This is a genomic window from Pseudobutyrivibrio sp. JW11, assembly GCF_900115355.1.
Taxonomy (GTDB): domain Bacteria; phylum Bacillota; class Clostridia; order Lachnospirales; family Lachnospiraceae; genus Pseudobutyrivibrio; species Pseudobutyrivibrio ruminis.
Window position 1 is genome coordinate 1 of the sequence record NZ_FOWB01000003.1, and the last position, 57,671, is coordinate 57,671.

The window sequence follows — 57,671 nt, forward strand, 5'->3', positions numbered from 1 at the left end:
GAAGGATTTGAGGATAGTATAACAATCATGGCATTGCCTTCAAAATATCGTATCTCTTTAAGAACAAGTAACATCATCGAACGAGAAAACAGAGAAATAAGACGACGTGAAAAAGTAATACAAATCTTTCCTAACAGCGAATCAATCATTCGACTTATTGGAGCAATCCTCTACGATGATCACAATGACTGGAGCGTAGCTCAGAGGCTTTTTGACATGCAGGAGTACTACGATAACCTCAATAAAATACAAAAGGAGCTCATAAAAATGAGAGTGGCCTGAGGAATACTATTTTAACTGAAAGATGAATTTACACACAAATATGGACTTGACTGTATCATCATAAGAAACTCCAGAGATGTAAGTATTAAACAAGAGAAAAAGAAGAATATAATACTTAGGACCGGCATCATCATACAAAAAACAGAGCTGTAAGTATTAAATGAAGTATTAAAATAGAAAAAAGGATTTGCTCAATACTTTCCAGCGTATTCTCAACTGAAATACAGATTCAGATTGCCCCTCTCATCTTGACAGAATAGGGAAATTTTTCTATTATTAGATAAGTTTAAATGCGTTGATGGAGAGGAGTACACAGACCTCGTCCTGTAGAGAGGGCCGCTCACCGGCTGAAAGGTGGCCTAGGATAGAATTGTGGAAGGTAGCTTCGGAGCAGGTGGTGAACAAAGCGCGGCCGGAAAAGTCGTGGATAAGCCAACCCGAGTCGTTCCCGTAAGGAATAAGATGAGTTATAAATGCAGGTGGTAACGCGAATTTTCGCCCTGTGTACGTAGTAATACGTGCATAGGGCTTTTTTAATGCCTAGAAAGGAAAAGAAAATGAAAGAATTAGCAAAAACTTATGATCCTAAGGGTCTGGAAGACAGACTCTATAAGAAGTGGGAGGAGAACGGCTATTTCCATGCTGAGGTTGATCGCAGCAAGAAGCCATTCACTATTGTGATGCCACCACCAAATATTACAGGACAGCTTCACATGGGACATGCATTAGATAACACAATGCAGGATATTCTTATCAGATACAAGAGAATGCAGGGATACTCAGCTCTTTGGCAGCCAGGTACTGACCATGCAGCTATCGCTACAGAGGTAAAGGTTATCGAGCACCTTAAGAAGCAGGGAATCGAAAAGGATGACCTTGGTCGTGAGGGATTCCTTGAAAAGTGCTGGGATTGGAAAGATGAGTATGGAACACGTATCATCAACCAGCTTAAGAAGATGGGTTCATCTGCTGATTGGGAGCGTGAGAGATTCACAATGGATGAAGGCTGCTCAAAGGCTGTAGAAGAAGTTTTTGTTAAGCTTTACAACGAAGGCTACATCTACAAGGGCAACCGTATTATTAACTGGTGTCCAGTTTGCCAGACTTCTATTTCAGATGCAGAAGTAGAGCATGAGGAGCAGGCAGGACATTTCTGGCACATGAAGTACGAAATCGTAGGAGAGCCAGGTCGCTACGTAACATTCGCTACAACACGTCCAGAGACAATGCTTGGTGATACAGCTGTAGCTGTTAACCCTAAGGATGAAAGATATCAGGATATCATTGGCAAGACAGTAATGCTTCCATTTGTAAATCGTGAGATTCCTGTTGTTGCAGATGAATATGTAGATATGGAATTTGGTACAGGTGTTGTTAAGATTACTCCAGCACATGACCCTAACGATTTTGAGGTAGGAAAGAGACATAACCTTCCTGTTATCAATGTTCTCAATGATGATGCTACTATCAATTCAAACGGTGGCGAGTTTGAGGGAATGGATAGATACGAAGCTCGTGAAATCATCGTTAAGAAGATGGACGAGATGGGTCTCCTTGTAAAAATCGAAGACCATACACACAATGTTGGTACACATGATAGATGTAACACAACAGTAGAACCAATGGTTAAGCCACAGTGGTTCGTTGCAATGGAAGAGCTTGCAAAGCCAGCTATCGAGGCTATCAAGACTGGCGAGCTTCAGTTCGTTCCAAAGAATTATGACAAGACATATTTACACTGGCTTGAGAATATTCGTGATTGGTGTATTTCACGTCAGTTATGGTGGGGCCACAGAATCCCTGCTTACTACTGCGAGAAGTGTGGTGAGACAGTTGTTGCTAAAGCTTCAGAGGCTCCAACAGTTTGCCCTAAGTGCGGACACACTCATATGAAGCAGGATGAGGATACACTTGATACATGGTTCTCATCAGCTCTTTGGCCATTCTCAACACTTGGTTGGCCAAACAACACAGAAGAGCTTGATTACTTCTATCCAACAGACGTACTTGTTACTGGATACGATATCATCTTCTTCTGGGTAATCAGAATGGTATTCTCAGGATACGCTCACACAGGTAAGAGCCCATTCCACACAGTACTTATCCACGGCCTTGTTAGAGATTCACAGGGACGTAAGATGTCTAAGTCACTTGGAAATGGTATTGATCCACTTGAGATTATTGATAAGTATGGCGCTGATGCACTTCGTCTTACTCTTATCACAGGTAATGCACCTGGAAATGATATGAGATTCTACAACGAGCGTGTTGAAAACAGCCGTAACTTCGCAAACAAGGTATGGAATGCTTCACGTTTCATCATGATGAATCTTGCTGACAATCAGGTTACTGAGCCAGCAACAGCAGACCTTGCAACAGAAGATAAGTGGATTATCTCTAAGGTAAACACACTTGCAAAAGATGTTACAGAAAACATGGATAAGTATGAGCTTGGTATTGCAGTTCAGAAAGTTTATGACTTCATTTGGGATGAGTTCTGCGATTGGTATATCGAAATTGTAAAGCCACGTATGTACTCAGAGGAATATACAGCAAGCAAGAATGCAGCACTTTGGACAGCTAAGTTTGCACTTACAAATGCACTTAAGCTTCTTCATCCATTCATGCCATTCATCACAGAAGAAATCTTCTGCACTCTTCAGAGCGAGGAAGAAACAATCATGCTTTCAGCTTGGCCTGAGTATGATGAGACAAAGAACTTCCCAGTTGATGAGGCAAAGGTTGAGCGTGCAAAGGATGTTGTTCGTGGCATGAGACAGCTTCGTACAGATATGGATGTTCCACCTTCAAAGAAGGCAGCTATCCACATCGTTTCAGATAATGCTGAAGTACGTGCTACATTTGATGAGATTACACCAATCTTCAAGACACTTGCAGGTGCAACAGAAGTATATGTTCAGGCAGATAAGCTTGGCATTGGCGATGATGCTGTTTCAGCAGTTATTCCTGATGCAACACTCTTTGTTCCACTTGAGGATCTTGTAGATTTTGAAAAGGAAAAAGAGCGTCTTACAAAGGAAAAAGAGAAGCTTGAGAAAGAGCTTGCTCGTTCACGCGGAATGCTTTCAAATGAAAAGTTTATGAGCAAGGCTCCAGAGGCAAAGGTTGCCGAAGAGCGTGAAAAGCTCGCAAAATATGAGGCGATGATGGCACAGGTTGAGGCCCGCCTCGCATCTATGAAATAGGAGGAAATTATGGATATTAAGAACATTTTAAGCAAATGCGATCACACACTTCTTGGTGTGGATGCAACATGGAACGACATTAAGGGGATTGTTGATGATGGAATGAAGTATGAGACTGCTTCAGTATGCATCCCAGCTAGCTTTGTAAAGCAGGCTGCTGATTATGTAAAGGAGCAGGGTGGACATCTTCCAATCTGTACAGTAATTGGCTTCCCTAATGGTTATGCAACAACAGCTTCTAAGTGCTTCATGGCTACAGATGCTGTAAATAATGGTGCAGAAGAAGTAGATATGGTTATCAACGTAGGCTGGGTAAAGGAAGGCCGTTATGATGACGTTCTTGCTGAGATTAACGCAATCAAGGCTGCTTGCAATGGAAAGCTTTTAAAGGTAATCATTGAGTGCTGCCTTCTTACAGACGAAGAGAAGATTAAGATGTGCGAAGTTGTTTCTAAGTCAGATGCAGATTACATCAAGACATCAACAGGCTTCTCTACAGGCGGAGCTACATTTGATGATATCAAGCTTATGGCAGATCACATGACAAACGGCAAGCTTATCAAGGCCGCAGGCGGAATTGCATCGCTTGAGGATGCTCAGAAGTTTATCGACCTTGGAGCATCTAGACTTGGTACAAGTAGAGTTGTAAAAGCTGTAAAAGGACTTCCAAACGACGGTAAATACTAATCAGCTGTGAAATTTTCATGAAAATTCTAGTAAAATTAGAATATTTCATGACAAAATTAGAAATAATAACTATAATTATCTTAATATAGTACTGTACGTGTACTATGGATATTATGTACTTAAAATACTACTAGCATAATGTTTTGGGGGACTTATGGCTCAGCCGGTTAGCGCGTTTGCACCAAAAGTACAAGTATCATCAGACGGTTTGGAAGCTACTATGACTTTCAAGATTCCTGATGGAAAAAATGAAGTACCTAAGTTTACTGCAGCACAGTTACTTGGGTTCTTGAGTAATGCCAATGTTTCCTTTGGTATCGACCAAGAGATGTTGGCAAGGCTTGCCGATAGTCCTATTTACGGAAGGCCTATCAAGGTTGCAACGGGCACACCACAGCAGCAAGGTACCCCGGGATATTATGAGTATCTTTTTGATACAAACTTCAATAGAAAACCAACAATTCGTCCAGATGGCACTGCCGACTATATGAGTATTAAAACAATAGAGACAGTGCAGAAGGGCGATGTTATTGCTACATATCACCCAGCAGTTCAAGGCAGTAGAGGTATGTCTGTTCGTGGACAGATTCTCGAGCCTAAGCCTGTGAGAGATTTGCCACCATTGATTGGTAGAGGCTTTGACAGATCGAGTGACAATCTTACATACACAGCAAAGATTGATGGAAAAATAGAGGTAAATCAGGGAAAGATTCTGGTTTCTCCTGTTCATGAAGTGCAAGGTGATGTTGGCATAGAAACAGGTAACATCAAGTTTAACGGTGATGTTATTGTGCATGGCGGCGTACATGATGGTGCCGTTATTGATGCAGCAGGAAATGTCATAATACATGGGCTTATAGAGGATTGTGACATTCGCGCAGGCAAGGATTTATTCTTGCTTTCAGGCGTAAAGGGAAATGAAAAAACAATTATTGATTGCAAGGGCTCAATCACAGCTCAGTTCGTAGAGTATGCAATCATCACATGTTCGGGCAATATTACAGCAGATTATTTCTTTAAGAGTAAAATCTCCTGTGATGGCCACATAGAATTAAATGGAAACAATGCTTCTATTATAGGAGGATATGTTTCTGCAGTTCAGGGTGTAGAGGTCAATGATATTGGCAACTCATTTGGAACTATTACAAATGTATCAGTAGGCGTAGATGTTGAGCGTGCTGCTGAATACGAGATGTTAGCGAAGAAAATAATGGCTCTTAATGCCAATGTTCAGAAGATAAAAAAAGGTATCGAGGACTTCGACAAGCTAGGCGAAGAACGAGGTATCAATGTTAAAGAAGATCCAAGACGTATGCAGCTTCTGCGTGTACGTATTCGTGATGAGGCAATCGTTTTGGAAGAAACCAAAAAGCTTAATTACATGAAAGAAGTTATTATGTCTGGCAAGGACGCTACTATCAAGGTGTATAGACGTCTATATGCAGGAAGCAATCTTTCTGTAGATGATCATCATGCAAGTATCAACGAAACTCATGAAGCAATCGAGATAGAAAAAAGCGAAGAAGGCATAAGACTGGTTAAAATAAGAGGCTAGACAGAGGTAAATCATGATAGATTTCGAAGAAGAATTAAAAAAATATGAACCTGCCATAGAAGTAGAGCAGGCCGAGGCAGATATTAAGGCCAGAGACTTAACAGATTTAACAGATTTGTTGATGAACTTATCTACTCAGCAGAATAACGGGAAATAATTGAAGCTTATATTTTACGGAGAATAATAAATGCAATGTTTTATGTGTGGTACCGAAGTTGGTAACGACAAAGTTTGTTACAACTGCGGTGCCGATATTTTGTTATACAAACAAATCATATACACATCCTATGTGTTCTATAATCAGGGCTTGGAAAAGGCCAAAGTCAAGGACTTATCTGGTGCAATTGATTCACTGAAATCATCACTTCAATACTACAAGTATAATACTAGAGCACGTAACCTTCTTGGACTCTGCTATTATCAGACAGGAGAGATGGTTAGAGCTCTAAACGAATGGGTCCTTTCAAAAAATCTGCAGGAAGAGGATAATCCTGATGCGGACAGATATCTTGCAGAAATCGAGAGTGATCCAGGATTATTAACAAAAACTAATTCCACAATCAAAAAATACAATCAGGCTATCGAATATTGCAAGGCTGGTAGTAGAGATTTGGCTATGATTCAGCTGAAAAAGGTTGTAAGCCAGAATCCAAATTTTGTAAAGGCTTTGCAGTTGCTTTCTCTTCTTTATATCCAGGAAAAGAAGTATGCTGACGCAAGGAAATTCCTGAGTCAGGCAGCTAAAATCGATAGCAATAATACTACGACAATACGATATATCCACGAGGTGAAGGAACGTCTCAAGGAGCAGAATACCGGCAGAAGAAGAAAGAAAAACGATGTAGTTACTTTCGCAGATGGTAACGACACAGTTATCATGTCTGAGAATTCATTTAGAAGCATGTTGGACAACTCACGAGCAAGCTTCATGAATATTTTGCTTGGATTGGTTATCGGTTTATTGATTTGTTTCTTCCTTGTTGTGCCAACTGTTAGAGACAATATGACAGATGATAATACTGACACTGTCCTTGCTTTAAATGAAGAATTATCAGATGCAAAAACAGAGAATGAATCTCTTCAATCAGAAATCGAAAGCTTACAGTCAAGCTTAAGCGCTTATGACGACAAGCAGGATATTGCTACATCATACGATAATCTATTCGCAGCTCAGAATTATTACAACGAGGGTGATAGTGTTACTGCAGCTGATTACATTCAGCTTGTTACAAGGGATGTGCTTGGAGAACAGGGACAGACTGCATATGACAACCTATATGCTAGCTTGTCACCTACAATTATCCAGGGGTATTACGATGATGGCAATAACTTCTACACAGAAGAAAATTACGAAAGCGCAATAACAAATTTCAAGACAGTTGTTGAAATAGACGAGACATACAATAGCGGAGCAGCTCTATTTTTACTTGGAGATTGCTACAGACTTACAGGAGAAACTGAACTAGCACTTGAATGCTTTAATCGTGTTGTTGAGCTCTACCCAAGTAATAAATGGGGCAAGCAGGCAAAGGTTTACATTGCTGCTGATGACACAGAATTAAGTGCTACAGAAGTAGGTGAATAATATGACAGATTTTGAATTAGTAAAGTTAGCTCTAGAAGCTAGAGAAATGGCGTACACACCATATTCTCATCATAAAGTTGGCGCTGCTCTTTTATGCAAAGATGGCACAGTTTTCAAGGGATGCAATGTAGAAAACGCAGGATACACTCCTACAAATTGTGCTGAGAGAACTGCAGTGTTCAAAGCAGTAAGCGAGGGCTACAAAGAATACGAAGCCATTGCAGTAGTTGGTGGAATGGATAATCTAAAGGATCTTCCTCTTTGTGCACCATGCGGTGTATGCCGTCAGGTTCTTAATGAATTTGGTGATCCTGATACCTTTAGAATTATTCTTGCAGAAGTTAAAAATGTAGATGATTTGTCTAACATTACAGAGGATGATGTTAAAATGACAAACAAAACCTTAAAAGAGATACTTCCACTGGGGTTTGGACCTAAAAACTTGTATATAGAATAGTCACAAAAAGTCCTATATTTGTTGCAAAAATAGCAAAATAAATTATAATTTAACTATGTGTTTCTTTATCAGAAGAAACAAAGCAAATAGGAGGAATAGAAGAATGAAAAAGAAGTTATTAAGTGTACTTCTCGTAGCTGCTATGGCTGTATCAACATTTGTTGCATGTGGATCATCTGCATCATCTGACAGCACATCGGCTACAACAACTGAGGGGGCTGCAGATACTGAGGCAGCAAGCGATTTCAGAATCGCAATGATTACTGACTCTGGTGATATCACAGATCAGTCATTCAACCAGACAACATACGAGGCTATTCAGGCATTTTCTGCTGAGACAGGTGCTGATTTCCAGTACTACAAGCCAGCAGACAACACAGACGATGACCGTGTTGCTGCATTTGAGAACGCAGTAGCTGATGGTTACAACGTAGTAGTTTGTCCAGGTTATCTTTTCGCTGCTATGATCGCAGAAGTTGCTGACACTTATCCAGATGTTACAATCATCGCACTTGACTGTGGTGAGGGCGACTTCGCTGATGCAGGCATGACAGAAATCCCTTCAAACGTATGTGCATTCACATACCAGGAAGAGCTTGCTGGTTACATGGCAGGTTATGCAGTAGTTAAAGAAGGCTATACAAAGCTTGGTTTCCTTGGTGGTATCGCTGTTCCAGCTGTTATCCGTTATGGATACGGTTTCGTAGCAGGTGCTGATAAGGCTGCTGAGGAGCTTGGAAATTCTTCTGAGGTTGAAGTTAATTATGTATATGGTGGTCAGTTCCAGGGTGATGAGGCTATCACAGCTACTATGGATTCTTGGTACTCAAACGGTACTGAAATCGTATTCGCTTGTGGTGGTGGTATCTACACATCAGCTTGCGAAGCTGCTGTAAAGGCTGACGGACACGTTGTTGGTGTCGACGTTGATCAGTCAGGCGTAATTCACGATCAGTATGATGTTGAGGGTCTTTGCGTAACATCTGCTATGAAGGGTCTTGCTGCAACAGTAGAGGCTACACTTACAGATGTTGTCGATGGAAATTGGGATGCTCATGCAGGAAAGATCGAGAACCTTGGTCTTGTATCAGGTACAGATCCTTCTTTAAACTATGTTCAGCTTCCAACAGACACATGGACAATGCAAAACTTCACAGTTGATGATTACAACACACTTGTTTCTCAGATGTATGATGGAACAATCACAGTTGACGTAAGCATCGATGCTATGCCAACAACAACAATCAAGGTTACAGAGTTTGATAATATTCACTAAGGCGTAACTAGATTACAAAGGGAAGGCTTAGTCCTTCCCTTTTTTTGGAATTATAGCAAGGCTTTAAAAATCCTTATATGAGGTGTAATGATTTTTATGGTTTTGCTAGCTGAGTCAGGCTAGGCGTAAATCAAAAATTTTATTGTAGAAAGGTATTGCGATGGAAGATTATGTAATTGAGATGCTGCATATTACAAAAGAATTTCCAGGCATAATTGCAAATGACGACATCACTTTGCAACTTAAGCGCGGAGAAATTCATGCACTTCTCGGTGAAAATGGAGCTGGAAAGTCCACGCTTATGAGCGTTCTTTTTGGACTGTACACTCCAGAAAAGGGAGTAATTAAAAAAGACGGTAAAGAGGTTAAAATTAGTAATCCAAATGATGCTACTGACCTAGGTATCGGAATGGTTCATCAGCATTTCATGTTGGTAGATATCTTTTCGGTACTTGATAACATCATTCTTGGATCAGAGCCAAGCAAGTTTGGTTTCCTCACAAAGGAAGAAGCCAGAGCAAAGGTTATTAGATTGTCTGAAAAGTACAATCTTAAGGTTGATCCTGATGCTATGGTAGAGGATATCACTGTTGGTATGCAGCAGCGTGTAGAAATCCTTAAGATGCTTTACAGAGATAACGAAGTTCTTATCTTTGATGAGCCTACAGCTGTTCTTACACCTCAGGAAATAGATGAGCTTATGAAAATCATGAAGGAGCTTGCAGCAGAAGGTAAGTCAATTCTCTTCATCACTCACAAGCTCAACGAAATCATGGAAGTTGCTGACAGATGTTCAATCCTTAGAAAGGGTAAATACATCGGTACAGTTGATGTTGCAAACACTACCAAGGAAGAGCTTTCTTCTATGATGGTTGGACGTAATGTAAAGTTTGCAGTAGACAAGGCACCAGCAAATCCTGGCAAAGAAGTATTGAAGGTAGAGAATGTTTGTGTAAAGAGTAAGATTCATTCAAATGATTCTGTACACAACGTTTCATTCAATGTTCGCGCCGGTGAAATCGTATGTATCGCTGGTATCGACGGAAATGGTCAGACAGAGTTCGTTGGAGCTCTTACAGGTCTCGATGATATTTCAAGTGGTAAAATCACTCTTTGTGGTGAGGATATCACAAAGAAATCTATCAGATATAAGAACACACATGGTATGAGTCATGTCCCAGAAGACAGACATAAGCATGGTCTTGTTCTTGACTATACTCTCGAGGAAAACATGATTCTTCAGAGATATTTCCAGCCAGCTTTCCAGAAGTGTGGACTTATCAAAAAGAAAGAGATGAGACAGTACTCTGACAGACTTGCAAGTGCATTTGATGTTCGTTCTGGCCAGGGCGCTCGCACAATTGTCCGTTCTATGTCTGGTGGTAACCAGCAGAAGGCTATCGTTGCTCGTGAGATGGATAGAGACCATGAGCTTCTTGTTGCAGTTCAGCCTACAAGAGGTCTTGATGTTGGTGCTATCGAATATATCCACGAGGAAATCGTTAAAGAGAGAGACAACGGTAAGGCAATCTTACTTGTTTCTTTAGAGTTGGATGAGGTTATGAACCTATCTGATAGAATTCTTGTCATGTATGAAGGTGAAATCGTTGGAGAGGTAGATCCAAAGCAGACTACACTTCAGGAACTCGGCCTTTATATGTCAGGCGCAAAGCGAGACAACGGAAAGGAGGCTAACTAATGGGAGAGAAGATTAGCTTTTTTAGACGCCCTGCCGTTCAGACGATTATTGCGTCAATTCTATGTGCAGTTTTAGGTATATTCATCGGATATATCATTCTACTTACAATGAATGCTGAGCATGCGACTGAAGGTATGCAGGCAATCATTACAAACTTTTTCAAGTTTAGCGGGAACTCAACAGTTCTTATGAAATACATGGGATCATTCCTTGTAAAATCAATGCCACTTATTCTTTGTGCTGAAGCAATTCTTTTTGCTTACAAAGCCGGATTGTTCAATATCGGAGCTGCCGGTCAGTACACAGTAGGTATTATCGCCAGCCTTTATTGCTCATTGGCACTTGGTTGGAACTGGTTCTTATGTGTTGTTGCAGCAATTGCTGCAGGTGCTCTTTGGGGATTTATGGCAGGACTCCTTAAGGCATACTTCAACGTAAACGAAGTTATCGCAGGTATCATGCTCAACTGGATTGGCTTATATCTTTGCAACATTATCATTGGTGGCGAAAAATGTATGAATCAGACAAAGTCTGAGACATTTGATATTGTATCAGTTAATCCTTCAGCAATATTACCTGGATTCATACAGGATTTCTTCGGTGGCAATAAATACACAACAATCGCAATACCAGCAACAATTATTATTGCTATCGCAATCCTTGTAGTTCTTAACAAGACAACATTTGGTTATGAATTAAAGGCAACAGGTCACAACAAAGAGGCTGCTAAATATGCAGGTATGAATGCAAAGCGCAATATCATCCTTACACTTGTTATTTCAGGTGCCATTTCAGGATTTGCAGCTTCTCAGTTCTATCTTACAGGAATGGAGCACTACACAATTTCTGCTTCAGTTCCAGGCATGGGATTCTCAGGAATCGCCGTTGCGTTCCTTGGTGGTTTACATCCAATCGGAACAATTTTCGCTGGCTTATTTGTAGAGTACATCACTCTTGGTGGTCAGTACCTCAACACAAACTATTACAACCCACAGGTTGCTGATTTAGTTATCGCTATTATCATTTACCTTTGCGGTTTCGTATTGTTCTTTAAGACATTAGTTAATAGACCAGCTAAGGTAAAGGTTAACGCCAATGCCGAGCCAGCAACAAAGTCAGCTAAGGCTGAAGAAAAGGAGGTGTAGTATGGCTTTACTTATTCAATACACCCTCATCTCATCAGCAGTACTGATTCTTGTAGCTTTGGGTGGTATGTTCTCAGAGCGAAGCGGTATCATCAATCTTGGTCTTGAAGGAATCATGGTATTCGGAGCTATGGCAGGTGCTATGGTAATGGTTCTTGTTCCTGAAAATTGGCCAAAGGCAGCAATCATCGTTTGCACACTTTGTGCAGCAGCAATCGCAGGTATGCTTTCATCACTGTTAATCGCAGTTGCCTGCATCAACTTCAAGGCAGATCAGACCCTTGTAGGTACAGCTGTAAACATGCTTGCAACAGCAGCAGCGACTGTTATTATCAAGGCTTTCAACACAACACGTTCTCACGGTTCAGATTTCTCTGCAAAGCTTGATTACAACAGAGGTTACAAAGCATTTATTATTCACACTAGCAAAATCGACTTCAACTGGTTTGAGGTTGTTGGTTTAGTTCTTCTTGTAGCAGCGATTGTCGTATTCTACAAGACAAAGTTTGCTCTTAGACTTAGAGCATGTGGTGAGCATCCACAGGCAGCAGATTCAGTAGGTATCAATGTATACGCTATGAGATATGCAGGTGTTCTTATTTCAGGATTCCTTGCAGGTATCGGTGGTATTATCTACATCGCAGCTGCAAACTCAACATGGCATTTTGATTACGGTGTTGCCGGAGCAGGTTTCCTTGCTCTTGCAGTTATGATTTTTGGTCAGTGGAAGCCAGAGCGTATTGCGTGGTCAGCAATCCTCTTCGCTGTATTTAGATCACTTTCAAACGTATATACAGCAATCGGATTCTTACATGCATTACCTATTTCAGGAACTGTTTACAACATGTTCCCTTACATTGTTTCACTTATCGTTCTTGCATTTACATCACAGAATTCACGTGCACCAAAGGCAGAAGGAATTCCATACGATAAAGGTGCTAGATAAATTGTCATATGAAAATAATTAACGTAGACGAAATGAAGCCGGGAATGATTCTGGCGGAAAAGATAATAAGTCCTAAGGGACAGGTTCTTGCCGATGAAGGTACAGCCATAACAGCTCAGCAGCTTTTGCACATGAGCTATTATGGCATCAAGGAACTAAAGATTCAGGACGAGGAAGATGCGATTGAAAAATATCAATTCGATGCGCCTGATGAGTTCATCGGTGAGACCCAGTCTTGGCGAATTCTCAATAGTGAGGAGTTCAAAGAGTTCAAGCGAGCATATGAAAAATGCTCCGATAGGCTTGAAGGGATTATCAGTGATTTTGCTGAGAAACAAGGGGCATTGGATGATACCGAATTAATCCAGGAGATTCATTCGGTGTTTGAAAAGCATTCTACAGGTCTTGGCATTATGGCTATGATGCTAAACATTCAGGAGATTGACCGTAGCACATTCAGGCATTCTGTGAATGTGGCAATCATTTCCAGAGTGTGTGGAGGATGGCTTGGTATTACAGATGAGAAAGAGCTTGATGTTCTTACTATGTGTGGTCTTTATCACGATATAGGAAAATCTCTTGTGCCTCACAGTATTTTGACAAAGCCAGGTCCACTTAATGCAGAAGAGTATGGTCGAATGGCCGAGCATCCACTTCTCGGATATAATCTGCTTAGTGATTTGCCAATAGATAGACGCATAAAGCTTGCTGCTCTTCAGCACCATGAGCGTAATGATGGCAGTGGTTATCCTTATGGTCTTACAAAGGACTTTATTAATCCTTTTTCAAAGATAATTGCTATTACAGATGTGTATGACGCTATGACAGCTGATAGAGTATATCGAGCTGGAATTTGTCCATTTGAAGTAATTGCTCAGTTCCAAAGAGTGGAGCCAAGCAAGTACGATCAAAATGTATTACATGTCTTTCTACAGAATATTGCCCAGTCCTATATTGGGACAGGTGTGCTTCTTTCGGATAATTCTCGTGGAATTATCACTATGGTTAAAAAGAACGCTTTAGCAAGTCCACTAATACAGCTGGATGACGGTTCGTTCGTAGATTTGCAGGAGCGTACAGATTTGTACATTAGAGCTTGTATATAAAGAAAAGCTAGGAGTTATTGCTCCTAGCTTTTTTGTTTATGCACATATAAGTGATTATTTTAATAGATTATCAACAACCCCAAGTCCATCAAATGTTGCAAGATAATCCTTGATTGTTTCTGGACGACGGATAAGCTTGAAGCTACCATCTTCCTTGAGAAGAACTTCAGCGCTCTTAAGCTTTCCATTGTAGTTATAACCCATTGAGTAGCCGTGTGCACCTGTATCGTGGATAAATAGGATGTCTCCCATATCGATTTGTGGAAGCTGACGGTCTACAGCGAATTTATCGCAATTCTCACAGAGTGAACCAGTGATGTCATATACCTTATCCTCTGGAGCATTTTCCTTTCCAAGAACTGTTATATGATGATATGAACCGTATACAGCTGGACGCATAAGGTCTACAGCACATGCATCCACTCCGATGTACTCCTTGTAAATGTGCTTTTCGTGGATAGCTGTTGTAACAAGTCCACCATAAGGTCCCATCATAAAACGACCCATTTCAGTGAAGATAGCAACATCTCCAAGGCCGGCAGGAACAAGAATCTCATCAAAGGCCTTGTGAACGCCTTCGCCGATCACTGCAATATCGTTTGGTTTTTGATCTGGGCGGTATGCAATACCAACACCGCCAGAAAGATTAACAAATGAAATGGCAATACCTGTCTTTTCTTTAAGCTCAACAATAAGTTCAAATAAAGTCTTTGCAAGGGCAGGGTAGTAATCATTTGTAACAGTGTTTGAAACAAGGAATGCATGGATTCCAAATTCCTCAACGCCCTTATCTCTGAGAACCTGATATGCCTCGAAAATCTGCTCCTTAGTCATTCCGTATTTGCTATCCCCAGGGTTGTCCATGATGCCGTTTGAAAGCTCATATACGCCGCCCGGATTGTATCTGCAACACATCTTCTTAGGAAAATGTCCTACGGATTTCTCGTAGAAATCAATGTGTGTAAAGTCGTCTAAATTTACAATGACTCCTAAATCATCAGCGTACTTGAATTCGCTAGCAGGAGTATCATTAGAAGAAAACATTATATCGTCTTTTTTGAAACCAATCTGGTCAGATAATGCAAGCTCTACATATGATGCACAGTCAACGCCGCAACCTTCTTCCTGAAGAATCTTTAGGATGAATGGATTTGGATTTGCCTTAACAGCAAAATATTCTTTGAAACCTTTATTCCAGCTAAATGCCTTGTTTACCGCACGGGCATTTTCGCGGATTCCCTTTTCGTCATAAATGTTGAAAGGAGTTGGGATTGTTTGTGTAATTTCTTGAATCTTTTCTTTTGTAACAAATGGGGTTTTCATAGCTATTCATCTCCTTGACAATGATACTCAACTTTGATATGCTTTTTCTTGCTGAATAAGCAAGCTGGTGTGGCTCAGAGGTAGAGCACTTCCTTGGTAAGGAAGGGGTCACGGGTTCAATTCCCGTCACCAGCTCTTTTTTATTATCTTCTTTTCTCTGATTGGGAATACTTTAACATAATAAAGTGCTAATGTAAACTGATTTTACACAACTGATTATAATTTTAGGAGGTATATAAATGGAAACTAGTAAATATGTAGACTACATGGTAAATCAAACTGTTGATATTCTGGGCATAGATAGCCCTACAGGGTTCACAGCCACTGCAGCTAAGCATCTTATGGTAGAATATGAAAAGCTTGGTTATAAGCCTCAGATGACAACTAAGGGAGGTATCCTTGTTGATTTGGGAGGTAAGGCAGAGGATGATGCGCTTCTTATCGAAGCACACATGGATACACTTGGCGGAATGGTTTGCAAGATTAAGGATAATGGTAATCTTGAGCTTACTCCACTTGGTGGATTCAATCCAAACAATGGTGAGTCTGAGAACTGTCGCATCTACACCAGAGATGGCAAGGTTTACGAGGGAACATTCCAGCTCAATGACGCATCTGTTCACGTTAACGGAGATTACTCTACAAAGACACGTGAGTTTAAGGGAATGGAAGTGGTTGTTGATGAGGAGGTTTCATCTGCAGATGATACAAAGGAACTTGGCATCATGATTGGTGATATTGTTGCTTTCGAGCCACGTACACGAGTTACAGAGTCAGGCTATATCAAGAGTCGTTTCCTTGATGATAAGCTTTCTGTTGGAATTCTTCTTGGCCAGGCAAAATATTTAGCAGACAACAAAATTACACCAGAGAGAAAGGTATACCATCACATCACTGTTTACGAAGAGGTTGGACATGGCGCATGCGGTACTGTTCCTGATGGCGTTACAGAGATTCTTTCAGTAGATATGGGATGCATTGGCGAGGGACTTGATTGCAAGGAGACACAGGTAAGTATCTGTGCGAAGGATAGCGGTGGCCCTTACAACTATGATGTGGTTTCTGCTTTGATAAAGGCCGCTAGAGAGAATGATATCGATTTTGCGGTAGATGTTTACCCTCACTATGGTTCGGACGCTGATGCGGCTCTTAACGCGGGCTACGATGTAAAGCATGGACTTATAGGTGCTGGTGTTTATGCAAGCCACGGATACGAACGCTCTCACAAAAAGGGTGTTGAAAACACATTCAAGCTTCTTATCAACTATGTAAAATAAATAGAGCTGATTATATTAAAAAGACAAGGCTTAATGGGCCTTGTCTTTTTGTTTTATTTGAGGTTTTAGTTGTAATGTTTTAACACATCAAGTCCTAGCAATAAAGCTTTTTCGTGAGAGTCCTTTCCGAAATCTCTGGCATCGTAATCATGAACATTTGCCAAAGAATCTCCGGTGAAGAGGAACTGACCGAACTTGGCACCGCGCTTTTTACTAACAGCAGCAAGAGCAGAGCATTCCATTTCCACAACAGAACATCCCTCATCTAATCTATGTTTAACCATATCTTTTGTCTCTCTGAAAAATGCATCTGTAGTCCAGGTGGTGCAGGTTACAAATGGAAGATTATGAGCTTTGAAACAGCTTTCAATGGCCTCTACAGGCTCTGTATCAAGCTCGATAAAGGGAGAAGCAGGAAGGTAGTGATATGAAGTGCCTTCGGCTCTGAGGGCTTTTGTAGGAACGATAAAAGCGTTTTCAGGTAAATCAGCAAGTACACCGCAGGAACCAACTGCGATTATCTTTTCACACCCACATGCTATCAAAGAATCCAAAAGTGAAGCAGCGGCAGGAGCACCGATTATTGGCTGCACCAGGCAGATATCTTCATCGCCATTCTGCAAAACATAAATATTTACAATATGGGAAAAGGTTTTGAATTCTTCCACTTTTCTGGCATTGTGCTCCAGGGCGTATTTTTCAACTACATCACCTAGGAATGCAAAAAGACATTTCTTTGGAAGGGCTACATTATTCCATTCATATGCTGGAGCTATTACTTCAGCTGAGTGGTCGTCGTATTCAAGTATTGGTATGTCGTGTTTAATAATCATGGTGTTCCTCCCTTGTATTTTTAATGGATAGTATAACAATGTTGGGGAGGAAAATACAGAGTTATTTTAATTTTATAGCAATAACGAGAAGACAGCACCCATTGGAAAATCGCTTCGCGATGGGTGCGTCGTGGGAAACGAAAAAGACCTAGGTATGTACCTAGGTCTTTTTCATTTCCATATGCCGGCTGCGGGACTTGAACCTTAAACAGGGTTCACAAATACTATAAAATCAAGGAGGAAAAGCATGTCGGAAGTCTCGTTGCCCTTTTGGTTGCCCTTTTATTTTTATGCTGTTAGAATGATAAAAACAGAGCAGAATAATCAACGTAAATAATAAATATTATTTAGAAAAAACTATTGATAATCTTCGCTGATGATGGTATCTTTTAATTAGACCGCAGGAAGGCATGGGTAATGCCCGAATCCAAATATTCCATCGGCGGGATTAAGAATGGTATATCCATTCTTTTTTTTTATCTTATGGAGGATTTTATGCTTAATACAGAGCTTCCAATAGACCTTGAACAACAAGTGTCCTTGATGAAAAGATATGTGAGTTTTCGTCAAAAGAAAAAATTTAGAGATTTTTTAACATATACAGGTTATTTTAGAGCTAGTCGTTATGGTAAATTTCTGCTCACAAAAGTAGAGACTTTAGGTTTTAAAGCTGACTCAAAACTATTCTTTTCAACTTACGACTTTGATGTTCAACTAAGACAGTTGCTATTTAAATATTGCACAAAAGTAGAGATTTTCTTTAAAAGTAATGTAAGTAATGCATTGTCTTTGAAAACAGGAGATGCCGCTTTTTATCTTGATAAGCAATATTATACCCCTTCTAAAGGTGAGCGTTTTAAAGTTACAAGAGAGAAAAATACACGTTTTTTTGGAAAGAAATTTTATCCTAGTTTGCGTGACAAAGAAGAACAGCTTCGAAAAGATGTAGTTAAGCATCCTGAATTGAAGGAATATAGAAAAGGTGGTAGTCGTCATAAAAATCTCCTTCCAGTATGGGCCGCTTTTACATATTTTGAAATGGGTACAATAACTATGATGTACTCTTATCTTAGAGGTGACTTGAGAAAAGCAGTTTTAGATTATGCATATCCTGGACGCAACTACAAAAAAGAAGTGACAAAACAAATTGATACATGGTTAGATGCTATACGAAACTTAAGGAATTATTGCGCTCATCATTCCATGGTTATAGGTATGACATCTTCAGTAGTTATCCCTGATAAAAGAGATCCTCAAGATGTATTACCAACAGACACTGATTTGTATTCGCGTATATATGCACTGAAAAAACTTTTACCTCAGAAAGATGCGGATGCACTGGGGGATGAATTGAGTAAATTGATTAGCAAATCTAAAATTGATGTATATAAAATAGGGATACTTCCCGATAACTGGAAAGAAATGTACGACAGAATTAATTACTTGTAATTATGTATTTTTGAAATCAATTGATATTAGTAGTCAAAAACTGCAACAAGTTGCTGCAGTAATTAGTGAACCTAGTCAAACTGAAAAACTGCAGCAGTCTGTTGCAGAAATTCCATTCCCATCTATTTTGGGTTTTGTTCCTTGGGGCCATCAAGGATGACTTTAGTCACTTGCGAAGTCCTTGATGGCTTATATTATCTGGACATAACCGCCAACTCGTCACATTCTTCTAAATGGTTTTCTTCAGCATGACTCTATTTATAAACCTACCATCATTCTGCTCCACCTTCATTGTGCCATTGTATCTAGTTGCTATCGCCTCAACATTTTTCAAGCCAAGTCCGTGCCACAATTCAGGCTTTTCCAATTTGACATCGTGAGTATAATAAGGATTTTCACATGTAATTATAATAACAGGAGCCTTTTCAACAATAGAAAAGGCTATTGTTCTACTATCATCATGATAAGCAGCCGTGGCTTTTATTGCATTATCAAGCAGATTAGATATAACAATTCCAATATCGTAGGCCTGTATTCCCCAAGCATCATCAAAACCAACGGACAAATTTATAGCAACATCCAAATCTTTCGCCCTTGCAACCTTGTCATTTAATATAACATCGATGATTACATTACCTGTGTAGCTTGTAGTATCAATTGAAGTGATATCTATATCAAGCCTGTCTATATATTCCGCAAGAGCATCGTACTTACCTTCATCAACAAGCCCTTTTATATTTGCAAAATGATTAACTATTTCATGCTTTACACTACGAACCTGCTCATTGACACGGGTCGTTTCTTGAAGTCGATTTTCGATTGCTTCCTTTTCCAAATGCTCTGTGAAATATAATTGCTGTGCACGTTTCGCTTCCTGACTCTTTTTAAAGCGTAAAAGTGCTGCTATCTCACCAAGATATATCAACGCTGCAAGAACTGGCAGTATAAATAATAGCTCTGGCTTTTGCTCCATCAAGATAAAAGGCGTTCCATCCACAACAATTATAATTATGCTTATCATTATCCAAGTTATCAGAATTCCTAGTACATTCGGTACCAGCAGGTATGTTAAATCATTCCAATCGATAGGCTCATAGGTTTTAATAATTTTTCTGATGGGTATAAGGGCCAGAACGATAATGCAGACATACATTATTTCAACTGAAATCTGGAGGATACCTGTTCTGACTTCTACATATTCTTCGATATTCGAAACTGTCAAAATATCCTTTAGCAAATAGTCAGAGAACCAGTCCGTAAGGGAATTTATCAAGAAAAATGATACAGACCTTAGGCACCACCACAGACTTATAACATAAATAGTTTCAGTGATGTAGCCTTTAAATCGTACCAAGGTATATGGGACAGCAACACCGATTATACCTAATGCACTTATTGGAAATGTAGTTGCCGGTATCTGCCATAAAAGAAGTTGCACTATTGTTACTATAATCGCAAGGCTAAGGAAATCTTCTTTCTTTACTAAGACATCTTGATTAATATAGTTGCAACGATTGTGTGCTTTCTTGATAAATAGTTCTACTGGAATGAACAAATAAAATAAATATAAGAATACCGTGACCTTGGCAAAAACACCAAGATATCCAAATATACTTAATAATTGTTTAATCATAATATATTCCCCGACTGATAATCCAAAAACGTATTTACGAATTCTTTATACTTATACTTTGAAATTGGAATACTGACCCCACCAGACATTTCCACTGTGCTAGAAGAATAATTTCTAATATGCTGAAGATTAACTATATAACTACGATGAATTTTAAAGAAGCTCTCTGGCAGTCTTTCTTCAAGCTCACCAATCTTTGCATAGGATTCATATTCGCCACTACCTGTTACAACTCTAATCTTTCTTCCAATGCTTTCAATGTACAAAATATCTGAGAGACTAACTAAATTTGTGTTGCCATTTATCTTTAGTTCCAGCTTACAAGTTGAAGCTGTCTTTCCCTGTGCTTCAACTTCTGTCTGTGCTTGGAATAAAACTTCTTTGAGAACATTTGATTTAAGAGGCTTAACTAGGTACCAAAATGCTCTGACAGAAAAGGCTTCAGGCATTCTTTCAGCGAGAGCAGTAACAAATACTATTAATGGCAAAGAATTATGCCCATTGCCTTCTGCTAAAGTTTCTTGGCGCATTTCCTTTATAAAATGCATTCCGTCTGTCTCTTTGCCAAGGTCTATATCCATAAATAGCAAGTCGACTGCATGAGTCTTTATATAAGCCTGCAATGTGATAATGTCCTGAAAACATTTAATTTCAACATCTGGCAGTATGCTTTTTGTCATGGCTTCAAGCCTATCACAAGCTGTTTTTGAATCATCACATATTACAATCTTCATCTGTTTCCCACCCTAAAATCTTTTAAATCAGTATAAATCTCTTTGACAATATTATTACGCCATATGTAATGAAAGGTCAAAAAAATGTAATGAGAGGACATTACGCCCTCTCATAATAAACAATATTAATTTCCAGCTCCATCTCCAGTAGCGCCACCACCATTAGCAATCATCATAAAAAATTCTGCTGCAGCACTGATTTCGCCACCTAAATAACTACTGTCGTCTAAGGTATTATTTGCACCTTTAGAACCAAAAATTGCAGCTGTATCAGTTACTGTAATTCTACCGGCATTTTTCTTCATGGCAGCTTCGCGCTCATTATATCGCTTCTCGTAGTATTTTGCCATTTGCTCCATCAACATATCATGACGCTTTTGACGTTTTTCCCACCAGCTATCATCATCTTTTCCATCGCCATAATTCATAGGATAACTTTCACCATGATGTTCCTCTATTGATGCCCCGAAATGCTCACTGTGATAATTTCCTTGAGCACCAAATGGAAAATGCACAGATCTATCAATCTTAAAATATCCAAGTACCCAGGCTTCATACTTCGGATCTGACTTCATTTGCTTATAGCCGTCCTCGGTTATATTCAAGTACTCTACATCATTTAACTGGCTGGAATCATAAGGAATTTTTGAAATAACATCATTTATTAGTTCTTTGTATTCCTCCAAGGTTAAGTCATCTGGATTATAGTTTTCACCAAGATATTGTTTGATTACATTGTTTCCAGCAGTAACCATTTTCTCAACATCAGCTTTTCTATCTGGATGCTTAGAAATATATTTATCCACTGTACTCTGTTCAGGTTGTATTCTTTTCTTGCCAGACGTTTTTGCTGCTTCGACTTTTGACAATGTTTCTGAAAAGCTAGATGCTTCATTCAATTTTGTATAGCTCCTCATTCCAGTTATAAAAGTATTAGTGTAACTTAAAAGAGCATGCTGTACTGACATTCCATACATAGCATTTTCCTCCTAGAATAGTAGATTACTCCAGTTATTATTAAAACTCGACATCATCTCAATCTGGCTAATTCTCATTTTTTCGTAATATTTATTATTTAAATCTTGTTGAAGCTTCTTGCTTTGATACAACCTTGCTTCATATACTTCATCCCAATATTCTTTATTCTTTCTATTCTTATTAAGTTGTTCTTCTAAAGTCCAATCTGGGTCAGGTTGTAAATCTGCTTGAGGTGCTTTTGTTTTAATAGCACCTGAACCTGATGAAGCTGTTTCATACATAGAGCGAGCGGTTCTTGCTGAGCCTGTATAAACTTTAGAATATCCAGCGCCTTTGTGTTCCTCTATTGATGCACCAAAAGTCTCTATGCAATATGCTCCTTTATCACCCATGCCAAAAAATGGATTTTTTACAGCTCTATTTTCGACAGTATATCCTAGCACCCAGGCTTCATATTTAGGATCTTTTTTCATCTGTTCCCAGCCTTCTTCTGAAATATAAACTGTTTCTTCATCATAGGGATGCGATGCATCAAATGGAATTTTGCCAATGATATCTGAAATATAACTTTTATATTCATCCATTGTCATAGAATCAACATCTACATTCTTAGCACCATACATTTCCCTAGCCTTTATTCCAGAATCTACCATGCTATTCACGCTTTCCTTCCATTCTGGATGTTTTTTTAATGATTCATCAACGCTGCTGGTTGCAACTGAACTTCTTGTTGAGCCAACATTTTTAGTCTCTGCAGTCGAGCTAAGCTCATCAGTTTTATTAGCAGCACTTTTCATTTTCTCTAAATAGGCCATATTACTAGACAGCTTACTTTTATCAACCTTGCCGGACTTCTGTTTGTTGTCATAATTATAAAGAGCCTTATAAACACTTGCTGAAATGTTAGGATCAAAACTAATACTCATGAAAACACTCCTCTCATAAAAGAAAGCATTGTCTCAACAAAACTTTCATTCCATTGAAACAATGCTTAAACTTCCTTGCTATTAAATTTATCGTGAGAGTAGAGTAACACTTTTATAGATATGTAACCAGTGGTAAGTTATTTGTAATGAATAGACTTAATACATCATAAATCCATTAGCATTATATGTCCCAGAACGCATTGCTAAAGCTTTATTTATGATTGAATTCATCGAATTGGCACTACTGATAAGTTCTCTTCTGTATGATGAACCGTTACCTAATAGTGCTTTTATATCTTCCTGATTAGCTGCGTTCAATTTTTCTTGATCAACTGAGAGCTTTTTATCAGCGTTAATTGTAATGCCAATCTTTTCAAAAGAAGCTGCATTTTCCTTGAATGTATCAGTGAATTCAGTCTTAAAGTTCTTATTTAATGCACCACCGCAACTATCCAAATTAGAAATAGTGCTATTGTAGGCTGCGACAAAATTAGTTACTCCTTTAATGAACTTAGATTTATCATATTCTTTACCACTTTCAGCGGTATATAAATCTTTATCATCAAGCTTCTCTAGTGCATCCAAAAGATTATTGGTCGCATTATCCACATTTTTGTATTTTGTATTATTTTTCGTGGTGCCAATACCTAATGATTCCATTTTCTGCTGATATTTAATCTCATTGTTTGAAATTAGCTGATTTATTAGAGGATTTCCCGATTTACTTTTGTTGAGCATAGAAAGCAGGCTCTGATTACACTGATAGTATTCATAAGAATTGTTTATTGAACTCATCTAATTCGCCTCCTATAACTTTTTCTATTTGATGTTTCGACAAATCCTCTAAGACAAATAATCTCCGTGTAATGAAATGCACTAAAATTGTATTGAATAGCGTAAATGAAAGACTATCCCTTAACCGTCGCCTCGCTAATCACTTCCTTTGATTCACTTTCCTTTGACTTATAATAATTGTCAAATAGTGAATCCGCAGCATCCATGGTTTGTTGGCAAATAGAAGGTAGTTTTCTTCCCCAAGACTTACCTGCTAAACCAAATCCTTTATGCATTGCCTTTTGCATTTCATGCATTTTTTCTACATCATCACCAGCTAATGCGCTAGCAAAATCAAAAAGTCTCTGAGAAGTTTGTTTTACGCCCCAATAACCATCTTCTCCAATATCAGCCTGAGCTTTGGCCTTTGTGGCAGCATCAACTTTGAAATTGCCGCCAGCTAACATTCGCCAAAAGCTGTCATCATTTGCTTTTCCAAATGTTCCAACTTGTCCTGAAATAGTCTTATTAACTAATTCAAGCATTTGCTGCTTCTGTTTTTCCATATTGTCCTTTAATTGCTGTACTAGGGCAGCGCGGTCCTCTTTGCTCATCTTATTGATTTTGTATGAACCCGTTTCAGTTTTTTCACCCTTTTCGTATGTTACACCTTCGTCATTGGATTTTTTATTTATACTGTTTATTCTTACTGGTGTTTCTGTATTCTCAATATTACTAGGTTCATTTGAAGTTAACGCTGTAGGTGTTACATTTGAAATTCCATTTATATCCATACCCATAATAAATACCTCCATACAAAACTATTCTTTGAAGTCATACTTACTTTTTACTAAGTCATTTAGAAAAGTAGAATAGCGTCCTTGTTTGTTATAAGAGCTTCCTACACCAGCAGCATTCGCAATGGAATTTCCCTTATTCATTAACTGCGAAGCATATGAATTATGGCCAGTGAATAGCGATTTAAGTGCTCCTATATCAGCCTTTTTTAACTGGTCCACATCTAACGAAAGCTTATTTCCCTTTCCAATATAAATTCCTACTTTGTTAAGAGTTTTCTGGTGTGCAGAAGTTGTTTTTGTCATCCACGCACCATTTCGTAAAACGCTTTTAGTGTTGGAATTACCTGCAGCTTCAACAGTACTGTTATAGTCTTCAATAAATGCATTTAAAGCCTTCTCAATATCGGTCCAGTTATAATCTGATTTATTTTTTTCTTCTCCTGTTAATTCATCTTTTTCTGTAATTGTTTTCTGTTCCCACAAGGATGCACTCATGAGCCTTTCAGAAGATTTGGATAAAGCACTTGCTGCTTCAGCCATTGCTGTTAACTTAGCCGAAGAGTCTTTTCCAGCGTTGGCTTTCTGGGCTTTGTCCTGTGCATAATAAGCCTTCATTAGCTTTCCGTAAGTTCCACTTTTGATGAGTGAATAGTCGGATAGACTAAATGATCCACTGGAAACTTTAGGAGCTGATGCACTTAGCCCATCTAAGAAATCATTTGAATAGTTTTGATTGTTCACGTTGTAGTTCTCGTCGAAATACTTGTGATTTGATACATAATCGCTAATCCTTGCCATAATAATCGACCTCCTTGTCTATAACCCAATCCTTTTAAATACGATAATCAAATGGTATATAATTCACAGGAATCCTCTTTTCCTGTTCAAGTTTTTCTAACTCTTCTTCAGTCAGCATCATCTGATTCAACTCATCCTCGGATAGTATCTCTTCTGATGATTGCTGTAAGTCTTCAACCATTTCCTCATTAACTTCTTCAACTGCATCTGTAAGATTATCCATTAATTCGTCAAGCATTCCGTCATTCTCAACGCCAGTTGCTTCTTCAATCATATCTTCACGACGCTCTTCAGGCGTCTTAGGGTCATTCTTTTCAGCCGCTTCAGCAATCTTTTCTGCGAGTTCCTGAGCCTCATCAAATACATGAAACATTTGAGCATTGTTGTATTCCATTTTTGCTGCCGCAATCTGATCCTCATATCCATGAAACATAGCAAGCTTTTTGGCGATTTCATCAATTGTGTCCGCTTTCATATTTTTCAGATTTTCTTTTTGCTGCTCAAAGAATGCTATTTTATTGTCCCTCTCTGCTTGTCTATTTAATCTATCTTGCGTACTTTTTAATCCAAGATTACCTAATAAATCTATGCCCTGTAACTTTATATTCATAGGCAAATCCCCCTACAGAAATTCAAAGTATTTCATCAACATTGTTACCAATTGGATTATCTGGATTGATTTCAACTCCTTCAGGAATTAAGTTGTCGGCAGTAGCATTACGCTGTTCTTTAGTAAAATTAGTTGATTCGTTTGCAATTGCATCATCATTGCTTTCCGCAGCTTTATCCAATTCTTTATCTGCTCGATTTATTACTTCCAGCTGAGCTGATTCTATATCCCTATTTCTAGATTCAATATCAGCAAGTTGTTCCTGTTTCTTTTCTACATCTTTGCCTCTGGCAGAATCTAGTTTGATTTCTGTTTCCAGGATATCTGCTTCACCTTTCAGATTGGCCTTAACAGCGCCCCCTGCTTCAACTTGATTTATAGCACTATCTGCTGATATAAGAGCTTTCATACTAGCTGTAGAAATTCCTTTTGCTGCTTTAGATGATTTAGCTGTTTGTTTGCCTCCAAGCATATCCTCCATAGACGAACCTTTGCTCTGTCTGTTTTCTTTCTTCTGCTCAATTTGATGTTGGCGTAATTGATTTTGCAAATCAGTTATTTGCTTTTGAATTTCTTGACGTTTTTTCATTTTTTCATCTATGGACATCTCTTTATCTTCGCCAATAGATTGAAGCTGTTCATTGGCATTATTTATCTGCTCTTGAAGGCTTTTACTATATGAATCCATCTGTTGATTCTGGTTTATCTGAAATGTTGTTCTGGATTTATGTAATTCACTTATACTATTCATATAAACTGACCCCATACGTTAACCCTCCTTGGTATAAATTCGAAATCCTTTTCTTATAAAAAAGATAGTAGTAGCTTTCTATAATCGCTATCGACTATGAATTTTTCAATCTAAACCCATTTGATGTGGACTGCATCTAATATGATGTGAATAGCACTAAAAAAGCCTGCTACATTTCTGCAGCAGGCGCCATTCTGTATTCTTATCCAACAAACATTATGTTGAGCACAAACCATAACCCATTATTTTCACTGAATTGCTTAATTTCAATATCACCATTGTATTTTCTAGCGATTTCCCTTATGTTACGTACACCAAATCCATGACCATCATCATTCTTTATTGAAATAGGAACACCTTCTTCATCAATCTGAGCCTTTTTATCAGACTTATTCTTAATGCTAATAATGTATACATTTTCTCGTTCAACTGATGTTATTTCAACATATGGCTCATTAACTCTAAGTGAGGCTTCGTAGGCGTTTTGTATGGCATTTGTAAGAACCACACACATTTCAAATGGATTAACAGCTACATTACTTGGATATTTTAAGGATGTCTTTAGCGTTATGCCATTATCAGCAAACCTATCTACAAACTCTGATATTGCAATATCAGTTACGGCATTTCCAGTTTTAACTGATGGAACTATATTCTTATATGTCTCTTCCCAATTACCAAGGTAATCCCTTAGTTCCTGATACTTTTCTGTCTCCAAAAGACCTTTCATTACAGCCATATGATTGCCTGTATCATGACGTAAGGCTCTCATCTGTTGATATACAGTCTCAATTTGACCTACATACTTTTTGCTATCTTCGATCTGTTTAGCCAACACACGATTAGCATATTCTATTTCCTTGTTAGCCTTTATGCTCTGATAAAAGTAAAGTGTAACACAAAGCGTTAAATAAGCCATTATGCAAAACAGTATGCGATACATATTGCCTGGAATATTAGCCTTGATGCTTCCGTTTTCAATGCCATCAAACCATAGCATATAGTACGAATAAATAATTCGTGTAGCAAGGAAGATGCTTATACATGGAATTAATAACATAATCAGTTCCTTCCAAGATAGGTCTTCTTGCTTATTTTTATATGTTTTTAGAAGCAGCTTGATAGAGAAGAAGAGTAGCAATAAAGCTAATCCATACTCGACAATCGTTGATACAACATATTCAGCTACTATTGCAGGGATGCTTTCTCTGAATAATTTAAAGTTAAAAACAAAATCCCTTTCATAAAAACCAAGCTCGGTGAATATTTCCAAGCTTAACCATCTAATGATAAAAAAGCTAACACATAGAAATATTTTCTGCATAAGATTTCTTTTTTCATCTAAATAGAAAAGAATCACGCCAACAAAAAACAATGAAAAAATCGAGATTGTCAGTTTTATTCCATTTTGGACATCAACATGCCTTAGTATACAGTCTGTAATCCATTCAAAAACTACTGCATAATAAACGGACTTCATATTTTTTACAAACGGCCTGAGCCAATATATAAATAACACAGAAGTAATTATGCAATATATCTCGATTACAGTATTCATAAAATAATTAAAGAATGCATCAGACACCATCATCACAATCCTCTTGTATTAAATGATAAATAAGCTCTTACCAAATCTTGATACTTGCCTCGGGCAACAGGTATTTCTTCGCCAGCCACTTTTACAATTTTGGAATTATAAGATTGAATTGCTGAAAGATTAATCAGATATGCCCTATGAACCCTAAAAAAATCATTTCCAACAGTATTCTCTAAATCTGTCATTCGTCCATAGTATTCAATCTCATCATTATCCCTCATGTGAAGCACAATTCTACGGTTAAATACCTCAGCAAATGCAATTCCTGATATAGAAACACTTCGGCTCAATCCATTGGCTTTGATTATAAATGACTTATTATCAGGCACTACTGGCGATACTCTAGTTTGTCTATGTATTATTTCTTCAACGGCTGCATGCAACACCTCTTTTAACTTATTTTCATCAATGGGTTTAACAAGATAATTAAAAGCTCTCACATCGAAGGCATTAAAAACATATTCCTCCAAAGCAGTAACAAAGATAATCACTGCATCACTTCCATTAGCGCGGACTTGCTTAGCGAGCTCCATGCCATCAATTCCAGGCATCTGTATATCTAGAAACAGAATGTCAGGATTATATTCTGCTTCCAATAAATCCTCAGCAGATTCATAGCATTTAACGATGGCATCTGTAATCTCATCAGAAATGCTTTTTGCTATGAAATCTCTTATATATTTTTCATCATCACATATTGCAATTTTCATTTCCACCCCCACCGTATATACGAATATTATAACTGATTTTACGATATATATACCTTGCCTATTGTGTGAAACGCATTTTTTTTGTTGTGAACAGTTCAAATTTCCAATAATAGTAATTAACGTAACGATAATCCAAATTATTGGAAAATATTTTTTCCTAAAGCTGCATCCTTTTTTTCCATTATTCCCATTAACGCTCCATTAACTATGAATAATGGAAACTTTCGAAATTGTATTTAAATAAAAACATTAACAAGTAGACCATTTCTCGAATTTTGGTCCCTTTTATAGACGTAGAGGTGGGAAAAAAGATTCCGTTTGTTTTTTGCAAGCATAGAAAAATGTCCCATTTTTCATGGAAATAAATTTCCATAAGAATATTGGGCATGCCCAAACCCTTGAGATTAAAGAATCTCAAAGGCTGCGCACAAAAAAATAATATATTTAAGAAAGAGGTAAAAAATGAAAAATTACAATTTATGTGTATCACTAAATCCAGAAGAAAAAGCAATAGTTTGTGCTTTAGCGGCTCAACACAATATGAAGCCTACTGCATATGTAAAAAGCTTAATATGCTCCCAAAAGCCTAAACAGAGTAAGCCTGTGATATTTATACCAAGCGCTGAGGTGAATTATGCGATAGGTTCAAAGAGTCAATGCGTTAAAGCTTACTTTACCGATAATGAGATGATGGCACTTAGACACATGGCTATGAATGAGCCTTTATCTAGATTTGTTTCTCGTAGGGCACTTCAAGGAGAAAATGTTCTTTCTATAAAAATCGAAGATGATGATTATGACTTTGTATATTCAGTTGTTGAACCTATTTATACATCAATCTATATGTATTTACACAATCTAAAAAGTATTAACGCATTAGAGAAAGATGTTATTGAGAATTTTATTTCAGAACTAGAAAAATCAAATAGATTTCTTATAAAACTAACAGAGTATTTAAAAAATAATAGAAGAAGTATTAGAAAAACAAGGCTTAACGAATTGCGTAAGCTCAGCAACTATCTTCTAAAAGACTATGACCTATTTTCAGTATAAATACTTATTCTTTGCTGCTTGAAATTATATCCAGAGAATCTTCGCCATCAAGGACTTCGCAAGTGACATGTGTCATCCTTGACGGCTCAGCTTCTCTGGATAACCAATAAACAAGCAAAGAAAAGGAAAAATGTATTTAAATAAGATTTAGAGAAAGGAATTATAAGTGAAAACAACTAAGGAAATATTATTATTTGCAAACGAAATAACCAAATTATTAGACATTCAAATTGGCCGCAAAAAGACTTTGGAGGACGAATACAAGTGTGATATTATTAGTCTTGCCGACATGCTAAAAGAATTAGACATGATCAATAAAAAGGAGATTAAATTAAAGCGTACGCTTGTTTCACAGGTTCATGTGAAGAAAAATGGACTGCCTAAAAGCATTAGATATGACGCAGTCAGAGACTTATGGATAACAAAGATTTCTGGCGACATCAGAATTCATGCTCGAACCGAAGAGGCATTATTAGATAAGATATTAGAATACTATGATTGCCATTTAATGTCATATACTATCGACCATATATTCACTTTGGCTCTTAAGCACAAAGAGGATATCGATATATGCAGTCCACTTACAATTCAACGTTATAAGGATTCGTATAACCGTTTTATCTCTGAAGAATTTAGGGAAAAAGATATCAGAAAGGTTGATAACGATTCATTACAGTCATACAGCAAATTAATGACTGCACGACTTCATCCTAAGAAAAAAGCATTCTTAAGCTATAAAGGGGTGTTGAATCTAATCTTCGACTATGCAGAAGAGAACAATTACATTCAAAACAATCCTGTTAAATCTATCAATAACAAGAAGTTCTTGATGCAGTGTGATAATTCAAAGCCACAGAGCAGTGAGAAAATTCTTTCGCTGCATGATATTGAAACTATTTATTCAGAAATCAATAGACGAAATAATCTTCCACGCTATCAGGGCTATTTTTATTATGGTTATATGGTTCGTATGGCTATTGCGACAGGTATGCGTGCGGGTGAGCTATGTGCTTTGAAATGGACTGATATTGACGATAATTATATTCATATCCATGCACAGCAGTTAACAGGTCGAGGTAAGGGAAATACAGCAAATTTCTATGTAGATTGGACAAAGGATGAAAAGGGTATTTCACGTGGTGGAAGACAATTTCCAATCACAGATGATATTGCAGCTATTTTAGATGATTTGAAAAAAAATCAGCTTGAGAAAAATATTATTTCTGATTACGTGTTTTGCAAACTCAATGGCGATTGGATAAAAATTGGCTCATATCATGCTTGGCTTCGTGAGTTCATGAAAAGTATAAACTTACCAGTCACGAATAATCACGCATTCAGAATGAGTCTTAATTCTAATGTTTTTATTCCAAACGGCATTCCTGTAACAGATAGAGCAAGATTGCTCGGCCACAGTGTTGAAACCAATATAAAGCATTATTCATACGCAAGAATTGGGGTTGATCAAGAAATAATAGATAGGCTAAATGGCAAGGTTGCCCCTAAGTTGCCCCAAAATATAATTGACTTCGAATCAACCAAAAAGAAAAAAGCTTGAGAATTCAACATTCTCAAGCTCTAATCATTAAAAAATATTATGCCGGCTGCGGGACTTGAACCCGCACGATGTTGCCATCAACAGATTTTGAGTCTGCCTCGTCTGCCAATTCCGACAAGCCGGCGTCCGCAGACTAGTATACTAAATTAGATTGATAATTGCAATGCGTTTTTTAGTTTTTCTAGCAACTTTCCATACTGGTCGATGACGTCGTCGTGATGGCTTTTTATATAGTCAATTTTGTTTTCTTTTGCTGCGAATTCAAGGTTCTTTGCGGCACTGGAAAGTTCCTCGGCACCGATGGTAAGAGCAGTGCCCTTTAGGGAGTGAGCAATGATTTGATAATTAGCCCAGTCCTCTTTCTGAAGGAGGCTGTTCAATGCTTCACGTTTGTCCTCGTTAACAAATGTAGTGACAATCTGTCGATAAAAGTCTTCATCTCCTGCAGCAAATTCCAGGCCAGCTTTGGCATCTATAAAGCTAAGTGATTTGATGAATTCACTTTCTTCTGGCTCCTGATTAGAATCAGCTTCAGGCTCCTCAGCAGCTTGAATCAAATCTTCTGGTAAATGCTTCAATACCATTTCATCCAAAGCATCTGGCTTAATAGGTTTTGAAAGATAATCCGTAAATCCGTTTTCCAGATATTTCTTATCAGCACCCATCATTGCATTAGCGGTAAGCATAACAACAGGTGTTTCAAGGTTTGCACTGGCACCATTTGCGCGAATGCGCTTAAGCACTTCGATACCGTCCATCTCTGGCATCATGTGATCAAGGAAGATGATATCGTATTTACGTTTATGTGCTAGGGCGAGAGCGTCATGGCCATTTAAAGCTGTATCAATCTGTATCTGTGTTTTCTTTAATAGACCAACAAATACATCCAGGTTCATTTGCACATCGTCTACTGCAAGTATTCGAGCTTTTGGCGCAATAAAGCTATTTGTATAAGTAAGCTTTTTACGCATATCCAAATCAGTTAACTCACCGATTGGCTCAGGGTTGCTTATTTGCTGAGGTATTTCAACGGTGAATGTAGAGCCATGCTGGTAAGTACTTTCTACGTTGATAACACCATGCAATAAGGATACAAGGTTTTGGGTGATAGTTAATCCCAGACCAGTACCCTGGATGGTTCTGTTTCTAGAAAGTTCAAATCTTTGAAAGTTCTCAAAAATATGAGGTAAGTCTTCCTCTTTTATACCGATACCGTTGTCCTTGACCTGAATAACGAGTGCAAGGAAGTTAGCATTTCTTTCTTTGTAAGTGGCGCTAAATTGTATGTTTCCGCCCTCAGGAGTGTATTTTACAGCATTAGATAGAAGATTAGATAGAATCTGCTTAATTCGGATATCATCACCTATCAGCCCAGTTGGAAGATTTGGGTCACAGGTAAATGAAAGCATCTGATTCTTCTGGGAAGAAAGGCTTGTAAACATGTGATAACACTCTATTAAAAGATGCTGAATGTTGTATTCGCCGGCGACAACCTCAAGCTTGCCGGATTCAATCTTTGAGAAATCAAGTACGTCATTAATTAAAGAAGTAAGGTTTTTCGAAGCAACGTTGATATTTTCTGCATACTTTAAAATGGTTTCATCCTTGCATTCGCGGCGAATCAGCTCATCCATACCGGAAATAATATTAATAGGAGTACGGATTTCGTGGGAAATATTGCTGATGAATTCGGACTTTGCTTTATTAGCTGCCTGAGCTTCATCGATAAGTCGGTTTTCTTCAGTAAGATCAGTAGCAACAAGGATATAGCACATTGGCTGGTTGCTTCTATCGAATTTGCAGGAGAAATTGACGAGGATAACCTTGTTTGTCAACTTTGACGTCAATCGATAGTCAATTACATCTCCTGTGGTGGCTTTTTCAAACATCTTTAGTGGTTCGCCTGAATTTAACTCAAAAATCTCTTTTAAACGAATACGATGTGGCTCATGGTCGAGACCCAAAAGCTTGTCAGCATATTCATTGGATAAATTGAGGTGATAGTTTGTATCAAACACCAGCAGACCTGTTCCTAATGTAGAAAAGATGTCTTTACTGATACTATTAACAGTGATGTTGAACATCATGTAGTTGTTGGATGCAACAAAGAAAACAACAAAGGCGAAGAACATACCAACAGTGTAAAATACGTGAGTGAGATTAAAATCACTATCGTATATACGGAAATCTGGAATGCATGATGCAGCCAGAATCAAGTTAGAAACATATGCGAAAAATACGAGACGTTTCTCTCTTTTGAAACGCACACTGACTGCCCAAACGCAGGCGATTATGAACATAGAAATACCCATTATAGTTAAGAACGTATAATGGAAAAGATGGCGATATGGATCAAGACGCACATACGCAGTATAGTTTGCGTAGCGTACGAAAGTATCAGACTCCTTGCTTCCGAAAATCACTATATCAAACAACGAAGCAAGACCTGATAATCCTATAATGAAATATTCTGCGAATCGGCTGAAATTTAAACAGCTGGTTACAAGAAGGATTTCAGCCATAAGATAAATATCGATTCCGATAAGCCCGAGCACTCTAAAATAGTATGCAAATCTAAGGTCTGGGCTGAGGGACATGATAGAGTATCCCATACAGCATAGACCATTTCCTAAGGCTAGCATGAACACCGAATATTTGAAAAATCCTTTAGTGTGTTTCTCCCTTTTTAAAAAACTTGCACCAAGGTGCAGCGATGTGGCTCCAGCCAGCAAAATTAATATGTTAATGTATGTAATATTGTTAATTAAAAGTTCCATAAATTCATTATATAAAATAATTTTCTGATTTTCATTATCAACTTGAGAAAATTGTGGTATCATTTTCTTATACAAAGATATAGGGGGCAAATATGAGAGTTGCAGTAATAGATGACGAAAGTATATTTAGGATGCAATTGAAAATGATGGTAGAAAAACTTTCTGCAAGTAAGGAGATACCTTTAGAGGTTGAGGAATTCTCCAGCGGACCAGATTTTATCTCTGTTTTATCAGAAAGAAGATTCGACATCGTATTCATGGACATCTTCATGCCGGACATGGATGGCATAGAAGCAGCAAAAAAGCTTAGAGAGATGACGGAGAGAACCTTCCTTATATTCATGACAGCGTCGGAAGGTCATTATCCAGATGCATTTTCGTTACATGCATTTGACTACGTCACAAAACCATTTACAATAGAACGAATAGATCAGGTTCTGACAGAGATAATCGAGCATACACCTATGGATGCAGCCTTTATCAAACTATCAGCTGGACCGATAGATGAAAAGGTATATTTAAAGGATATTATCTCAGTAACAACAGATGGCCATTACCTGGAAATCAACAAAGATGATGGCACAACCAGCAGAGTCAGACTTACATCAGGCGAATTTTTGGATTTGGCTGGTGCAGACAAAAGATTCATCATGGTAAATCGCGGCATAATTATTAATATGGACTTTATTCATCACCTTGAGGGTGGCGATATTTACATGGATGATAAGAGCATATTCCCGATTTCAGCTCGTAAAGTATCGGAAATTTCTCAACAGATAAAGGATTATCAATTTAGTAATAGATAAAATATTTTAAGTTAGCCGTAATACTTTTGCCAGATTTTAATCAATCTTGCCAAGGGCGTTGCGTCTAACTTTTTTTATGTTACGCTATAAGCAGGAAATTTGGACTTTTTTAAATTGAAAGGGCACAGAAAGTTATGAGGAGAGGTTCAGCAAAGGCTTTAGCAGCTGGATTATCTACAATTACAATAGCTAGTAGTATCGTATTTCCGATACAGGCAGAGGCTTCGGAGAATTCTGAAGGCTCTGTTGTTGTGCCTTCAGATACTAAAGAGCAGCAGGTTGTTTCGCCAGAGGAAGCTGCAGTAGAAAGCAGCGCTAGCGCAACTGAATCGGTTGCAGAGACACTTGCAGATGCAGATGTTTCTACAGAGGTTTCTGATGCGGTGAGCGCAGGAGTGGTAGAAGAAAGTGCCGAATCCTCCTCACAGGCAATCACACAGGACATCACCGATGCAAACACTCAGGTTGCTGATGCAGCTACAGCAGTTTCAGGTGTGGCAGATGCAAAGGATTCCATGGATTCAAGCATTTCAGCAGCCGATGAAAGCCTTGCTTCAGCAAATGATACTGCTTCAGGCGCAGCGCAGGTCACAGGCCAAGCTAGCGAAGTTGCAAATGCAGCAGTGGTTGCAGTGGCAGATGAGGGGACTAATCAGGAAAGTGCCGCAGCTATTATCGCAGATGCTACCGCCACTGTTGAGGAAGCAGAAAAGCAGTTTGCATCAGCAGAAGAAACTTACAACAACAAGCTTTCAGAATACGAAACAGCTAAAGCAGAATATGAAGCTGCAGCTGAAGAATATAACAATAAAAAATCACAGGCTACATCAGATTTATCAGATGCAGAGGCTTCACTTACAGACGCCCAGGACAAGCTTGCTTCATTAGAAGCACAGCTTGAGGCAGCAGGCCAGGACCTTGCAGCAGCTGGCGCCGATGCACTTATTGCAGCAGACGCAGATAAATCAGATGTTACATCATACATCGCCACTGTGGTAAAGCACTATTACGCACCAAACACAGAGCTTGCTGATGGACAGTCTGTTTCAAACTTTACAGTCACACCTTACAAAGGAAATGTTATTGGTATTTCATATGATATTGTGGATGCCGATGGCAATGTTGTACGTAACGTAAGTGCTAATTACGGATATACGGTAGATTACAAATCCGGTGAGGTTCGTATTTACGATAGAGACATGGTTTACGAATACCAGGACATCAACGGCAACACAGTCTCTCTTACAAAGGAAGAGGCTGAGCAGCTCAAGGATGGCGTGATTGAGTATTCTTACTGGACTGCCACAGGATTTTATATTCCTAGCTATGATGGTAGGGTGCATGAAGGTGTAGTTAGACTTTACAAGGACGAACATTGGATATATTCGTATGAAAACTTGGTAAAGCTTTATGCTTATTATGGCATGGTTGTTACAAGCACACCTGAAGAATACTATAGAAAAGATGGTTATTTCAAGTATTACCAAGGCACCAGCGTTTCATCCACTGTTAAGAACTCAAAATACACATCAGAGGGCGACCTTAAAAATGCAATAGTTGATGATGCAAAGAAGCAAAACAAAGCTACAGGTGTTGCTTTCGACAAAAGCAAGCTATTAAACATAACAGAGCATAAAACAACTGCTGAGGTTTATAGTTACGAAGTAAATAATAATCAGGTATTTACAAGCGCATCCAAGGATTACGCTTCATATATATCAGAGATCACTGAAAAATATAATGCTTACAAAGCTCTTTCAGAGGCTGTCAGCTCAGCAAAGGAGGATTTTGAATCAGCCAAGCAGACAGTATCTAGCTTGAAGCAGCAGATTGCAGATTTAGATGCAGCTAGCGATATTAATACAGGAATGGAGCTTGCAAGGCTTCAGGGTGAGCTTGAAAAAGCTCAAGCCGATTACGACATAGCAAAATCAAATCTGGCAGATGCAAAGGAAGCTTTAGCAAATGCACAGTCAACATACGACGCCAGATTCAATACAGTTTCTTCTATAGAAATAGCGCAAATAGATTCCGAAGAGGTTATCCAGTACGCAGAGGAAATCGAAGAGGAAGAGCTAGAGGAAGAAGAGATTGAAGAAGAGGAAGAAGAGGTAGAAGAAGAGATTCATATCATCACTTCCCCAAGCGGCAATGCCGGTGGATATGGCGGCGGCGAGGCAGAGATTCCGCAGGATCAACCTGAAGAACCTGCACCAGAGGAGACAGTCACAATCGAAGAGGAACAGTCGCCTACAGGAATCACCCTGGCAGGCCTTATGGAAAGAGGCAAATGGTTCGTCGGACTTGCAGGTGTTTCAACTGCAGGAGTTGGCGTTGGAGTCCTTGAAGCAAAGCGCCGAGCAGCTATAAAGCTCATCGATAAATTGAATCAGTAATTGTTATCAACTAGTCAGCGAATGCTGGCTAGTTTTTTTATGGGCAAATATCTTGCCAAAAAATGTCACATTTTGCCAATGTTATTGTACGTAACGATTTTCGGTGTTATATTTTATAACAGATGTTCACGCAACGTTCACATTCCATTCAAGAAATGTTAACAATGCGTAATGTACGGTTTAGGGAAAGGAATTTATACGTATGAAGAAGAATGTAGTAAAAGCAATGTCAGTTGGCTTATCAGCAATCACAATTGCAAGCTCACTGAGCGTGCCTGTATTTGCAGAGGAGTCAACAGAAGGGGGACAGCCAGCGGAACCAAGCACAGCTTCTCAAGAGGTAGAGACTAATGTAGCAGAGCAGACTGTTGTAGATGATACAGAAGCGCTGAATAAAAGCTACAATGGTAATCAGTCACAAACACCAGTAGAAGGTGAGCCTAGTACAGAAGGTGAAACACAGACAACAAACGAAGAAAAGTCTACACTCGATAAAGTTCAGGATGCTGTTAATACTACAAAAGATACATTTAAAGATGACGACACATTTTCATACAAGGTAGATGTCGAAGCTAGAGATGAATTCGGTAATGCTGTTTACGAAAATGGTAAAATAAAGACAGAAGAAAAGACTGTAGAGGAAGTTGCAAAGAGAGCGGGAGACGCGATTGACGCTGCAGAGGATGATACAAAAGACATTTTGCAGGCAGCAAAAGATATGGATGCTGCAGCAGCAGATGCTAACACAGCAGTAGGTAATGCTGAATCAGCAGCTTCTGATGTTACTTCAGCAGTTAATAAGGCACAGCAGGATGCAAATGCAGCAGTAGTTGCAGTTGCAACTGATTCACAGGAAAATGCTGCTACACTTATTGCTACAGCACAGCAGTCAGTAGCAGATGCACAGCAGACATACGATGAAAAGGCACAGGACCTTGCAGATGCAAAGAGTGCATATGAGGATGCAATAGAGGATCTTAATGATGCGGCTGATAGATATCAGGCTGCTAAGGACGATGCGACTGGTGACTTGGCAGACGCAGAAACAGACTTAGCAACATTGCAGGCAAAGGTTGATGAGCTCGAGAAGGCTGTAGAGAATGCAAAAAATGCACTTGCTGAGTCAGCTGCAGGTGTTCTTGTTAAAGCAGATGAGGAATATGCTAAGAGCGGAAAGACAGCAGCAGATACAAACAAGTATATTGCAGCAGTAATCGAGAATTTTTACTTAGTAAACAACGTAGAGCTTGCAGAAGGACAAGAGTTAACTGATATTACAGTAAACCCTGTTGAAAACACATCTAACTTCTTGAATGTTACATACAAGATTAAAGATCAAGATGGTAAAGTTGTTAAGGAAGAAAAGAATTTCAAGATTGGTTATTCTGTTAATGAAGATGGTGTAGTTTCTATCTATGAAGAGAGATACGAATATACATACAAGAATGATCAGAATGAAGACGTAAAAGTATCAATTACAGAAAAAGAATTAAATGATTTAGAGACAGAAGGTAAGGTAGTAAAGAGATATGGCCTTAAACGCGATGATGAAAATGCTACACCATATATCACAGCTACTAAGTATGACTCATTAAAAGATGAGGAGAAGGCTAAGTATACTCTTAGCTATGTTCTCCTTGGAGATTGGAGCGAAGCTACAATCGATCAAACAACTGTTACAAATACTACAAATGCTGATGGTAAAGCAAATCAGGTAGAAACTGTTTCTGAGAATGATAAGGAAAACTTCACAATTACATATTTCGATGCGGATGGTAATTATGTAAAGCAGATTCAGAACTTTAGTAAACTTACAACTTACAAATATGTTAATAATGTATTGAAAGATGTACGTAAGTTAGATGAAAAAACTAATAAAAGGGACAATTCTTTAGATAATAAGACAGCTGAGGAAATTGCGCGTGCGGACATTAAGCTGGATGAAGGTCAAACAATTAAGGAATTTACTGGTTTAAGTGATTCATGGACAGTAACTGGTTTCTATATTCCTAGATATACGGAATCGGGCAAGGCAGATTCGTGGTATTTTCAGGTTCCATTTATTTCGGAGAGAGATGATGCTGAAGAGTGGGCTAAAGAAAGCGCAACTGAAAAGTATTATGATAAACACGAGTATTTTGCAACGACAGATGATAGCCATTCTGTAAATGTGACAGAGGGTAAAAGACATAATCCTGCAGCATTGGGATTTAAAACACCTACCTGGGAAGTAACAGATAACTACACAGTTTCATACGACAAAGTTACAAAAGTTAATCCTGCATCATATAGCTTAAAAGATTTGTTTAAAGATAATTGGACTCAATTTGTAAATACCGTTAGAAACGAAAATAAAGAAACAGTTAAACAAAAGATAGCTACAGCATATGAACAAGAATACAATTGTAAAGTATCAACAGTTGATAATTACGACTTACATTTGGATTTGAAATTGCCAGATATTTGGAATTCAACAGTGTACGGTACAATCGACTTATATGTTGTAGAGTCAACAGCTATCAATGAGACTGGTACAACAAAGCAGCAAGCTATTGATAAGGCAACAGCTCAAGCAAATTCTTCTGGTTCTTACGATGCAGCTAACAGTAAAGTGGCAGCTGATGAGAACATTACAAGAGAGGTATCATACTCAGCAACATTAACAAAAGATGCTAAAGATACATATGATAAGTATGCACACTCAAATGTAACAGCTTATAAAAAGAATAATAAGGGCTTATTTGTTAGCACAGAGCAGCGTTACACAGACCAAATCAACGGCACTAACACAACATTATCTAACTACACTGCACTTCTTCAGCAGCTTAAAGACGCAAAGGCAGCAGTAGATGCAGCTCAGAAAAAGGTAAAAGATATTCAGACTAAGATTAATGCTCTTAACAAGGACGGCTTAATCTTATCAGCTCAGGTTTCTGAGTGGAACATTGCGCTTGCTAATGCTCAGCAGGCATACGATGATGCAAAGGCTACACTTGATGATGCAAAGGCTGCTCTTAACACAGCAACTCAGGCATACAGTGATAAGTATCCAACAATCGTTCCTACAACAGGCGGTGGTGCTACAACTACAACAGGCGGAGCAGCTCCAGTAGTTTACGCTACAGCTACTACAGCAGCAGTTGCAGCAGACGAAGAGCTTGTTATTCCTGATGATGCAGTACCTGCAGCAGGCCAGGCAAGAAGAGCTCGTAGAGCTAGAACAGTTGCAGCAAACGATAACACAACTACAATCGACGAGGCTGAGACACCACTTGCAGGTGGCGATGCAGATGATGCAGTAGTTGAGGATACAGAAGATACAACAACAGTTGAAGAAGATTTAGTACCACTTGCAGGAGAAGCTCAGAAGGGATTCTTCGCAAGAACATGGTGGGGATGGTTACTCCTTATCATTGCAGTCCTTACAGGAACTACAGCATATGCTAAGAAGAAGGCTGATGCTAAGAAAGTTAAGTAATTGGGTTTTAACTGCGACAATTACTTAAATAAATGTTGAAGGGTGAGGTCAAAGAGGTTATGAAGGTTCTAATTCTGAAAGTGAGGATGATAAAGACGATGTTGGAGAATCACAAAACCAGAAAGCAGTTAAAGAAGCTCCAATTGAGTAAACAACAATAATTATCCTACGAAAAAAGAGAGAGTTGGCAGCGGTTGCCAGCTCTCTTTTTTCTAGTAAATTTTTGTATACAAAAAAGAACAGCAAAATGAAAGAATAAACAAAAAAGCTACGTAGTTTTGTGGTATAGTATTGATTGTGAAAAAATAAACGATATTTTTTATCAATTAATTTATGGATACAAAAGCAAGACAGTTATTAGATAAATTAAATACAGAACATTCACTTCAGACCGAAGAGTACCAGTATTTACTTGATCATCGCAATCAGGAGCTGATGGACCTTGCAGCAGAGTATGCTCGCAAGTATCAGCAACAGCACTATGGCAACAAAGTATTCATCAGAGGTCTGGTGGAGTTCACAAATTTCTGCAGAAACAATTGCTTGTACTGCGGAATCAGAAGAGATAATTACAACTGTGAGAGATACCGTCTTTCGGCTGATACCATTGTTCAGTGCGCCGATGAAGGCTATGCACTCGGTTTCAGAACTATCGTCCTACAGGGCGGTGAGGATTTCTCATACAGCGATGATGATATATGCGATATCATTCGCAGAATAAAAGCTTCCCATGAGGATATGGTTGTTACACTTTCCATCGGGGAACGCTCAAAGGAAAGTTATCAAAAGTACTACGAGGCAGGTGCCAGACGCTACTTGCTCAGGCATGAAACTGCCAACCCAGAGCTTTATGCAAAGCTTCATCCGGCAGAGCTTTCATGGGACAATCGCATGGAATGCTTAAAGAATCTTAAAGAGATTGGTTATCAGGTTGGTGCAGGCTTCATGGTGGAATCACCTGGCCAGACCACTTATGACTTAGCTATGGATTTGAAATTCGTTGAAGAATTCAAGCCAGATATGTGTGGCATAGGTCCATTCATTAGCCATAAGGAAACACCATTTGCAAATAGCCCTAGTGGCACATTGGAGACAACACTGTTTTGTCTTTCATTACTAAGGATGATTTATCCACAGGTACTACTTCCAGCCACCACAGCCCTTGGCACAATTCATCCAAAGGGCAGGGAAATGGGAATAAAGGCTGGCGCAAATGTAGTCATGCCAAATCTTTCACCTACCGGTGTTAGAAAGAAATACGCTTTATACGATAATAAGATTTGCACAGGCGAGGAAGCTGCCGAGTGCTTAGGCTGCTTAGGCCAGCGCATGGAGAGTATTGGGTATAAAATTGTTACTGACCCTGGAAACAGAGCTGGTTTATAGATTTAAAACAGTCAAGTGAGGTATAAAAATGTACAATGTAAAATCTTTAAAAGCAGAAGAGTTTATCGACAATCAGGAAATCTTAGATACTATCGAGTATGCAGAGGCAAATAAGAATAACTTCGAATTAATCGAAGAATTACTAGAAAAGGCTCGTCCAGTAAAGACAGCAGAAGGCTGCACATGCAAGGGACTTACTCATCGTGAGGCATCAGTTTTACTTGCATGCGAGGAGCCTAAATACATCGAAAAGATGTATGAGGTAGCACAGGAAATCAAGGATGCTTTCTATGGCAACCGTATCGTTCTCTTTGCACCACTTTATCTTTCAAACTACTGTGTAAATGGCTGTGTTTACTGTCCATATCACGCAAAGAACAAGCACATCGGCCGTAAGAAGCTTACACAGGAAGAGGTTAAGGCTGAGGTTATCGCACTTCAGGATATGGGACACAAGAGACTTGCCATCGAAGCTGGTGAGGATCCTGTAAACAACCCTATCGAGTACATCCTCGAGTGCATCAACACAATCTACAGCATTCATCACAAAAATGGCGATATCCGTCGTGTTAATGTAAATATCGCTGCTACAACAGTTGAAAACTATCGCAAGCTCAAGGAAGCAGGAATCGGTACATACATCCTCTTCCAGGAGACATACAACAAAAAGAGCTATGAGGAGCTTCACCCAACAGGACCAAAGCACGATTACGCATACCATACAGAGGCTATGGACCGTGCTATGGAAGGTGGAATCGACGATGTAGGACTTGGAGTTCTCTTCGGTCTTGAAAGCTACAAGTACGAGTTCGCAGGACTTCTTATGCACGCCGAGCACCTTGAGGCTGTTCACGGCGTAGGCCCTCACACAATCTCAGTTCCACGTGTAAAGCACGCTGACGACATCGATCCAGAGGCATTCGACAACTCAATCCCAGATGAGATGTTCACAAAGATTGCAGCTTGTATCAGAATCGCAGTTCCTTACACAGGTATGATTATTTCTACTCGTGAATCAGAGGAAGTTCGTCGCAAGATGCTTCAGGTTGGTATTTCACAGGTTTCAGGTGGAAGCCGTACATCAGTAGGTGGCTACACAGAAGAGGAGAGACCACACGATACAGAGCAGTTTGATGTTTCAGATCAGCGTACACTTGATGAGGTTGTTCGTTGGCTTATGGAGACAGGTCACATTCCTTCATTCTGTACAGCATGCTACCGTGCAGGACGTACTGGTGATAGATTTATGGCACTTTGCAAGAGCGGACAAATCCTCAATTGCTGCCATCCAAACGCACTTATGACTCTTACTGAGTACCTTGTTGACTACGCTTCAGAGGAGACAAGAGAAGTTGGTTTCAAGATGATTGAAGACGAGCTCAAGAAGATTCCTAAGGAAAATGTTAGAAAGATAGCTCTTGAAAACATCGAAGCTATTAAGAACTCAGACAGACGTGATTTCCGTTTCTAAGTTCTCAGTTTTTTAATAAATTAGACAAAGTTATTTTGTATAATTACGATGTCTAAGTTTTTAGTAAAGGGAGAATAAAATGTCCTTGAATAATACACCTAGTGGCCAGCGTGTTCACATTGGCTTTTTTGGAATTAGAAATGCAGGAAAATCAAGCATTGTAAATAAGCTTACAAATCAGGCGGTATCACTTGTGTCTGCACACAAGGGTACCACTACTGATCCAGTCAGAAAGACTATGGAGCTTCTTCCATTGGGACCAGTTGTCATCATTGATACAGCTGGTTTCGATGATGAGGGAGAGCTAGGTGAGCTTAGAAAAGAAAGAACATATCGCATCCTTGATGAGATGGATATCGTTGTTTTGGTACTTGATGCCAGAGCAGACCACCTCACAGAAGAAGAGGTTGATTTCCTAAAGATGGTTAAGGAACGTAAGCTCCCATATATCATCATTGAAAATCACGTGGATGAGGTGGCAGGTCATCCTTTTGAGGAATTGTCATCAGAGGAAAAGCTTCTTTATGTGGATGCCACAACAGATGATATGGCAACTGTAAAGCAGGCACTTCTTCAGCTTGCACCAAAGATTACAGAGCCACCACTTGTTGCTGATTTAGTACCAGAAAAGAGCACAGTAGTGCTTGTTATTCCAATTGACGAATCGGCGCCAAAGGGACGAATCATCTTGCCTCAGCAAATGGTTCTCAGGGATTTGCTGGACCACAGATGCAAAGCCATCTGCTGTCAGCCAGAAGAGCTTACAGAGGTACTTAATGAAGATAAATCGGTATCACTTGTTATTACTGATTCACAAGCATTTGAAACAGTATCAAAGATGGTACCTGAAAATATACTTTTGACATCATTTAGCATATTGATGGCAAGATACAGAGGAAGCCTTAATACCCAGCTAAAGGGCGTGGCTGCACTTAAAAATCTGCAGGACAATGATAAGGTTTTGATTGCCGAAGCCTGCACACATCACAGACAGTGCAACGACATCGGTACAGTTAAATTACCTGGTTGGATTAGAAAGCACACTGGTAAGGATGTTGATTTTGAATTTTCTTCAGGAAATGAATTCCCAGAAGATTTATCAAAATATAAATTAGTAGTTCATTGCGGGGGCTGCATGATTAATGCTAGCGAGATGCAAAGTCGAACTAAGCATTGCGTGGAGCAGGGGGTTCCAATAGTAAACTATGGAATGGCCATTGCCCATTTCAATGGAATATTAGACAGAAGTCTAGAGGTTTTAAATTAAACTGGCAAACAATGTAAAAGGAGAAAAATATGGTAACTTCAGATCAAAGTATTGTGCGTTTAAAGCACAACATCATGGAAGAAGTGTGTAAGCTTGCTTGGAAGGGTGAGCTCGATGCTTCTCACAAGGAACAGGTTTGTTACGAAATCATTCCTGGCCCAAGACCAACATATCGTTGTTGCGTCTACAAGGAGCGCGAAATTGTAAGACAGCGTGTTATCCTTTCATGCGCAGAGAATCTTCCTACTAACCCAGATTCTAAGAACGTAGTACAGGTTATTCAGCCTGCATGTGATGACTGTTCAATCGCTTCTTACTCAGTTACAGATAACTGCCGTTTCTGTCTTGGAAAGGCATGTCTTAACTCTTGTAAGTTTGGCGCTATTGCTCCAGGTGAGAGAAGAATGCACATCGATCCTTCAAAGTGCAAGGAGTGTGGTATGTGTGCTAAGGAATGTCCTTATGGTGCAATCGTTCACCTTGAGAGACCATGTAAGAAGGCTTGCCCAGTTGGTGCTATTTCTTACGATGAGTATGGTCACTGCGTAATCGATGATGAGAAGTGCATCTCATGTGGTCACTGTATCCACAGCTGTCCATTCGGTGCTATCGGTTCTAAGACATATCTTGTACATATCATCAAGGCTATCCTTGAAGGCAAGAAGGTTTACGCTATGTGTGCACCTGCTACAGAAGGACAGTTCGGTGAGGACATCTCTATGGCAGCTGTTAAGGAAGCTTGCAAGAAGATCGGCTTTACAGACATGGTAGAAGTAGGTCTCGGTGGAGATATGACAGCTGCTTACGAGTCAGCTGAGTGGTACGAGGCTAAGGAAGAAGGACGTAAGATGACAACATCTTGCTGCCCAGCTTTCATCAACATGCTTAGAAAGCACTTCCCAGAGCAGTTCGAGAACAACATGTCTTCAACAATTTCACCTATGTGCGCTATCTCACGTCTTCTTAAGGCTACACAGGGAGATGACGTTGTTACAGTATTCGTTGGACCATGTATCGCAAAGAAATCTGAGGCTGCTGACGAGTCAGTTCCAGGTAATGCAGATTACGTTATCACATTTGGTGAGCTTCGTGCACTTATGCGTTCAAAGGGTGTTGAGTTCGAGCCAGTAGAGGAGAACTACCAGGAGTCATCTACATTTGGTAAGCACTTCGCTTCTTCAGGCGGTGTTGCAAAGGCTGTTATCGAGTGCATGCAGGAGCGCGGACAGAACACAGATGATATCAAGCTTATGCAGTGCGCAGGTGGTGCTGAATGTAAGAAGGCACTTATGCTTCTTAAGAGCGGCAAGCTTGATGTAGACTTCATCGAAGGTATGATTTGTGAGGGAGGTTGCGTAGGCGGACCTTCTAAGCATAAGGCTGAGAGAGAAATCCTCAAGGCTAGAAATGGTCTTATCGGCAAGGCTGATGGACGTAAGATTCTTGAAAATCTCGAGAATTACCCAATGGACAAGTTCTCAATGTATAGAGACGGACATATGGAATAAATTATAATTTTTACACCCTGTCGGAGAGTTTTCTGACAGGGTGTATTTTTGTGAAAAAATAACCATAAAAAGATAAAAAAATCAACGCTATGTTAGTAAATTTGTGGTATAGTATAGCTAATGTGTTAAAAATATATCAGAAGATATAATGTAATACTAGGGAGGGTAATTTCATATGGAAATGCTAGTAACAGCGTTGATCTGTCTGCCATTTCTGTGGGCGATTTTTCCTGCATTGATTCATCATTCAAAATGCAGGGCTTTTTTCGTCTATCTAGGATGCGCAATTGTAATGATTCTATCCATCATTACAGCGGTTCAGTGGTTTATGGCTGGGGGCCAGACACTGAATTTCTCATTACCATACCAGGAAACATTCGGTCATGTTTTCCTTGTAGGCGATATTCTTTTAATGTTTTTCATCATTTATCTTTGTGCAAAGTACAAGAAAACAATTATATCTTTGCTAACCATTGTATCCACTGTGGTACCAACCGTTTTGGAGCTGGCAGGGCCAAAGATTCCAAACAATTACACAATGAGATTTGACTATCTCACAATGATTATGGTTTTGATTATTGGAATCGTTGGTACACTGATTGGTGTATATGCAGTGGGATATATGCATGGCTATCACATTCATCATCACAAAGAGCTAAAGGATAGAAGAAGCTTTTTCCTGGCCATGATTTTTGTATTTTTTGGTGCTATGTTTGGTTTGGTATTTTCAGCAAATCTATGTAGTCTGTATTTCTTCTGGGAAATCACATCTGTAACATCATTCCTGTTGATTGGATACACAAGAACTGATGAGGCTATAAACAATTCATTTAAGGCTTTATGGATGAACTTGCTTGGTGGATGTGGATTGGCAGTGGCAATCTCAGTTGGATATTTATGGTATGGAACTGTAAATCTGTTTGACTATATTGATTTAGTTCAGGCAGATCCTACCAACATCAGAAACATGCTTCCAATAGCATGCCTGGCTTTTGCGGCACTTACAAAATCGGCGCAGTTCCCATTCTCAGGATGGCTACTTGGTGCCATGGTTGCGCCTACACCATCATCTGCACTTCTTCATAGTGCAACAATGGTAAAGGCTGGCGTGTACCTGCTGATCAGAATCTCTGTTGCAATGGCAGATAACTATGTGGGAAATATGGTAGCCCTTATTGGCGGCTTCACATTCCTGGCTGCATCTTGCCTTGCTATATCAGTTTCTGATGGCAAGAAGGTGCTTGCTTATTCTACAATTTCAAACCTGGGCCTTATAGTTGCATGTACTGGCTGTGGCTATGAGGAGACAATTTGGGCAGCGGTATTCCTTGTAATTTTCCACGCTGTTTCAAAGTCAATGCTTTTCCAGTGCGTTGGTGCTATCGAAAACACAACTGGCAGCCGTGACGTGGAGGATATGCAGGGATTGATTGCTATTTTCCCTAAGCTTGCAGTAATCCTTATGATTGGTATCGCAGGCATGTTCCTTGCACCATTTGGTATGCTTATTTCTAAGTGGGCTGCACTGAAGGCATTCATCGATACAACATCAGTTTATGTATCAACACTTATGGTACTTTTCATTTGCTTTGGCTCAGCTACAACAATGTTCTACTGGACAAAGTGGATGTCAAAGATACTTGGGGCTTCACCACGTGAGAAGTCACGCGACCTCACAAAGAAGAACGAGTACATCTCAATGTTCTTCCATGCATTTATGATGGTTGCACTTATCCTTGGATTCCCATGGCTTTCAAAGCATGTGTTAAAGCCACTTTCAAATGATATGTTTGGCACTGCAACACAGGTTATCTCATATCAAAATATGATAATCATGATTGTGCTGTTGGTAGGCATCTTTGTAGTTCCATTTGTAAACTTTGTGCTGACAAAGGGACAGAAGGCAAAGCAGGTTATCACATACATGGGTGGTGCCAATGCAGGTGACAACTTCAACTTCGTATCAGCCACAGGTGATCCAAAGGAGATGCACATTGCAAACTTCTACATGGAAGACATTATGGGTGAGAAGAAGCTGTTCACTCCTGCGATAATGATTTCTGCATTCATCATTATTGTTTATATGATTATCGTGATAGGAGGTGCGTTCTAATGACTACGACTCGAATTATAATTGCAGTACTTTATGTACTTTTAGCACCTTTTGTTATCGGACTTTTAGATGGTTTTGACAGAAAGATTTCTGCACGTATGCAGGGAAGACGTGGTCCATCAGTGCTACAGCCTTTCTTCGATATCAAAAAGCTTTTCGAAAAAGAATTTTTAACAGCAAACAAACAGCAGCTGTTTATGATTTACTCATACGTATTTTTCATTGTGCTATCAGGAGTAATTTTTTTCGCTGGCTTTGATTTATTGCTTGTTGTATTTTCACTTTCAACAGCAGCAATGTTTTTGATTTTGGCATCTACATCAACTCACTCACCATTCTCTTCTCAGGGAACTCACAGAGAGCTGGTTCAAATCATGTCATGCGAACCAATGGAACTGTTGGTGGCAGTTGGATTTTATCTGGCTACAAAAACATTTAATGTAAATGAAATAGTGATGAATTCAACATATTCCAACATCATTTATTTGCCAGGATTTTTTGTAGGCTTTGTATTTATCCTTACAATCAAATTTAGAAAGTCGCCATTCGATATTTCTACATCTCATCATGCCCACCAGGAGGTCATCAAGGGCGTAACATCCGAGATGGTAGGTAAGGAGTACGGAATGGTTACACTTGCTGAGTGGTATGAAAATGCAATCCTTCTTGGCATAGTTGGATTATTCTTCCTTAACAGCAACCCACTTTCAGTGATTGGTGCTATCGTTGCAATTCTTGTTGTGTGGTTCCTTGAGATTCTCATCGACAACACATCAGCAAGAGTAAAATGGCAGCTTATGCTCAAGCTTGCCTGGGGCGTAACAATCGTAGCAGCTGGTATGAATCTCTTCTTGCTAGAGATTATCATGGGTTAATGTTTGGAGTTTAGGAGGATAAGAAATGAGTACAATACATAAATCACCATGGCTCCTTCACTATGATGGAAGTAGCTGTAATGGATGTGATATAGAGGTTTTAGCTTGTACTACACCTGTTTACGATGTAGAAAGATTTGGCGTTATCAACACAGGTAACCCAATGCATGCTGATATTTTCCTCATTACTGGTGGTATCAATTCTCAGAATGAAGCTGTTGTAAAGCAGATATACGAGCAGATGCCACAGCCAAAGGTTGTAATCGCTGTAGGCACATGTGCTTGTACAGGCGGAATTTTTAAAGAGTGCTACAACATCAAAGGCGGTGCCGACACAGTTATTCCTGTAGACATCTACGTTCCAGGATGTGCTGCCCGTCCAGAGTCAATCATAGATGGTGTTGTAAAAGGCATCGGCCTGTTTAAAGAAAAGGCAGAGGCTCTTAAGGCACAGCAGAAGGCTAATTAGTAGGAGGAAATCATGCAAGAACTAAAAAAGGATTTATATTTAATCGACAAGGCTGAGCTCCTCCAGGTAATCATGGAAAAGAAGAATGCTCTTTGGAGACTTTGCCAGATTTGCTGTTCATTCCCAAAAGCAGAAAATCATTATGAAGTAACATATTCATTTGCAAACGGATACGATTTTGCAAACTATAGACTCATCGCTGAGCGTGATGAGGAGGTTCCATCAATCTCTCGTGTATACAAATCAGCTATTTATTATGAGAATGAAATGCACGAGCTTTGGGGACTCAATGTTGAGAATATCAAGGTGGATTTCCACGACAAGCTTTACCGCATCGATGTAGAGACACCATTTATTGAAAAGGAGGATAAGTAGTATGGGAAACAGAAGTATAGTACCTTACGGCCCACAGCATCCTGTCCTTCCTGAGCCAATCCATCTTGATTTAGTTTTGGAAGACGAGAAGGTTTTGGCAGCAATTCCTTCTATTGGATTTATCCACAGAGGACTTGAAAGCCTTACAAGCAAGAAGGATTTCAATGAGATGGTATATGTGGCAGAGCGAATCTGTGGTATCTGTTCATTCATGCATGGCATGGGCTACTGCATGGCACTTGAGGATATCATGAACGTAGAGGTTCCTCGTCGTGCAGATTACTTACGTACAATCTGGGCAGAGATGAGCCGCCTTCACAGCCACTTGCTTTGGCTGGGACTTCTTGCTGATGGCTTTGGATTTGAGTCATTGTTCATGCACTCATGGAGACTTCGTGAGAAGATTCTTGATATGTTTGAGGCATCAACAGGTGGACGTGTTATTTTCTCAGTAAACACAATCGGCGGTGTGCTGAAGGATATGCCAAATGATATGCTAAAGGATTTCGTTCATCAGCTGGATGAAATGGAAAAGGAAATCCGCGAGACAACAAGCATCTTCCTTGACGACTACACAGTAAAGAGCCGTCTTGTAGATGTGGGTATTATCACAGGCGAGGACGCTATTCGTCGTGGTGCAGTTGGCCCTATGATGAGAGCTTCCGGAATCAACGTTGATATGAGAAAGAACGGATATGCAGCTTACAATGATATTGATTTTGAAGTAATCACATCAAACAAGTGTGATTCATATGCTCGCTGTGAAGTGCGTATTGGAGAGCTCTTCCAGTCAATCGATATCATCAGACAGTGCGTTGCAAAGATTCCAGATACAGAAATCAATACAAAGGTTACAGGCATGCCAAACGGTGAGTCATTCATCCGTGTTGAGCAGCCACGTGGAGAGGCGTTCTACCATGTACGTGCCAACGGAACAAAGTTCCTTGACCGCTTCAGAGTCCGCACTCCTACCTTCGCCAACATCCCAGCTCTTACTCAAACACTTCAGGGATGTCAGTATGGCGATGTACCGTTGCTGGTGCTCACTATTGACCCTTGTATAAGTTGTACAGAACGTTGATTAGAAGAGAGAAAATAGCTGATTCTTGATATTCTAATTTGTCTGTAGCAAACAAGCTCTTATATTTCTCAAGCGAAACATGTAGTTGAGCGGAGAAATCATAAGGCTTGTGGGCGTAACAGACTGGAGTATTCGGGGGAATCAGCGAGAGTTCAATTGGAGGAGGATTATGGGACAGATATTGCCTTTTACTAAACAAGTGTTAAAGAACCTCTTTTCTGAGCCTGCTACTACTCAGTATCCTTTTGTACAAAGAGAGTATCCAGAGCGCACAAGAGGTCATGTAGACATTAATAAAGATCAGTGTATTCTTTGCGGTATGTGCATGCGTAGCTGCCCACCAGGGGCAATCACAGTTGATAGAGCTGGAAAGACCTGGACTATCAATCGATTTGATTGTATCCAGTGTGGCTACTGCACAGAGAAGTGCCCAAAGAAATGTTTATCTATTACACCAGGCTACCAGGAGCCAGGCCCAGAAAAGTATACATATTCTGTAGAGGTACCTTACGAGCCACCAAAGCCTGCTGCTAAGCCAGCTGCGGCTGCAGCTCCTGCTGGCGGGGGAAAGCCAGAGGCATAGTGCCTTGTTTTGTTATCTGTTATCAAACACGATTATTTAAACGCTCCTGGCTGAGGCTAGGGGCGTTTGCTGGTTAAGAATAATAACAATTAAAATAACGTAGGATATTTATATGATTATAAAATTCATAGTCAAGGGCTTGGTCCAAGGAATAGGGTATCGTCCTTTTGTGGCTAAGCTGGCAGATGAATTGAATATAGATGGATGGGTGCGAAATACCGGAGGAATTGTGACGGTGTGTGCATCAGGAGACGAGGAGAAACTGGAAGAATTGCAAAGCCGATTGACAGTGGAAGTGCCAACTGGCGGCTTTGTAACATCTGTTGAGGTGGAAGAGATTGATGCTGACGAAACATCGGAACTGGAAGGCAAAGGCTTCACAATAGTTGAATCCGACCAGGATATCCAGGCGAATCTGCCCCTCATCCCAGCGGACATTGCAACCTGTGAGAACTGCAAGAAGGAGCTGCTGGACCCAACCAACAGAAGATACTTGCATCCTTTTATTAGCTGTACTGTTTGTGGCCCTAGGTACTCTATACTGGAGCGGTTACCCTATGATAGAGATACAATCACTATGGGGGACTTTGAAATGTGCCCAGAGTGCCAGAAGGAGTACACAGGCAAGCTTGATATTAGACGTCATGCTCAGACTATAGCTTGCAAAAAATGTGGGCCAAAACTTTCATTTACAGCCATTTCGGGCCAAAATAATGTGGATAGCTTGGAAAATGCAGGATATCCTGCAAAAAATACAGTTCACAGAAAGTTCACAAGTGAATTTTTAGACAATTCTAATGAGGATTTTGCGCCTCTAAATGACACAATTGTCCATATACTAAATGGCGGAATTCTAGCTGTAAAAGATATCGGTGGATATCATTTGGTGTGCGACCCATTTAACGAGAAAACGGTGGCAAATCTAAGGCTACTAAAACATCGCGAAGCAAAGGCTTTTGCGGTGATGTTTTATGATTTAGATCAGGCAAAAGATTACTGCATTATCAATGAAAACGAAGCCAAGCTCCTAGAAAGCCCCGCTCGGCCAATCGTGTTATTAAAACGTAAATACGAATTGAATCAGAAGCTTGCAGACAACGTATGTCTCACAAGCCCAGATATAGGAGCTATGCTTCCATGCAACCCAGTGCAGATACTTCTTACAAAAGCCCTGGGGCCACTTATCATGACAAGTGGAAATGCCAGTGGGGATGTGCTTGAAACAGATGATGATAGGATGGAACAGTGGCTACGCCAGCGAGCTCAATCAGATGAAATGAACGAAGTACCAATAGCAATTCTATCTCACAATAGACGAATCCTACGACCAATGGATGACTCAGTAATGAAGGTAGTGGCAGGCCAGCAGCAATTCATCAGACGAGGTCGAGGCCATGTGCCAGCGCCAATTCCTGTGGATATCCCTGGAGAGATTTTCACTGCCGGTGGAGATCTAAAGTCTAGCTTTTGTTATGTGAAAAATGGACTGGCATATGTAAGCCAATATCTGGGGGATATGGAATCAGTTAGTTGCCAGGAGTTCTATAAAAAGGAAAAGAAAGCCATGGAAACAATATTTGGCTTTACTCCAAAGAATAATGTTGTGGATAAGCATCCCGGATATTTCAGTAGAAATAATTCTGCATTTGATATAGAAATCCAGCATCACAAAGCCCATGTGGCTTCAGTAATTGCAGAGCACGGTCTAAATGGAACAGTCCTAGGCTTTGCCTTTGATGGCACAGGCTATGGTGACGACAAAACCATATGGGGTGGCGAGACCTTCTTATGGAAAGATAATCAGATGACCCGTGTGGCCCACCTGAAGCCAGTAAAACTTATTGGTGGAGATGAAGGGGCAAAAAACTGCGACACCATTCTCACAGCAATGCTCCATGGAAATGGCCTTCAGCCAACAGAAATAAACATGAACACCCAGTTGATTATGGCTGCGTTAGATAAAAATATAAACACTGTCACATCCTCATCGATGGGGCGATTATTTGATGCTGTGTCGGCACTGCTTGATATATGTCACTACAATTCCTATGAGGGCCAGGCGCCAATCGAGCTGGAAAACGCTGCAGCCACAACAAATAAGGCATACAAACTTCATTTAGAAACAGACGGTTGTACAAAAACGCTGTTTCGTGATATCGTATATGCGATATCAAATGGGGTTGATAAAGCTGAAATTGCCAGAGGATTTATAGAGGCGGTTTCAGATTATATAGTTGATATTTCAAAGGAATATGAGAATAATCTGGATAAGAATAAGCAAGTAGTATTATCTGGAGGAACATTCCTAAATCGAATTCTTATGGAAAGTACTGTCGGTAAGCTAGAAGCTCTAGGCTTCAAAGTATACACGGCTAATCAGCTGCCACCTGGAGATGGTGGAATCTGTTTAGGGCAGGCTTTTTTATCACAATTCGAAAAGGTATAAAAGGGGTAGAACAATGTGTGTAGCAATACCAGGTTTAGTAAAAAAATTAAAGGATGGCAAGGTCACTGTTGATTTTAATGGAAACGAAGTTGAAGCATATGCAGGCCTTGTAAATGTTAAAGAGGGGGATTACGCGCTGGTTCATGCAGGGTGCGTTATCCAGACTTTAAAAAAGGATGAAGCAGAGGAAATCATTGAGCTGATGGGAGGCCTAGAAGGCTAATGGAATTCTCTGAGATTGTAGATTTTTTAAGAAACTATGATGGCAAGCCAATCAGGCTGATGGAGGTGTGCGGAAGCCATACTCATGCCATAGCAACTCATGGCATCAGGGATATTCTTTCTGACAAGATTCAGCTTTTGTCAGGGCCAGGATGCCCTGTGTGTGTCACACCCACAGCCTATATCGACAAGCTAATAGATATTTGTCTAGAGCCCAATACTACAGTCGCCACATTTGGCGATTTGCTTCGTGTGCCAGGCTCCAAAGAAAGCTTGAATGAAGCAAAGGGCCGGGGCGGCTCGGTGGAGATGGTTTATTCTCCAATGGATGTTCTTGCACTGGCAAAGGACCATCCGGACAGACAATACGTTTTTGCAGCAGTAGGTTTTGAAACAACTGCTCCTGTCTATACATTGCTTTTAGATAATGCAATTGCTCAGGGGCTATCTAATATAAAGATTCTTACTGCTTTAAAAACAATGCCAGGAGCTATTTCATATCTTTGCGACAACGGTGCACAGATAGACGGTTTTATTGCTCCAGGCCATGTTAGCGCCGTTACAGGAGCTGATTATTTTAATGAATTGGCCGCTAAGTATAGCATACCTTTTGCAGTATCAGGTTTTGGTGCCAAGGAGCTAGTTATAGGCATATATGGCTTGGTTCAAATGGTTATAAACAATCAGCCGCAGGTCAAAAACTATTACACATCAGTGGTTGAACAGGGCCAGAACGATATAATCGTTTCTCAACTCAATAAGTATTTTAGGCCTGCAGATGTGGTATGGCGAGGCATGGGAATCATCCCAGGCTCCGGCCTTTTGCTGAGAGATGAATATGCAAACTTTGATGCAGGAAGCAATGGCCTTGATGAAGATAACAAGCGAAACAAGGCATGCCGATGCGGCGATATCCTGATGGGCAAGGCTACACCAAAGGATTGTCCATTATTTGGAAAGGTGTGTACACCTATGTCGCCGGAGGGGGCGTGTATGGTGTCTGAAGAAGGCTCATGCTTTAATGCTTACTTGGTTCGAAGATAGAGGATGGATAAGTTATGGATAAGATTATAATGGAGCATGGCTCAGGTGGCCGTGCAACTGGAGAATTAATAAAAGAAATATTTGAAGCACAATTTGATAGTGACGTTCTTTCAGAGATGGAGGATGCTGCTGTAGTGCCTGGTGATGCCACTATCGCCATGACGACAGACAGTTTTGTGGTTACGCCTCTAGAGTTTCCTGGTGGAGATATAGGTCGCCTTTGCATTTGCGGCACGGTTAATGACCTTTGCATGCGCGGGGCTGTGCCTAAATACATCACATGCGGTTTCATTCTGGAAGAAGGGTGCGATATAGAGCAGCTTAGACGCCTTGTAAAATCCATGGCCGCTACAGCAAAGGAAGCAGGCGTGAAAATCGTTGCTGGAGACACAAAGGTTATCGAAGGCAATGGAGGAATTTATATCAACACTGCAGGTGTTGGATTTGTTCCAAAGGGTGTGGACATCAAGGCAAAAAACGCCCAGGATGATGATGTGATTATTGTCTCAGGAAATGTTGGGGACCATCATGCTACGGTTCTCAGCCAGAGAATGGGCATCAAAAACACAATCGAAAGCGATAACGCTCCACTCCAGGAGATGGTAGGAAAGCTTATTGCTAACAAAATTCCGGTTCATGTGCTGAGAGATGTCACAAGAGGCGGTCTTGCTACAGTCTTAAAGGAACTTGCCTTAGCAAGTGGCCTTAGATTTGAGATTCTCCAGGAAAAGCTTCCTGTGTCAGCACAGGTAAAATCTTTCTGTGGATTGCTTGGGCTTGATCCACTATACATGGGAAATGAAGGTAAGATGGTTGCCATAGTTCCAAAGGAGTACGCTGCTCAGGCTGTGGAAATCATCCGTGGATGTAAATATGGCGAAAATGCATGTATGATTGGAGCGGTTAATACACCTGAAAACGAAAATGAGGTAGGTGCGCTTATAATGAAAACAGAAATAGGCGGTAGACGTTTTCTTGATATTTTGCAAGGTGAAGGACTTCCTAGAATATGTTAACTCCTACAAACTCCAGTAGGACGTTAATATTTAACATTTATTTCATAATTAGGTTGGGGTATCTTGTGCTATAATATACCTACACATCCAAATACGTTTGTTGAATGAATGAGGAGGATGCCATTTGGGAAAAACTGTACTGGTTGTTGATGACTCGAAGTTTATGAGAGCAGTTGTCAAAGGCGAAGTTGAAAGAAATGGCTGTACTGTTGTAGCTGAGGCCGATTGCAGTGATGCAGCGGTTGAAAAATACAAGGAGTTAAAGCCTGATATAGTGACGATGGATATCACAATGACTGTTGATGGACATACCATTGGTCGAAGTTCAAATGGCATAGATGCTATTAAGCAGATTATCGAATTTGATCCAGACGCCAAGATTCTTGTGGTAAGTGCCATGGGTCAAAAGTGTTACGTTATAGAAGCTATTGAAGCAGGAGCCAAGGACTTTGTTATTAAACCTTTTGATGAAGTTCGATTTGCAGAGGCATTAGCACATTTCAAGTAGAACTGAATATGGCTTAAAAGGACTGCAGAGCGGTCCTTTTATTTTGCAAAAATAGCAAACTTATATTGTGCACAATGGAAACTAATTGCACGCAACAAATTA

The 57,671-nt window shown here is 39.6% G+C and carries 48 protein-coding genes and 2 tRNA genes; 35 read left to right on the forward strand and 15 right to left on the reverse strand.

Going from position 1 to position 57,671, the window contains the following annotated elements; genetic code table 11:
• From BM102_RS03875 to BM102_RS03925, 12 genes are all read left to right on the forward strand, one after another.
• Positions 1-282 (forward strand): transposase (locus BM102_RS03875; protein WP_177194895.1); only part of this gene is annotated, 282 nt, incomplete at its 5' end.
• Between the two features lie 557 nt (positions 283-839).
• On the forward strand, positions 840-3,488 hold the full coding sequence (locus BM102_RS03880) for a valine--tRNA ligase (RefSeq protein WP_090479090.1): 2,649 nt from the start codon (positions 840-842) through the stop codon (positions 3,486-3,488).
• A 9-nt stretch (positions 3,489-3,497) separates the two neighbouring features.
• Positions 3,498-4,175: a deoxyribose-phosphate aldolase gene (gene deoC, locus BM102_RS03885; protein WP_074788603.1), complete on the forward strand. Its 678-nt coding sequence runs from the start codon at positions 3,498-3,500 to the stop codon at positions 4,173-4,175.
• A gap of 154 nt (positions 4,176-4,329) precedes the next feature.
• Positions 4,330-5,730, forward strand: coding sequence for a FapA family protein (locus BM102_RS03890; protein ID WP_090479093.1), 1,401 nt, complete (start codon positions 4,330-4,332; stop codon positions 5,728-5,730).
• Positions 5,731-5,743: 13 nt separating this feature from the next.
• On the forward strand, positions 5,744-5,887 hold the full coding sequence (locus BM102_RS14240) for a hypothetical protein (protein ID WP_167541212.1): 144 nt from the start codon (positions 5,744-5,746) through the stop codon (positions 5,885-5,887).
• A gap of 30 nt (positions 5,888-5,917) precedes the next feature.
• Positions 5,918-7,315: a tetratricopeptide repeat protein gene (locus tag BM102_RS03895; protein ID WP_044936947.1), complete on the forward strand. Its 1,398-nt coding sequence runs from the start codon at positions 5,918-5,920 to the stop codon at positions 7,313-7,315.
• 1 nt (position 7,316) lies between these two features.
• On the forward strand, positions 7,317-7,772 hold the full coding sequence (locus tag BM102_RS03900; RefSeq protein WP_090479096.1) for a cytidine deaminase: 456 nt from the start codon (positions 7,317-7,319) through the stop codon (positions 7,770-7,772).
• A 103-nt stretch (positions 7,773-7,875) separates the two neighbouring features.
• Positions 7,876-9,048, forward strand: coding sequence for a BMP family lipoprotein (locus BM102_RS03905; RefSeq protein ID WP_090479099.1), 1,173 nt, complete (start codon positions 7,876-7,878; stop codon positions 9,046-9,048).
• 160 nt (positions 9,049-9,208) lie between these two features.
• The gene (locus BM102_RS03910) at positions 9,209-10,747 is read left to right on the forward strand and encodes an ABC transporter ATP-binding protein (RefSeq protein ID WP_044936954.1); all 1,539 of its coding nucleotides are present in this window, start codon (positions 9,209-9,211) and stop codon (positions 10,745-10,747) included.
• The gene (locus tag BM102_RS03915) at positions 10,747-11,892 is read left to right on the forward strand and encodes an ABC transporter permease (protein WP_044936956.1); all 1,146 of its coding nucleotides are present in this window, start codon (positions 10,747-10,749) and stop codon (positions 11,890-11,892) included. The genes BM102_RS03910 and BM102_RS03915 overlap by 1 nt, the downstream gene beginning before the upstream one ends.
• A gap of 1 nt (position 11,893) precedes the next feature.
• Entirely contained in the window at positions 11,894-12,838 is a 945-nt protein-coding gene (locus tag BM102_RS03920) for an ABC transporter permease (RefSeq protein WP_044936959.1), read from the forward strand.
• Positions 12,839-12,846: 8 nt separating this feature from the next.
• Positions 12,847-13,944, forward strand: a complete 1,098-nt coding sequence (locus BM102_RS03925; RefSeq protein ID WP_090479102.1) for an HD-GYP domain-containing protein — start codon at positions 12,847-12,849, stop codon at positions 13,942-13,944.
• A gap of 54 nt (positions 13,945-13,998) precedes the next feature.
• Here BM102_RS03925 and BM102_RS03930 read toward each other — a convergent pair whose 3' ends face one another.
• Positions 13,999-15,267, reverse strand: coding sequence for a diaminopimelate decarboxylase (locus BM102_RS03930; protein ID WP_074788609.1), 1,269 nt, complete (start codon positions 15,265-15,267; stop codon positions 13,999-14,001).
• A gap of 63 nt (positions 15,268-15,330) precedes the next feature.
• Here BM102_RS03930 and BM102_RS03935 point away from each other — a divergent pair.
• Together BM102_RS03935 and BM102_RS03940 are read left to right on the forward strand one after the other, a co-directional pair.
• A tRNA-Thr gene (locus BM102_RS03935) sits at positions 15,331-15,402 on the forward strand.
• 104 nt (positions 15,403-15,506) lie between these two features.
• Entirely contained in the window at positions 15,507-16,544 is a 1,038-nt protein-coding gene (locus BM102_RS03940; RefSeq protein ID WP_090479105.1) for a M42 family metallopeptidase, read from the forward strand.
• Positions 16,545-16,609: 65 nt separating this feature from the next.
• On the opposite strand, the gene BM102_RS03945 is transcribed toward BM102_RS03940, so the two are convergent.
• Entirely contained in the window at positions 16,610-17,377 is a 768-nt protein-coding gene (locus BM102_RS03945) for a nucleoside phosphorylase (RefSeq protein WP_090479108.1), read from the reverse strand.
• Between the two features lie 495 nt (positions 17,378-17,872).
• Between BM102_RS03945 and BM102_RS03950 the strand changes: the two genes are divergently transcribed.
• Positions 17,873-18,826, forward strand: coding sequence for an Abi family protein (locus BM102_RS03950; RefSeq protein ID WP_090479638.1), 954 nt, complete (start codon positions 17,873-17,875; stop codon positions 18,824-18,826).
• 229 nt (positions 18,827-19,055) lie between these two features.
• On the opposite strand, the gene BM102_RS03955 is transcribed toward BM102_RS03950, so the two are convergent.
• From BM102_RS03955 to BM102_RS04005, 11 genes are all read right to left on the reverse strand, one after another.
• Positions 19,056-20,459, reverse strand: a complete 1,404-nt coding sequence (locus BM102_RS03955; protein WP_090479111.1) for a sensor histidine kinase — start codon at positions 20,457-20,459, stop codon at positions 19,056-19,058.
• Complete coding sequence (locus BM102_RS03960; RefSeq protein WP_090479114.1) at positions 20,456-21,193, reverse strand: LytR/AlgR family response regulator transcription factor; 738 nt, start codon at positions 21,191-21,193, stop codon at positions 20,456-20,458. The genes BM102_RS03955 and BM102_RS03960 overlap by 4 nt, the downstream gene beginning before the upstream one ends.
• Before the next feature lie 125 nt (positions 21,194-21,318).
• Positions 21,319-22,092 carry a hypothetical protein gene (locus tag BM102_RS03965; RefSeq protein ID WP_143085456.1) on the reverse strand — a complete coding sequence of 258 codons (774 nt, stop codon included), beginning with the start codon at positions 22,090-22,092 and terminating at the stop codon, positions 21,319-21,321.
• Positions 22,093-22,182: 90 nt separating this feature from the next.
• Positions 22,183-23,097: a hypothetical protein gene (locus BM102_RS03970; RefSeq protein ID WP_090479121.1), complete on the reverse strand. Its 915-nt coding sequence runs from the start codon at positions 23,095-23,097 to the stop codon at positions 22,183-22,185.
• 156 nt (positions 23,098-23,253) lie between these two features.
• Positions 23,254-23,892, reverse strand: coding sequence for a hypothetical protein (locus BM102_RS03975; RefSeq protein ID WP_090479124.1), 639 nt, complete (start codon positions 23,890-23,892; stop codon positions 23,254-23,256).
• A 113-nt stretch (positions 23,893-24,005) separates the two neighbouring features.
• Positions 24,006-24,671: a hypothetical protein gene (locus BM102_RS03980; protein WP_090479127.1), complete on the reverse strand. Its 666-nt coding sequence runs from the start codon at positions 24,669-24,671 to the stop codon at positions 24,006-24,008.
• A 21-nt stretch (positions 24,672-24,692) separates the two neighbouring features.
• A complete protein-coding gene (locus BM102_RS03985) occupies positions 24,693-25,469 on the reverse strand; it encodes a hypothetical protein (protein WP_090479130.1) in 777 nt (258 codons plus the stop codon).
• 34 nt (positions 25,470-25,503) lie between these two features.
• Positions 25,504-26,079 (reverse strand): hypothetical protein, encoded by a 576-nt coding sequence (locus tag BM102_RS03990; RefSeq protein WP_090479133.1) that lies wholly within the window; start codon positions 26,077-26,079, stop codon positions 25,504-25,506.
• 22 nt (positions 26,080-26,101) lie between these two features.
• Positions 26,102-26,845: a FlxA-like family protein gene (locus BM102_RS03995; protein ID WP_090479135.1), complete on the reverse strand. Its 744-nt coding sequence runs from the start codon at positions 26,843-26,845 to the stop codon at positions 26,102-26,104.
• A gap of 187 nt (positions 26,846-27,032) precedes the next feature.
• The gene (locus tag BM102_RS14415) at positions 27,033-28,421 is read right to left on the reverse strand and encodes a sensor histidine kinase (RefSeq protein ID WP_090479138.1); all 1,389 of its coding nucleotides are present in this window, start codon (positions 28,419-28,421) and stop codon (positions 27,033-27,035) included.
• Positions 28,421-29,137: a LytR/AlgR family response regulator transcription factor gene (locus BM102_RS04005; protein ID WP_090479140.1), complete on the reverse strand. Its 717-nt coding sequence runs from the start codon at positions 29,135-29,137 to the stop codon at positions 28,421-28,423. The genes BM102_RS14415 and BM102_RS04005 overlap by 1 nt, the downstream gene beginning before the upstream one ends.
• Before the next feature lie 462 nt (positions 29,138-29,599).
• On the opposite strand from BM102_RS04005, the gene BM102_RS04010 reads away from it, so the two are divergent.
• Positions 29,600-30,190, forward strand: coding sequence for a hypothetical protein (locus BM102_RS04010; protein ID WP_090479143.1), 591 nt, complete (start codon positions 29,600-29,602; stop codon positions 30,188-30,190).
• Between the two features lie 166 nt (positions 30,191-30,356).
• Positions 30,357-31,748, forward strand: coding sequence for a tyrosine-type recombinase/integrase (locus tag BM102_RS04015; RefSeq protein ID WP_090479145.1), 1,392 nt, complete (start codon positions 30,357-30,359; stop codon positions 31,746-31,748).
• A 40-nt stretch (positions 31,749-31,788) separates the two neighbouring features.
• On the opposite strand, the gene BM102_RS04020 is transcribed toward BM102_RS04015, so the two are convergent.
• Both BM102_RS04020 and BM102_RS04025 read right to left on the reverse strand, forming a co-directional pair.
• Positions 31,789-31,872: transfer RNA gene (locus tag BM102_RS04020), tRNA-Leu, on the reverse strand.
• A gap of 22 nt (positions 31,873-31,894) precedes the next feature.
• Positions 31,895-34,360 (reverse strand): hybrid sensor histidine kinase/response regulator, encoded by a 2,466-nt coding sequence (locus BM102_RS04025; RefSeq protein WP_177194897.1) that lies wholly within the window; start codon positions 34,358-34,360, stop codon positions 31,895-31,897.
• Between the two features lie 257 nt (positions 34,361-34,617).
• Here BM102_RS04025 and BM102_RS04030 point away from each other — a divergent pair, with 257 nt between their 5' ends.
• The 18 genes from BM102_RS04030 to BM102_RS04115 all read left to right on the forward strand — a co-directional run bounded on the left by BM102_RS04030 (position 34,618) and on the right by BM102_RS04115 (position 57,569).
• Positions 34,618-35,331 (forward strand): LytR/AlgR family response regulator transcription factor, encoded by a 714-nt coding sequence (locus BM102_RS04030; RefSeq protein WP_033153299.1) that lies wholly within the window; start codon positions 34,618-34,620, stop codon positions 35,329-35,331.
• A gap of 134 nt (positions 35,332-35,465) precedes the next feature.
• Positions 35,466-37,727, forward strand: a complete 2,262-nt coding sequence (locus tag BM102_RS04035) for a hypothetical protein (protein WP_090479151.1) — start codon at positions 35,466-35,468, stop codon at positions 37,725-37,727.
• 202 nt (positions 37,728-37,929) lie between these two features.
• A complete protein-coding gene (locus BM102_RS04040; protein WP_090479154.1) occupies positions 37,930-41,205 on the forward strand; it encodes a hypothetical protein in 3,276 nt (1,091 codons plus the stop codon).
• Positions 41,206-41,538: 333 nt separating this feature from the next.
• Positions 41,539-42,591 (forward strand): [FeFe] hydrogenase H-cluster radical SAM maturase HydE, encoded by a 1,053-nt coding sequence (gene hydE, locus BM102_RS04045; protein WP_090479156.1) that lies wholly within the window; start codon positions 41,539-41,541, stop codon positions 42,589-42,591.
• Between the two features lie 28 nt (positions 42,592-42,619).
• The gene (gene hydG / locus BM102_RS04050) at positions 42,620-44,062 is read left to right on the forward strand and encodes a [FeFe] hydrogenase H-cluster radical SAM maturase HydG (protein WP_090479159.1); all 1,443 of its coding nucleotides are present in this window, start codon (positions 42,620-42,622) and stop codon (positions 44,060-44,062) included.
• A gap of 79 nt (positions 44,063-44,141) precedes the next feature.
• Positions 44,142-45,329, forward strand: coding sequence for a [FeFe] hydrogenase H-cluster maturation GTPase HydF (gene hydF / locus BM102_RS04055; protein WP_090479162.1), 1,188 nt, complete (start codon positions 44,142-44,144; stop codon positions 45,327-45,329).
• A gap of 29 nt (positions 45,330-45,358) precedes the next feature.
• Positions 45,359-46,837, forward strand: coding sequence for a 4Fe-4S dicluster domain-containing protein (locus BM102_RS04060; protein ID WP_090479165.1), 1,479 nt, complete (start codon positions 45,359-45,361; stop codon positions 46,835-46,837).
• Positions 46,838-47,012: 175 nt separating this feature from the next.
• Positions 47,013-48,950, forward strand: coding sequence for an NADH-quinone oxidoreductase subunit 5 family protein (locus tag BM102_RS04065; RefSeq protein WP_044936986.1), 1,938 nt, complete (start codon positions 47,013-47,015; stop codon positions 48,948-48,950).
• Positions 48,950-49,825 carry an NADH-quinone oxidoreductase subunit H gene (locus BM102_RS04070; RefSeq protein ID WP_044936987.1) on the forward strand — a complete coding sequence of 292 codons (876 nt, stop codon included), beginning with the start codon at positions 48,950-48,952 and terminating at the stop codon, positions 49,823-49,825. The genes BM102_RS04065 and BM102_RS04070 overlap by 1 nt, the downstream gene beginning before the upstream one ends.
• 25 nt (positions 49,826-49,850) lie before the next feature.
• Positions 49,851-50,294: an NADH-quinone oxidoreductase subunit B family protein gene (locus BM102_RS04075; protein WP_044936990.1), complete on the forward strand. Its 444-nt coding sequence runs from the start codon at positions 49,851-49,853 to the stop codon at positions 50,292-50,294.
• 12 nt (positions 50,295-50,306) lie between these two features.
• Complete coding sequence (locus BM102_RS04080) at positions 50,307-50,669, forward strand: NADH-quinone oxidoreductase subunit C (protein ID WP_049960350.1); 363 nt, start codon at positions 50,307-50,309, stop codon at positions 50,667-50,669.
• Position 50,670: 1 nt separating this feature from the next.
• Positions 50,671-51,750, forward strand: coding sequence for a hydrogenase large subunit (locus BM102_RS04085; RefSeq protein WP_044936992.1), 1,080 nt, complete (start codon positions 50,671-50,673; stop codon positions 51,748-51,750).
• Between the two features lie 169 nt (positions 51,751-51,919).
• Entirely contained in the window at positions 51,920-52,333 is a 414-nt protein-coding gene (locus tag BM102_RS04090; protein WP_090479168.1) for a 4Fe-4S dicluster domain-containing protein, read from the forward strand.
• A gap of 112 nt (positions 52,334-52,445) precedes the next feature.
• The gene (locus BM102_RS04095; protein ID WP_090479170.1) at positions 52,446-54,779 is read left to right on the forward strand and encodes a carbamoyltransferase HypF; all 2,334 of its coding nucleotides are present in this window, start codon (positions 52,446-52,448) and stop codon (positions 54,777-54,779) included.
• A 13-nt stretch (positions 54,780-54,792) separates the two neighbouring features.
• Positions 54,793-55,002: a HypC/HybG/HupF family hydrogenase formation chaperone gene (locus BM102_RS04100; protein ID WP_090479172.1), complete on the forward strand. Its 210-nt coding sequence runs from the start codon at positions 54,793-54,795 to the stop codon at positions 55,000-55,002.
• Positions 55,002-56,045 (forward strand): hydrogenase formation protein HypD, encoded by a 1,044-nt coding sequence (gene hypD / locus BM102_RS04105; protein ID WP_090479175.1) that lies wholly within the window; start codon positions 55,002-55,004, stop codon positions 56,043-56,045. The genes BM102_RS04100 and hypD overlap by 1 nt, the downstream gene beginning before the upstream one ends.
• Positions 56,046-56,059: 14 nt before the next feature.
• Positions 56,060-57,061 carry a hydrogenase expression/formation protein HypE gene (gene hypE, locus BM102_RS04110; RefSeq protein ID WP_044937003.1) on the forward strand — a complete coding sequence of 334 codons (1,002 nt, stop codon included), beginning with the start codon at positions 56,060-56,062 and terminating at the stop codon, positions 57,059-57,061.
• Between the two features lie 124 nt (positions 57,062-57,185).
• The gene (locus BM102_RS04115; protein WP_090479178.1) at positions 57,186-57,569 is read left to right on the forward strand and encodes a response regulator; all 384 of its coding nucleotides are present in this window, start codon (positions 57,186-57,188) and stop codon (positions 57,567-57,569) included.
• Positions 57,570-57,671 lie beyond the last annotated feature (102 nt).

Bases quoted from the DNA above. Each gene is read 5' to 3' on its own strand.
- BM102_RS03990 (WP_090479133.1), bottom strand. From the start codon at position 26,079: ATGAATATAAAGTTACAGGGCATAGATTTATTAGGTAATCTTGGATTA.
- BM102_RS04075 (WP_044936990.1), top strand. From the start codon at position 49,851: ATGAGTACAATACATAAATCACCATGGCTCCTTCACTATGATGGAAGT.
- BM102_RS04065 (WP_044936986.1), top strand. From the start codon at position 47,013: ATGGAAATGCTAGTAACAGCGTTGATCTGTCTGCCATTTCTGTGGGCG.
- BM102_RS03950 (WP_090479638.1), top strand. From the start codon at position 17,873: ATGCTTAATACAGAGCTTCCAATAGACCTTGAACAACAAGTGTCCTTG.
- BM102_RS14415 (WP_090479138.1), bottom strand. From the start codon at position 28,421: ATGATGGTGTCTGATGCATTCTTTAATTATTTTATGAATACTGTAATC.
- BM102_RS04060 (WP_090479165.1), top strand. From the start codon at position 45,359: ATGGTAACTTCAGATCAAAGTATTGTGCGTTTAAAGCACAACATCATG.
- deoC (WP_074788603.1), top strand. From the start codon at position 3,498: ATGGATATTAAGAACATTTTAAGCAAATGCGATCACACACTTCTTGGT.
- BM102_RS04035 (WP_090479151.1), top strand. From the start codon at position 35,466: ATGAGGAGAGGTTCAGCAAAGGCTTTAGCAGCTGGATTATCTACAATT.
- BM102_RS14240 (WP_167541212.1), top strand. From the start codon at position 5,744: ATGATAGATTTCGAAGAAGAATTAAAAAAATATGAACCTGCCATAGAA.
- BM102_RS03985 (WP_090479130.1), bottom strand. From the start codon at position 25,469: ATGGCAAGGATTAGCGATTATGTATCAAATCACAAGTATTTCGACGAG.
- BM102_RS03895 (WP_044936947.1), top strand. From the start codon at position 5,918: ATGCAATGTTTTATGTGTGGTACCGAAGTTGGTAACGACAAAGTTTGT.
- hydG (WP_090479159.1), top strand. From the start codon at position 42,620: ATGTACAATGTAAAATCTTTAAAAGCAGAAGAGTTTATCGACAATCAG.
- hypE (WP_044937003.1), top strand. From the start codon at position 56,060: ATGGATAAGATTATAATGGAGCATGGCTCAGGTGGCCGTGCAACTGGA.
- BM102_RS04025 (WP_177194897.1), bottom strand. From the start codon at position 34,360: ATGGGATACTCTATCATGTCCCTCAGCCCAGACCTTAGATTTGCATAC.
- BM102_RS03880 (WP_090479090.1), top strand. From the start codon at position 840: ATGAAAGAATTAGCAAAAACTTATGATCCTAAGGGTCTGGAAGACAGA.
- BM102_RS04100 (WP_090479172.1), top strand. From the start codon at position 54,793: ATGTGTGTAGCAATACCAGGTTTAGTAAAAAAATTAAAGGATGGCAAG.
- BM102_RS04010 (WP_090479143.1), top strand. From the start codon at position 29,600: ATGAAAAATTACAATTTATGTGTATCACTAAATCCAGAAGAAAAAGCA.
- BM102_RS04070 (WP_044936987.1), top strand. From the start codon at position 48,950: ATGACTACGACTCGAATTATAATTGCAGTACTTTATGTACTTTTAGCA.
- hypD (WP_090479175.1), top strand. From the start codon at position 55,002: ATGGAATTCTCTGAGATTGTAGATTTTTTAAGAAACTATGATGGCAAG.
- BM102_RS03945 (WP_090479108.1), bottom strand. From the start codon at position 17,377: ATGATTATTAAACACGACATACCAATACTTGAATACGACGACCACTCA.
- BM102_RS03890 (WP_090479093.1), top strand. From the start codon at position 4,330: ATGGCTCAGCCGGTTAGCGCGTTTGCACCAAAAGTACAAGTATCATCA.
- BM102_RS03905 (WP_090479099.1), top strand. From the start codon at position 7,876: ATGAAAAAGAAGTTATTAAGTGTACTTCTCGTAGCTGCTATGGCTGTA.
- BM102_RS03900 (WP_090479096.1), top strand. From the start codon at position 7,317: ATGACAGATTTTGAATTAGTAAAGTTAGCTCTAGAAGCTAGAGAAATG.
- BM102_RS04095 (WP_090479170.1), top strand. From the start codon at position 52,446: ATGATTATAAAATTCATAGTCAAGGGCTTGGTCCAAGGAATAGGGTAT.
- BM102_RS04080 (WP_049960350.1), top strand. From the start codon at position 50,307: ATGCAAGAACTAAAAAAGGATTTATATTTAATCGACAAGGCTGAGCTC.
- BM102_RS04085 (WP_044936992.1), top strand. From the start codon at position 50,671: ATGGGAAACAGAAGTATAGTACCTTACGGCCCACAGCATCCTGTCCTT.
- hydE (WP_090479156.1), top strand. From the start codon at position 41,539: ATGGATACAAAAGCAAGACAGTTATTAGATAAATTAAATACAGAACAT.
- BM102_RS03975 (WP_090479124.1), bottom strand. From the start codon at position 23,892: ATGAGTTCAATAAACAATTCTTATGAATACTATCAGTGTAATCAGAGC.
- BM102_RS03980 (WP_090479127.1), bottom strand. From the start codon at position 24,671: ATGGGTATGGATATAAATGGAATTTCAAATGTAACACCTACAGCGTTA.
- BM102_RS03915 (WP_044936956.1), top strand. From the start codon at position 10,747: ATGGGAGAGAAGATTAGCTTTTTTAGACGCCCTGCCGTTCAGACGATT.
- BM102_RS03930 (WP_074788609.1), bottom strand. From the start codon at position 15,267: ATGAAAACCCCATTTGTTACAAAAGAAAAGATTCAAGAAATTACACAA.
- BM102_RS03970 (WP_090479121.1), bottom strand. From the start codon at position 23,097: ATGAGTATTAGTTTTGATCCTAACATTTCAGCAAGTGTTTATAAGGCT.
- BM102_RS04090 (WP_090479168.1), top strand. From the start codon at position 51,920: ATGGGACAGATATTGCCTTTTACTAAACAAGTGTTAAAGAACCTCTTT.
- BM102_RS03955 (WP_090479111.1), bottom strand. From the start codon at position 20,459: ATGATTAAACAATTATTAAGTATATTTGGATATCTTGGTGTTTTTGCC.
- BM102_RS03920 (WP_044936959.1), top strand. From the start codon at position 11,894: ATGGCTTTACTTATTCAATACACCCTCATCTCATCAGCAGTACTGATT.
- BM102_RS03940 (WP_090479105.1), top strand. From the start codon at position 15,507: ATGGAAACTAGTAAATATGTAGACTACATGGTAAATCAAACTGTTGAT.
- hydF (WP_090479162.1), top strand. From the start codon at position 44,142: ATGTCCTTGAATAATACACCTAGTGGCCAGCGTGTTCACATTGGCTTT.
- BM102_RS04040 (WP_090479154.1), top strand. From the start codon at position 37,930: ATGAAGAAGAATGTAGTAAAAGCAATGTCAGTTGGCTTATCAGCAATC.
- BM102_RS03995 (WP_090479135.1), bottom strand. From the start codon at position 26,845: ATGGGGTCAGTTTATATGAATAGTATAAGTGAATTACATAAATCCAGA.
- BM102_RS04030 (WP_033153299.1), top strand. From the start codon at position 34,618: ATGAGAGTTGCAGTAATAGATGACGAAAGTATATTTAGGATGCAATTG.
- BM102_RS03960 (WP_090479114.1), bottom strand. From the start codon at position 21,193: ATGAAGATTGTAATATGTGATGATTCAAAAACAGCTTGTGATAGGCTT.
- BM102_RS04005 (WP_090479140.1), bottom strand. From the start codon at position 29,137: ATGAAAATTGCAATATGTGATGATGAAAAATATATAAGAGATTTCATA.
- BM102_RS03910 (WP_044936954.1), top strand. From the start codon at position 9,209: ATGGAAGATTATGTAATTGAGATGCTGCATATTACAAAAGAATTTCCA.
- BM102_RS03925 (WP_090479102.1), top strand. From the start codon at position 12,847: ATGAAAATAATTAACGTAGACGAAATGAAGCCGGGAATGATTCTGGCG.